Annotated in this window: 56 protein-coding genes (1 of these 56 running past the window's edge); 38 read left to right on the top strand and 18 right to left on the bottom strand. The window is 73.0% G+C overall.

Translation table 11 applies throughout. The features are described 5' to 3' along the window. Together FXF52_RS22245 and FXF52_RS22240 are read left to right on the top strand one after the other, a co-directional pair. Positions 1-923 carry the 3' portion of a tRNA (adenine-N1)-methyltransferase gene (locus tag FXF52_RS22245; protein WP_148799619.1) on the top strand. The gene continues 52 nt to the left of window position 1, outside the view, so only the last 923 of its 975 coding nucleotides appear in the window; its start codon lies beyond the left edge, outside the window; the stop codon is at positions 921-923. 294 nt (positions 924-1,217) lie between these two features. Then, on the top strand, positions 1,218-1,790 hold the full coding sequence (locus FXF52_RS22240; protein ID WP_148799617.1) for a hypothetical protein: 573 nt from the start codon (positions 1,218-1,220) through the stop codon (positions 1,788-1,790). A gap of 57 nt (positions 1,791-1,847) precedes the next feature. Here FXF52_RS22240 and FXF52_RS22235 read toward each other — a convergent pair whose 3' ends face one another. Next, entirely contained in the window at positions 1,848-2,141 is a 294-nt protein-coding gene (locus FXF52_RS22235; protein WP_148799652.1) for a ferredoxin, read from the bottom strand. Positions 2,142-2,319: 178 nt separating this feature from the next. Between FXF52_RS22235 and arc the strand changes: the two genes are divergently transcribed. The 6 genes from arc (at position 2,320) to prcA (ending at position 8,550) form a co-directional block, all read left to right on the top strand. Further along, positions 2,320-4,101 carry a proteasome ATPase gene (arc, locus tag FXF52_RS22230; protein WP_148799615.1) on the top strand — a complete coding sequence of 594 codons (1,782 nt, stop codon included), beginning with the start codon at positions 2,320-2,322 and terminating at the stop codon, positions 4,099-4,101. A 257-nt stretch (positions 4,102-4,358) separates the two neighbouring features. Then, entirely contained in the window at positions 4,359-5,876 is a 1,518-nt protein-coding gene (gene dop, locus FXF52_RS22225; protein ID WP_148799613.1) for a depupylase/deamidase Dop, read from the top strand. A 105-nt stretch (positions 5,877-5,981) separates the two neighbouring features. Continuing rightward, positions 5,982-6,188 (top strand): ubiquitin-like protein Pup, encoded by a 207-nt coding sequence (locus tag FXF52_RS22220; protein WP_148799611.1) that lies wholly within the window; start codon positions 5,982-5,984, stop codon positions 6,186-6,188. Between the two features lie 22 nt (positions 6,189-6,210). Beyond that, a complete protein-coding gene (locus FXF52_RS22215) occupies positions 6,211-6,897 on the top strand; it encodes an endonuclease VII domain-containing protein (RefSeq protein WP_187413628.1) in 687 nt (228 codons plus the stop codon). Further along, positions 6,816-7,655, top strand: coding sequence for a proteasome subunit beta (gene prcB / locus FXF52_RS22210; RefSeq protein ID WP_187413625.1), 840 nt, complete (start codon positions 6,816-6,818; stop codon positions 7,653-7,655). The genes FXF52_RS22215 and prcB overlap by 82 nt, the downstream gene beginning before the upstream one ends. A 61-nt stretch (positions 7,656-7,716) precedes the next feature. Further along, positions 7,717-8,550: a proteasome subunit alpha gene (gene prcA, locus FXF52_RS22205; protein WP_148799608.1), complete on the top strand. Its 834-nt coding sequence runs from the start codon at positions 7,717-7,719 to the stop codon at positions 8,548-8,550. Between the two features lie 196 nt (positions 8,551-8,746). Here the strand turns inward: prcA and rfbB are convergent, their stop codons facing one another. Then, positions 8,747-9,724 carry a dTDP-glucose 4,6-dehydratase gene (rfbB, locus tag FXF52_RS22200; protein WP_148799606.1) on the bottom strand — a complete coding sequence of 326 codons (978 nt, stop codon included), beginning with the start codon at positions 9,722-9,724 and terminating at the stop codon, positions 8,747-8,749. A gap of 127 nt (positions 9,725-9,851) precedes the next feature. Between rfbB and pafA the strand changes: the two genes are divergently transcribed. Together pafA and FXF52_RS22190 are read left to right on the top strand one after the other, a co-directional pair. Next, positions 9,852-11,210: a Pup--protein ligase gene (gene pafA / locus FXF52_RS22195; protein WP_073836760.1), complete on the top strand. Its 1,359-nt coding sequence runs from the start codon at positions 9,852-9,854 to the stop codon at positions 11,208-11,210. Positions 11,211-11,272: 62 nt separating this feature from the next. Then, a complete protein-coding gene (locus FXF52_RS22190; RefSeq protein ID WP_148799604.1) occupies positions 11,273-11,467 on the top strand; it encodes a hypothetical protein in 195 nt (64 codons plus the stop codon). Positions 11,468-11,548: 81 nt separating this feature from the next. Here FXF52_RS22190 and FXF52_RS22185 read toward each other — a convergent pair whose 3' ends face one another. Further along, positions 11,549-12,478: a hypothetical protein gene (locus FXF52_RS22185; protein ID WP_148799602.1), complete on the bottom strand. Its 930-nt coding sequence runs from the start codon at positions 12,476-12,478 to the stop codon at positions 11,549-11,551. Positions 12,479-12,771: 293 nt separating this feature from the next. On the opposite strand from FXF52_RS22185, the gene FXF52_RS22180 reads away from it, so the two are divergent. Continuing rightward, a complete protein-coding gene (locus FXF52_RS22180) occupies positions 12,772-13,320 on the top strand; it encodes a carboxymuconolactone decarboxylase family protein (RefSeq protein ID WP_148799600.1) in 549 nt (182 codons plus the stop codon). A 27-nt stretch (positions 13,321-13,347) separates the two neighbouring features. Here FXF52_RS22180 and FXF52_RS22175 read toward each other — a convergent pair whose 3' ends face one another. Both FXF52_RS22175 and FXF52_RS22170 read right to left on the bottom strand, forming a co-directional pair. Beyond that, on the bottom strand, positions 13,348-14,433 hold the full coding sequence (locus FXF52_RS22175; RefSeq protein WP_148799598.1) for a DUF3866 family protein: 1,086 nt from the start codon (positions 14,431-14,433) through the stop codon (positions 13,348-13,350). 60 nt (positions 14,434-14,493) lie between these two features. Further along, positions 14,494-15,498, bottom strand: coding sequence for a cation diffusion facilitator family transporter (locus FXF52_RS22170; protein ID WP_148799596.1), 1,005 nt, complete (start codon positions 15,496-15,498; stop codon positions 14,494-14,496). A gap of 137 nt (positions 15,499-15,635) precedes the next feature. Between FXF52_RS22170 and FXF52_RS22165 the strand changes: the two genes are divergently transcribed. From FXF52_RS22165 to FXF52_RS22115, 11 genes are all read left to right on the top strand, one after another. After that, a complete protein-coding gene (locus FXF52_RS22165) occupies positions 15,636-16,634 on the top strand; it encodes a YafY family protein (RefSeq protein ID WP_148799594.1) in 999 nt (332 codons plus the stop codon). Further along, a complete protein-coding gene (locus FXF52_RS22160; protein WP_148799592.1) occupies positions 16,631-17,638 on the top strand; it encodes a YafY family protein in 1,008 nt (335 codons plus the stop codon). The genes FXF52_RS22165 and FXF52_RS22160 overlap by 4 nt, the downstream gene beginning before the upstream one ends. Positions 17,639-17,648: 10 nt before the next feature. Beyond that, complete coding sequence (locus FXF52_RS22155) at positions 17,649-17,897, top strand: hypothetical protein (protein ID WP_148799590.1); 249 nt, start codon at positions 17,649-17,651, stop codon at positions 17,895-17,897. 217 nt (positions 17,898-18,114) lie between these two features. Further along, positions 18,115-18,423 carry a Sec-independent protein translocase subunit TatA gene (gene tatA, locus FXF52_RS22150; RefSeq protein ID WP_148799587.1) on the top strand — a complete coding sequence of 103 codons (309 nt, stop codon included), beginning with the start codon at positions 18,115-18,117 and terminating at the stop codon, positions 18,421-18,423. A 15-nt stretch (positions 18,424-18,438) separates the two neighbouring features. Then, a complete protein-coding gene (tatC, locus tag FXF52_RS22145) occupies positions 18,439-19,389 on the top strand; it encodes a twin-arginine translocase subunit TatC (RefSeq protein ID WP_148799585.1) in 951 nt (316 codons plus the stop codon). Positions 19,390-19,537: 148 nt separating this feature from the next. Continuing rightward, positions 19,538-19,933, top strand: a complete 396-nt coding sequence (locus FXF52_RS22140) for a hypothetical protein (RefSeq protein ID WP_222870604.1) — start codon at positions 19,538-19,540, stop codon at positions 19,931-19,933. Positions 19,934-20,211: 278 nt separating this feature from the next. Further along, entirely contained in the window at positions 20,212-20,589 is a 378-nt protein-coding gene (locus FXF52_RS22135; protein WP_187413624.1) for an SCP2 sterol-binding domain-containing protein, read from the top strand. Next, on the top strand, positions 20,586-22,637 hold the full coding sequence (locus tag FXF52_RS22130) for a glycogen debranching N-terminal domain-containing protein (RefSeq protein ID WP_148799581.1): 2,052 nt from the start codon (positions 20,586-20,588) through the stop codon (positions 22,635-22,637). The genes FXF52_RS22135 and FXF52_RS22130 overlap by 4 nt, the downstream gene beginning before the upstream one ends. 128 nt (positions 22,638-22,765) lie before the next feature. Next, complete coding sequence (locus FXF52_RS22125) at positions 22,766-23,470, top strand: hypothetical protein (protein ID WP_148799579.1); 705 nt, start codon at positions 22,766-22,768, stop codon at positions 23,468-23,470. Between the two features lie 202 nt (positions 23,471-23,672). Then, positions 23,673-24,716: a zinc-dependent alcohol dehydrogenase family protein gene (locus FXF52_RS22120; protein WP_148799577.1), complete on the top strand. Its 1,044-nt coding sequence runs from the start codon at positions 23,673-23,675 to the stop codon at positions 24,714-24,716. Positions 24,717-24,834: 118 nt separating this feature from the next. Continuing rightward, a complete protein-coding gene (locus FXF52_RS22115) occupies positions 24,835-25,761 on the top strand; it encodes a diacylglycerol kinase (RefSeq protein ID WP_148799575.1) in 927 nt (308 codons plus the stop codon). On the opposite strand, the gene FXF52_RS22110 is transcribed toward FXF52_RS22115, so the two are convergent. Next, on the bottom strand, positions 25,724-26,680 hold the full coding sequence (locus tag FXF52_RS22110) for a DMT family transporter (protein ID WP_148799573.1): 957 nt from the start codon (positions 26,678-26,680) through the stop codon (positions 25,724-25,726). The genes FXF52_RS22115 and FXF52_RS22110 overlap by 38 nt on opposite strands. 28 nt (positions 26,681-26,708) lie before the next feature. After that, complete coding sequence (locus tag FXF52_RS22105; RefSeq protein WP_148799571.1) at positions 26,709-27,479, bottom strand: HAD family hydrolase; 771 nt, start codon at positions 27,477-27,479, stop codon at positions 26,709-26,711. 86 nt (positions 27,480-27,565) lie between these two features. On the opposite strand from FXF52_RS22105, the gene FXF52_RS22100 reads away from it, so the two are divergent. Then, positions 27,566-30,364, top strand: coding sequence for an RNA helicase (locus FXF52_RS22100; RefSeq protein WP_148799569.1), 2,799 nt, complete (start codon positions 27,566-27,568; stop codon positions 30,362-30,364). 58 nt (positions 30,365-30,422) lie between these two features. Here the strand turns inward: FXF52_RS22100 and FXF52_RS22095 are convergent, their stop codons facing one another. Both FXF52_RS22095 and FXF52_RS22090 read right to left on the bottom strand, forming a co-directional pair. Next, positions 30,423-31,343, bottom strand: coding sequence for a 5'-3' exonuclease (locus FXF52_RS22095; RefSeq protein ID WP_148799567.1), 921 nt, complete (start codon positions 31,341-31,343; stop codon positions 30,423-30,425). Between the two features lie 57 nt (positions 31,344-31,400). Continuing rightward, positions 31,401-31,619, bottom strand: a complete 219-nt coding sequence (locus FXF52_RS22090; RefSeq protein ID WP_148799565.1) for a hypothetical protein — start codon at positions 31,617-31,619, stop codon at positions 31,401-31,403. A 103-nt stretch (positions 31,620-31,722) separates the two neighbouring features. Here FXF52_RS22090 and FXF52_RS22085 point away from each other — a divergent pair, with 103 nt between their 5' ends. Further along, positions 31,723-32,796, top strand: coding sequence for a DUF4037 domain-containing protein (locus tag FXF52_RS22085; RefSeq protein WP_148799563.1), 1,074 nt, complete (start codon positions 31,723-31,725; stop codon positions 32,794-32,796). Positions 32,797-32,844: 48 nt separating this feature from the next. Here the strand turns inward: FXF52_RS22085 and FXF52_RS22080 are convergent, their stop codons facing one another. Further along, positions 32,845-33,432 (bottom strand): hypothetical protein, encoded by a 588-nt coding sequence (locus FXF52_RS22080; protein ID WP_148799562.1) that lies wholly within the window; start codon positions 33,430-33,432, stop codon positions 32,845-32,847. Positions 33,433-33,682: 250 nt separating this feature from the next. Between FXF52_RS22080 and FXF52_RS22075 the strand changes: the two genes are divergently transcribed. Then, positions 33,683-34,795 carry an FAD-dependent monooxygenase gene (locus tag FXF52_RS22075; protein WP_255472219.1) on the top strand — a complete coding sequence of 371 codons (1,113 nt, stop codon included), beginning with the start codon at positions 33,683-33,685 and terminating at the stop codon, positions 34,793-34,795. A 39-nt stretch (positions 34,796-34,834) separates the two neighbouring features. Here FXF52_RS22075 and FXF52_RS22070 read toward each other — a convergent pair whose 3' ends face one another. After that, positions 34,835-36,103: an MFS transporter gene (locus tag FXF52_RS22070; protein ID WP_148799558.1), complete on the bottom strand. Its 1,269-nt coding sequence runs from the start codon at positions 36,101-36,103 to the stop codon at positions 34,835-34,837. An 85-nt stretch (positions 36,104-36,188) separates the two neighbouring features. Here FXF52_RS22070 and FXF52_RS22065 point away from each other — a divergent pair, with 85 nt between their 5' ends. The 4 genes from FXF52_RS22065 to FXF52_RS22050 all read left to right on the top strand — a co-directional run bounded on the left by FXF52_RS22065 (position 36,189) and on the right by FXF52_RS22050 (position 39,108). Next, on the top strand, positions 36,189-37,070 hold the full coding sequence (locus tag FXF52_RS22065) for a winged helix-turn-helix transcriptional regulator (RefSeq protein WP_148799556.1): 882 nt from the start codon (positions 36,189-36,191) through the stop codon (positions 37,068-37,070). A gap of 176 nt (positions 37,071-37,246) precedes the next feature. Continuing rightward, positions 37,247-37,369, top strand: coding sequence for a 50S ribosomal protein L36 (locus FXF52_RS22060; RefSeq protein ID WP_148799554.1), 123 nt, complete (start codon positions 37,247-37,249; stop codon positions 37,367-37,369). Between the two features lie 265 nt (positions 37,370-37,634). Then, positions 37,635-38,447 carry a SigB/SigF/SigG family RNA polymerase sigma factor gene (locus FXF52_RS22055; protein WP_148799552.1) on the top strand — a complete coding sequence of 271 codons (813 nt, stop codon included), beginning with the start codon at positions 37,635-37,637 and terminating at the stop codon, positions 38,445-38,447. A 250-nt stretch (positions 38,448-38,697) separates the two neighbouring features. After that, on the top strand, positions 38,698-39,108 hold the full coding sequence (locus FXF52_RS22050) for a hypothetical protein (RefSeq protein ID WP_148799550.1): 411 nt from the start codon (positions 38,698-38,700) through the stop codon (positions 39,106-39,108). Positions 39,109-39,188: 80 nt separating this feature from the next. Here the strand turns inward: FXF52_RS22050 and FXF52_RS22045 are convergent, their stop codons facing one another. The 4 genes from FXF52_RS22045 to FXF52_RS22030 all read right to left on the bottom strand — a co-directional run bounded on the left by FXF52_RS22045 (position 39,189) and on the right by FXF52_RS22030 (position 42,730). Beyond that, positions 39,189-40,265 (bottom strand): cellulose binding domain-containing protein, encoded by a 1,077-nt coding sequence (locus FXF52_RS22045; RefSeq protein WP_148799548.1) that lies wholly within the window; start codon positions 40,263-40,265, stop codon positions 39,189-39,191. 59 nt (positions 40,266-40,324) lie between these two features. Further along, the gene (locus FXF52_RS22040; protein ID WP_370518012.1) at positions 40,325-41,488 is read right to left on the bottom strand and encodes a low temperature requirement protein A; all 1,164 of its coding nucleotides are present in this window, start codon (positions 41,486-41,488) and stop codon (positions 40,325-40,327) included. Positions 41,489-41,730: 242 nt separating this feature from the next. Continuing rightward, positions 41,731-42,072: an MmcQ/YjbR family DNA-binding protein gene (locus FXF52_RS22035; protein WP_148799546.1), complete on the bottom strand. Its 342-nt coding sequence runs from the start codon at positions 42,070-42,072 to the stop codon at positions 41,731-41,733. Between the two features lie 49 nt (positions 42,073-42,121). Then, a complete protein-coding gene (locus tag FXF52_RS22030; RefSeq protein WP_148799544.1) occupies positions 42,122-42,730 on the bottom strand; it encodes a TetR/AcrR family transcriptional regulator in 609 nt (202 codons plus the stop codon). 103 nt (positions 42,731-42,833) lie between these two features. On the opposite strand from FXF52_RS22030, the gene FXF52_RS22025 reads away from it, so the two are divergent. The 3 genes from FXF52_RS22025 (at position 42,834) to FXF52_RS22015 (ending at position 45,906) form a co-directional block, all read left to right on the top strand. Next, positions 42,834-43,301, top strand: coding sequence for a MarR family winged helix-turn-helix transcriptional regulator (locus FXF52_RS22025; RefSeq protein ID WP_222870603.1), 468 nt, complete (start codon positions 42,834-42,836; stop codon positions 43,299-43,301). After that, a complete protein-coding gene (locus FXF52_RS22020; RefSeq protein ID WP_148799539.1) occupies positions 43,298-44,926 on the top strand; it encodes an MDR family MFS transporter in 1,629 nt (542 codons plus the stop codon). The genes FXF52_RS22025 and FXF52_RS22020 overlap by 4 nt, the downstream gene beginning before the upstream one ends. Before the next feature lie 98 nt (positions 44,927-45,024). Then, positions 45,025-45,906 carry a phosphatase PAP2 family protein gene (locus FXF52_RS22015; protein WP_148799537.1) on the top strand — a complete coding sequence of 294 codons (882 nt, stop codon included), beginning with the start codon at positions 45,025-45,027 and terminating at the stop codon, positions 45,904-45,906. 81 nt (positions 45,907-45,987) lie between these two features. Here FXF52_RS22015 and FXF52_RS22010 read toward each other — a convergent pair whose 3' ends face one another. Then, the gene (locus FXF52_RS22010) at positions 45,988-47,163 is read right to left on the bottom strand and encodes a zinc-dependent alcohol dehydrogenase (RefSeq protein WP_148799535.1); all 1,176 of its coding nucleotides are present in this window, start codon (positions 47,161-47,163) and stop codon (positions 45,988-45,990) included. A gap of 10 nt (positions 47,164-47,173) precedes the next feature. Beyond that, complete coding sequence (locus tag FXF52_RS22005) at positions 47,174-48,148, bottom strand: SRPBCC family protein (RefSeq protein ID WP_148799533.1); 975 nt, start codon at positions 48,146-48,148, stop codon at positions 47,174-47,176. 251 nt (positions 48,149-48,399) lie between these two features. Between FXF52_RS22005 and FXF52_RS22000 the strand changes: the two genes are divergently transcribed. Beyond that, positions 48,400-49,095 carry an SDR family oxidoreductase gene (locus tag FXF52_RS22000; RefSeq protein ID WP_148799531.1) on the top strand — a complete coding sequence of 232 codons (696 nt, stop codon included), beginning with the start codon at positions 48,400-48,402 and terminating at the stop codon, positions 49,093-49,095. After that, positions 49,089-50,726, top strand: a complete 1,638-nt coding sequence (locus tag FXF52_RS21995; RefSeq protein ID WP_255472215.1) for an MFS transporter — start codon at positions 49,089-49,091, stop codon at positions 50,724-50,726. Before FXF52_RS22000 ends, FXF52_RS21995 begins: the two co-directional genes overlap by 7 nt. 13 nt (positions 50,727-50,739) lie before the next feature. Here the strand turns inward: FXF52_RS21995 and FXF52_RS21990 are convergent, their stop codons facing one another. After that, positions 50,740-51,129: a DUF2267 domain-containing protein gene (locus tag FXF52_RS21990; RefSeq protein WP_148799529.1), complete on the bottom strand. Its 390-nt coding sequence runs from the start codon at positions 51,127-51,129 to the stop codon at positions 50,740-50,742. 288 nt (positions 51,130-51,417) lie between these two features. Here FXF52_RS21990 and FXF52_RS21985 point away from each other — a divergent pair, with 288 nt between their 5' ends. The 4 genes from FXF52_RS21985 (at position 51,418) to FXF52_RS21975 (ending at position 56,057) form a co-directional block, all read left to right on the top strand. After that, positions 51,418-52,158 carry a lytic polysaccharide monooxygenase gene (locus FXF52_RS21985; RefSeq protein ID WP_148799527.1) on the top strand — a complete coding sequence of 247 codons (741 nt, stop codon included), beginning with the start codon at positions 51,418-51,420 and terminating at the stop codon, positions 52,156-52,158. A 68-nt stretch (positions 52,159-52,226) separates the two neighbouring features. Then, on the top strand, positions 52,227-52,796 hold the full coding sequence (locus tag FXF52_RS21980; protein WP_148799525.1) for a DUF305 domain-containing protein: 570 nt from the start codon (positions 52,227-52,229) through the stop codon (positions 52,794-52,796). 43 nt (positions 52,797-52,839) lie between these two features. After that, positions 52,840-52,962, top strand: coding sequence for a hypothetical protein (locus tag FXF52_RS43210; protein WP_255472213.1), 123 nt, complete (start codon positions 52,840-52,842; stop codon positions 52,960-52,962). 311 nt (positions 52,963-53,273) lie between these two features. Next, positions 53,274-56,057, top strand: a complete 2,784-nt coding sequence (locus FXF52_RS21975) for a M36 family metallopeptidase (RefSeq protein ID WP_148799523.1) — start codon at positions 53,274-53,276, stop codon at positions 56,055-56,057. Positions 56,058-56,078: the final 21 nt, after the last annotated feature.

Here is a 56,078-nt window from a genome sequence, read left to right as displayed (position 1 = left end):
CCATTCACCGGGGGCCGTTCCGTCCCGGCGACCGGGTGCAGCTGACCGACCCGAAGGGCCGGATGCACACCGTGACGCTGGAGCCCGGCAAGGAGTTCCACACCCACCGGGGCATCCTCAAGCACGACACGCTGATCGGTCTGCCCGACGGCAGTGTGGTCACCACCGCCGGTGGCGGCACGGCGTTCCTGGCTCTGCGGCCGCTGCTGTCGGACTACGTGCTCTCCATGCCGCGTGGCGCCCAGGTGATCTACCCGAAGGACGCGGCGCAGATCGTCATGATGGGCGACATCTTCCCCGGTGCGAAGGTCCTCGAGGCCGGCGCCGGCTCCGGCGCGCTGTCCTGCTCGCTGCTGCGCGCCGTCGGCACGGAGGGCGAGCTGCACTCGTACGAGCTGCGGGACGACTTCGCCAAGATCGCCGAGCGTAACGTCGAGGCGTTCTTCAACGGCCCGCACCCGGCCTGGCGGCTGCAGGTCGGTGACGTCGCCGAGTGCCGGGAGACCGGATTCGACCGGATCATCCTGGACATGCTCACCCCGTGGGAGATGCTCGACATGGTCGAGCGGGCGCTCGTCCCCGGCGGCGTCCTCATCGGGTACGTGGCCACCACCCCGCAGCTGTCCGAGCTGGTCGAGGCGCTGCGCGAGCGCGGCGGCTGGACCGAGCCGCGCGCCTGGGAGTCGCTGGTCCGGGACTGGCACGCCGAGGGGCTGGCCGTGCGCCCCGACCACCGGATGATCGCCCACACCGCGTTCCTGGTCTCCGCGCGCAAGCTCGCCCCGGGGGTCACCGCCCCGCCGCGGCGCCGCAAGCCCAGCAAGGGCACCGAGGCGTACGTCCAGCGCCGGCAGGCCCTGCGTGAGGCGGAGGCGGCCCGGCAGGCGGCGGCCGGGCCGGAGCAGGAGCCGGATCAGGGGTGACCCCACGGCACGGACGGGCATGAGCGGGCGGATCATGTGTCCGGCGCGGGACGACACCGAACGGGCGGAGACGGCGGCATGAGCGAGCGTCAGCGAGCGAATCATCAGCACAGTGCCGTGGTGCCTCATGACGGCACGCAGCGCAGCGGAGTGCCGGCATGAGCGAGCGTCAGCGAGCGAATCATCGGCAGAGTGCGGTGGTGTCTCATGACGGCACGCAGCGCAGCGGAGTGCCGGCATGAGCGAGCGGAGCGCGGCCCGCGGCGAGCGGCGGGGACGCGGGGAGGTGGCGGCATGAGCAGCCCCGGCTACGGCAACGGTGACCTGCCCGCGGTCTTCCCCGACTGGTCGCCCTACGCCGACCTGGAGTCGGCCGCCCGGGCGTACCTGCGTGACCCGGACATCGCCCTGGAGGCCCTCGGCGGGGTGCTGCGCGGCGCCTCCGTGCTCGGGTTCACCCTGGAACGCTTCGTCAACGAGGTCAACGGGGTGTGGCAGGAGGTCGTTGTCTGCGACGGCAGTCGCCTGATCCTCTGGCACGGCGAGGACGTGCCGCCGGGGGAGGGGCCGCCCGGGTCGATGACCTCCTCGCTGCGGGTGGTGCCGGTCTCCACGATCACCGAGGTGGGCTGCCGGCGGCGGCTCACTCGCACCGATGGCGGCGAGGTCCGGGTCGACAGCATCGACGTCTACCTGCTGCTCAGCTCGCTGGACGAGGCGCCGCCCGGCGACGAGATCGGCGGCGCGCCTCGGCACGACGCGCTGCGCTTCGGCAAGACCCTCGACGACGGGGGCGCCGGGCAGATCGCCCGGCTGGAGGAGTTCGCCCGGCTGGTCGCCTCGGTCGTCGGCCGGCCCCTGCTGTAGAGACGGCGGCGGGCCGGGGACGTCCGTCCCCGGCCCGCACCGTGCGACTGTCGCCGGTCAGTCCTCGGCGTCCGGCCCGGCCACCTCGACGCCGTCGCCGGCGCGTACCACGTGGATGCACTCGCCCGGGCACTCCTTCGCCGAGTCGATCACCTCGAGGCGCAGGTGCTCCGGCACGTCCACCCGGGTGCCCGGGGCCTGCCGCAGCTCGCCGTCGGCCCCCTTGACGTAGGCCAGGCCGTCGACGTCGAACTCGAAGACCTCCGGCGCGTACTGCACGCACAGCCCGTCGCCCGTGCAGAGGTCCTGGTCCACCCAGACCTCGAGCTGGTCCGTCGCGACCTCCGCCACCGGTGCACCCCCCATGTTCTCCCGTCCCACGGCCCGACGGTACCCGAACGCCGGTACCCGCCCGTGGACCAGCCCTTGGCGATCAAGCTTCGGTGACGGGCGCGTTGCGGAGGACCGAATCGGGCTCACAGCGGCTAGTGTTAGCTCAGTACGTTCAAGCCCCCCGGGGAGGTGGGACGTGGCACGCAGCGACGACGCGGACTCGCGCGCCGCACGGTGGGAGAAGGAGGCCCACGATCTCTCCACGCAGGTTGCGTTCCTGCAAGAGGAACTCGCCCTGGTGCGGCGCAAGTTGACCGAAAGCCCCCGACACGTCCGGCAGCTCGAGGAGCGGCTGGCGGCCACCCAGGCCCAGTTGGCGCGGCTGACCGAGAACAACGAGCGGCTCGTGAGCACCCTCAAGGAGGCTCGCGCGCAGATCGTGACGCTCAAGGAGGAGATCGACCGCCTCGCCCAGCCCCCGAGTGGCTATGGCGTCTTCCTGGCCAAGCACGACGACGGCACGGTGGACGTCTTCACCGGCGGGCGCAAGCTGCGGGTCGCCGTCTCGCCCTCGCTGGACGTCGACGAGCTGCGCCGCGGGCAGGAGGTTCTGCTCAACGACGCGCTCAACATCGTCGACGCGTTCGGCTATGAGCGGGTCGGCGAGGTGGTGATGCTCAAGGAGGTGCTCGCCGGGCCCGGCGGCGCCCCCGGTGACCGGGCGCTGGTGGTCTCCCACTCCGACGAGGAGCGCATCGTGCACCTCGCGGAGACCCTGATCGGCAGCCCGATCAGGGCCGGCGACTCGCTCATGATCGAGCCCCGCTCGGCGTACGCGTACGAGCGGATCCCGAAGAGCGAGGTCGAGGAGCTCGTCCTGGAGGAGGTGCCCGACGTCGACTACGAGGACATCGGTGGCCTCCAGGCGCAGATCGAGCAGATCCGCGACGCGGTGGAGCTGCCGTTCCTGCACTCCGACCTGTTCCGCGAGCACCAGCTCCGGCCGCCGAAGGGCATCCTGCTCTACGGTCCGCCCGGCTGCGGCAAGACGCTGATCGCCAAGGCGGTGGCCAACTCGCTGGCCAAGAAGATCGCCGAGCGGCGCGGCGAGGAGAAGCACACCAGCTTCTTCCTCAACATCAAGGGTCCTGAGCTGCTCAACAAGTACGTCGGCGAGACCGAGCGGCACATCCGGCTGATCTTCCAGCGGGCGCGGGAGAAGGCCGGCGAGGGCACCCCGGTGATCGTGTTCTTCGACGAGATGGACTCCGTCTTCCGCACCCGCGGCTCCGGCGTCTCCTCCGACGTGGAGAACACCATCGTCCCGCAGCTGCTCAGCGAGATCGACGGCGTGGAGGGCCTGGAGAACGTCATCGTCATCGGCGCCTCCAACCGGGAAGACATGATCGACCCGGCGATCCTGCGCCCCGGCCGGCTCGACGTGAAGATCAAGATCGAGCGGCCGGACGCCGAGGCGGCCAAGGACATCTTCTCCAAGTACATCCTCGCGGGCCTGCCGCTGCACGCGGACGACCTGGCCGAGCACGGCGGCGACCCGCAGGCCACCGTCGCGGCGATGATCGACGCCGTGGTGCTGCGGATGTACTCGGAGACCGAGGAGAACCGCTTCCTCGAGGTCACCTACGCCAACGGCGACAAGGAAGTCCTCTACTTCAAGGACTTCAACTCCGGCGCGATGATCCAGAACATCGTCGACCGGGGCAAGAAGATGGCCATCAAGGAGTTCCTCACCTCCGGGCACAAGGGGCTGCGGCTGCAGCACCTGCTCGACGCCTGCGTCGACGAGTTCCGCGAGAACGAGGACCTGCCCAACACCACCAACCCGGACGACTGGGCGCGCATCTCCGGCAAGAAGGGCGAGCGGATCGTCTACATCCGCACGCTCGTCTCCGGCGGCAAGGGCGCCGAGGCCGGCAGGTCGATAGAGACCGCCAGCAACACCGGCCAGTACCTGTAGTCGACCGCACGACCGGAGGCCCGTGGCGCGCCGCGCCACGGGCCTCCGCGGTCCGCGCCCGGTCCCGCCCTGAGCGAGCGCAGCGAGCGAACCATCATGCTCAGTGCCGTGATGCCGCACGCCGACGCCGACCGGAGCAAGGCGGTGGGATGCGCCGCCACGCCGTACGCCCCGGGCCGCCGCGCCCCCTTCCCGCGTGACGACGACTACGCTCGACGTGACGGGGGGACTGGGACGGCGAGTGGACGGGCAGGTCGATGAGCGTAAGACGGATCATGGGCACCGAGGTCGAGTACGGCATCTCCGTGCCCGGCCAGGCCGGGGCCAACCCGATGGTCACCTCCTCCCAGGTGGTCAACGCCTACGGGGCGCGCCCCGAACTCAACCGGGGCGGCCGGGCCCGGTGGGACTACGAGGAGGAGTCGCCGCTGCGCGACGCCCGCGGCTTCACCTACTCCGGCGCCGCGTACGACCCGGCCGAGGCGCTCGCCGACGAGGACCTGGGCCTGGCCAACGTCATACTCACCAACGGGGCCCGGCTGTACGTCGACCACGCCCACCCGGAGTACTCCACCCCGGAGGTGACCAACCCCCTTGACCTGGTGCGCTGGGACAAGGCGGGGGAGCGGGTGATGGCCGAGGCGGCCCGGCGGGCCGCCACGATCCCGGGCACGCACCCGATCCACCTGTACAAGAACAACACCGACAACAAGGGCGCCAGCTACGGCGCGCACGAGAACTACCTGATGCGGCGGCAGACCCCGTTCGCCGACATCGTGGCGTACCTGACGCCGTTCTTCGTCACCCGGCAGGTGGTCTGCGGCGCCGGCCGGGTCGGCATCGGCCAGGACGGCGGCCAGAGCGGTTTCCAGATCTCCCAGCGGGCGGACTTCTTCGAGGTCGAGGTGGGGCTGGAGACCACCCTCAAGCGGCCCATCATCAACACTCGGGACGAGCCGCACGCGGACGCCGACAAGTACCGCCGGCTGCACGTCATCATCGGTGACGCCAACCTGTCGGAGATCTCCACGTACCTCAAGGTCGGCACCACGGCGCTGATCCTCACGATGATCGAGGAGAAGGCGCTCAGCCCCGACCTCGGCATCGCCGACCCGGTCAGCGAGTTGCGTGCGGTCAGCCACGACCCGGCCCTCAAGCACCTCATGCGGATGCGTGACGGGCGCAAGCTGACCGCCCTGGACGTGCAGTGGGCGTACCTGGAGCGGGTCCGGTCCTTCGTGGACGACCGGTACGGCACCGACGTCGACGAGCAGACCGCCGACGTGCTCGACCGCTGGGAGAGCGTGCTCGACCGGCTCGGCCGGGACGCCTTCCTCTGCGCCGACGAGCTGGACTGGGTGGCCAAGCTGCGGTTGCTGGAGGGCTACCGGGAGCGGGAGAAGCTCAGCTGGGGCGCGCACAAGCTCCAACTGGTCGACCTGCAGTATTCCGACGTGCGGCCGGAGAAGGGGCTCTACCACCGGCTGGTGACCCGCGGCGCGATGAAGACGCTGCTCACCGAGGAGCAGTCCCGCACCGCGATGACCGAGCCGCCGGAGGACACCCGGGCCTACTTCCGCGGCCGCTGCCTGGCCCAGTACGCCTCCGAGGTGGTCGCCGCGAGCTGGGACTCGGTCATCTTCGACGTGGGCCGGGAGTCGCTGGTCCGGGTGCCGATGATGGAACCCGAGCGGGGCACCCGCAAGCACGTCGGGGCGCTGTTCGACCGGTGCGAGAGCGCCAAGGACCTGCTGGAGACGCTCACCGGCGGCTGAGCCGGATGCCGGAAAGCCCGTCCCGTGCCGGAACCCGGCGCGCGGCGGGCTTTTCGTCGTCCGCGCGAGGTAAGTTGATCGCAGGCGATCGTGGAGGAGGCAACCATGGCGACCCAAGAAGGCGGCCAGACCCAGCACGGCAAGGCGCACGAAGAAGTTGAAGAGGTCACCGCGCAGGCCAACCCCGAGGTTGCCGAGCGGCACGCCGAGATCACCGAGGACGTCGACGACCTGCTCGACGAGATCGACTCCGTCCTGGAGGAGAACGCAGAGGAATTTGTCAGGGGCTATGTACAGAAAGGGGGCCAATAGGGCATAGCGGGGCAAATTGGACATGGCCCGCCCTTTTGGCGACCGGGATGGACGCCGTGGTCGCCGGGACTGCAATGAGTGGAAGCCGCTCGATGAGTTCTGTGCCAACAATCGGCGGCCCGACGGCCGCGGTAGCTACTGCAAACCGTGCTTCAACCTTCGATCCAAGGCGAGCTATGCCAAGCGCCTGAAGGAGAAGCACGGGCGGGAGGTGCGCAAGCTGCCGGTGGTGCCGGACGGTCATCGTCGCTGTCCGGCCTGCGGTGAGACGAAGGCGCTCGACGACTTCCCGCGTAATCGGTCAGGCCGAGCCGGCTACGGCCGATACTGCAAGCCGTGCCACAACGAGAAGGGCAAGGAAACCAGGCTGCGCCTGTACGGCGGTAGCCGCGAGTACCACCTGCGGCGTCGGTATGGCGTAGGCGAGAAGGAGTTTCGAGAACTCCTCGCCGAGCAGGGCGGCGTGTGTGCAATCTGTGGGACCCCTGACCCACAACATCTGGACCACGATCATCGCACCGGATGGGTGCGCGGGATACTCTGCTTCAACTGCAACGGTCGTCTTGGCCAGTTCCGTGACAGTCCCGCGAGGCTGGCCAGGGCGATCACGTACCTGAGAGGAACCACGTGGCAGCGGGTTTTGATCCATCCGGGCGTCTACCAGATGTGTTCACCAACGCGGGGACGTCCTCCTTCACAGCGTTCCTGAGCAAGGTGGCCCCCGAGATGCTGCCCGGTCGGCGGCCGCTACCACCCGGCATGGCCGCCGACATGGCGCCGCACGCCACGACCATCGTGGCCATCTCGGCCGCCGGTGGCGTGGTGATGGCCGGCGACCGGCGCGCCACGATGGGCAACCTGATCGCCCAGCGGGACATCGAGAAGGTGCACCCGGCCGACGCGTACTCGCTGGTCGGCATCGCGGGCACCGCGGGCATCGGCATCGAGCTGATGCGACTGTTCCAGGTGGAGCTCGAGCACTACGAGAAGATCGAGGGCGCGATGCTCTCGCTCGACGGCAAGGCCAACCGGCTGGCGTCGATGATCCGAGGCAATCTGGGCGCGGCGATGCAGGGGCTCGCGGTGATCCCGCTGTTCGCCGGCTTCGACCTGGCGGCCAGCGACCCGGCCCGGGCCGGCCGGATCTTCAGCTTCGACGTGACCGGCGGTCCGTACGAGGAGACCGGCTACGACGCGATCGGATCCGGCTCACTGTTCGCCAAGTCGGCGTTGAAGAAGCGGTTCCGCGCGGGCCTGTCGATCGACGACGCGGTGCGGCTCGCCGTCGAGGCGCTCTACGACGCGGCGGACGACGACACCGCCACCGGTGGCCCGGACCTGACCCGTCGGATCTACCCGGTGGTGATGACCGCGACGGCGGAGGGCACGCACCGGCTCACCGAGGCCGAGACGGCGGCGATCGCGGAGAGCGTCGTGGCCGGTCGGATGGAGAATCCGGGCGGCTGATCCCGCTCCCACCTCACCCGTCAGCAGTCCGCAGCACAGCGCCCGAAGGAGAACCGCCGCCGTGGCCATGCAGTTCTACGCCTCGCCCGAGCAGATCATGCGCGACCGCTCCGAGCTGGCCCGCAAGGGCATCGCCCGGGGCCGGAGCGCGGTGGTCCTGAGCTACGAGGGCGGGGTGCTCTTCGTCGCGGAGAACCTGTCCAGCACCCTGCACAAGGTCAGCGAGATCTACGACCGGATCGGTTTCGCGGCGGTGGGCCGGTACAACGAGTTCGAGAACCTGCGCCGGGCCGGGGTGCGGATGGCCGACCTGAACGGCCTGAGCTACGACCGGCGGGACGTGAACGGCCTGGGCCTGGCCAACGCGTACGCGCAGACGCTGGGTGCCATCTTCACGGAGCAGTCGAAGCCGTTCGAGGTGGAGATCTGCGTGGCGGAGGTGGGTGCCACGCCGGACGACGACTCGCTCTACCGGGTGACGTACGACGGTTCGGTCAACGACGAGCCGGGCCGGATGGCGATGGGCGGTCAGGCCGAGGCGATCACCGGGGTGCTGAAGAACGAGCACCGGCCGGAGATGTCGCTGTCGGAGGCGCTCCGGGCTGCGGTGAAGGCGCTGGGCAGCGTCGGCGGGGAGGGCGGGGCGGCCCGTACCATCGCCGCCAACCAGCTGGAGGTGGCGGTGCTGGACCGCCGCCGGGTGGGGCGGACGTTCCGGCGGGTGGCCGGGGCGGCGCTGACCGCGCTGCTGGAGGGGGATGCGAGCGCGGACACCGCGCCGGCGCCGGGGCGGGCGCAGACCCCGACGGTGCCCACCGAGGAGGCGAAGAAGCCGACCACGTCGGCCGGTTCGGCTGACCTGGAGGGTCAGCAGGACGAGCAGTCCGGGCAGTGACGGCCGGGCCGGCGGGTGCGCCGGCCCGTACCCGGTGGCCTGGCGCGGGTCCGGCGGGGAGGCCGGCCGGCTCGCGCGGCCGTGCCGACTGCCGGGCCTGTCGTGGCGGCGCCAGCCCCGCCCCCGCGACCGGACGGACCTGCGCGGCGAGGCGGCGGCGGGGTCCTGGTGGACGTGCGGGGCCTGGCGGGGCGGGTCAGCGGTGCGGCTTGAGGGGCTGCCACCAGGCACGGTTGGCCCGGTACCAGTCGACCGTCTCGGCCAGCCCGAGGTCGAGGTCGACGGTGGGTGCCCAGCCGAGCTCGCGGCGGGTGGTGGTGCAGTCCAGCGAGTAGCGGCGGTCGTGGCCCCGGCGGTCGGCGACCGGTCGGACGCGGTCCCAGCCGGCGTCGCAGGCAGCGAGGAGGCGGCCGGTGAGGTCCCGGTTGGTCAGTTCGGCGCCGCTGCCGAGGTGGTAGACGCCGCCGGCCTGGCCGTGGGTCTGGGCCAGCGCGATGCCGCGGCAGTGGTCGTCGACGTGCAGCCAGTCGCGGACGTTGCCGCCGTCGCCGTACAGCGGCAGGTCGTGCCCGTCGAGCAGGTTGGTGACGAACAGCGGCACGATCTTCTCCGGGTACTGGTACGGGCCGTAGGTGTTGGCGCCGCGGGTGATGACCACGTCGAGGCCGTGGGTGCGGTGGTAGGCGAGGGCGAGCAGGTCGGCGCCGGCCTTGCTGGCCGAGTAGGGGGAGTTGGGCCGCAGCGGCGCCTGCTCGGTCCAGGAGCCGGTGTCGATGGACCCGTACACCTCGTCGGTGGAGACCTGCACGAACCGGCCGACGCCGTGGCGCAGGGCAGCGTCGAGCAGGATCTGGGTGCCGACCACGTTGGTGGTGACGAAGGCGGCGGCGTCGGCGATGGAGCGGTCGACGTGGGATTCGGCGGCGAAGTGCACGATCACGTCGTGGCCGGGGACGGTGGTGTCGACGAGGGCGGCGTCGCGGATGTCACCGCGGACGATCCGCAGCCGGGGGTCGGCGCGGACCGGGTCGAGGGCGGCCTCGGTGGCCGCGTAGGTCCAGGCGTCGAGCACGGTGAGGGTGTCCACCGGCAGGTCCGGTTCGGCGCCGGTGAGCAGTCGCCGGACGTACGCCGATCCGATAAAGCCGGCGCCGCCGGTGACCAGGATTCTCACGGGTGGGACCGTACCGGTGCCGAGATTCGCCTGCGGCGGGATGCCGTGGACCGCGGTAGGCGGGCGCCGCGGAGATGGCTGGGTTGAGCGCTGCCCAATTGGGGCCTCGGGCGGCTAATGTCACCTCATGGAGCGGCGAATCTTCGGCCTCGAGACCGAGTACGGCGTCACCTGCACCTATCGCGGGCAGCGCCGGCTGTCCCCCGACGAGGTCGCGCGATACCTGTTCCGGCGGGTGGTGTCGTGGGGCCGGTCGAGCAACGTGTTCCTGCGCAACGGGGCCCGCCTCTACCTGGATGTGGGCTCGCACCCGGAGTACGCGACGCCGGAGTGCGACTCGGTGACCGATCTGGTGGCCCACGACCGGGCGGGGGAGCGGATCCTGGAGGGGCTGCTCGTCGACGCGGAGAAGCGGCTGCACGACGAGGGCATCGCGGGTGAGATCTACCTGTTCAAGAACAACACCGACTCGGCCGGCAACTCGTACGGGTGCCACGAGAACTACCTGGTCTCCCGGCACGGCGAGTTCGGCCGGCTCGCCGACGTGCTGATCCCGTTCCTGGTCACCCGGCAGTTGATCTGCGGGGCGGGGAAGGTGCTGCAGACGCCGCGCGGGGCGGTCTACTGCCTGTCGCAGCGGGCCGAGCACATCTGGGAGGGCGTCTCCTCGGCGACCACCCGGAGCCGGCCGATCATCAACACCCGGGACGAGCCGCACGCGGACGCGGAGCGGTACCGGCGGCTGCACGTGATCGTCGGCGACTCGAACATGAACGAGGTGACCACGCTGCTGAAGGTGGGCACCGCCGACATCGTGCTGCGGATGATCGAGGCCGGTGTGGTGATGCGGGACCTGACGCTGGAGAACCCGATCCGCGCGATCCGGGAGGTGTCGCACGACATCACCGGCCGGCGCAAGGTGCGGCTGGCCTCGGGCAAGGAGGTCTCCGCGCTGGAGATCCAGCAGGAATACCTGGCGAAGGCGACGGAGTTCGTGGAGCGCCGGGGTGGGGACCAGACCGCGAAGCGGGTGGTGGATCTCTGGGCGCGGGTGCTGCGGGCGGTGGAGACCGGGGACCTGGACCCGGTGGCCCGGGAGATCGACTGGGTGACGAAGCTGCGCCTGATCGAGCGGTACCAGCGCAAGCACGACCTGCCGCTGTCGCACCCGCGGGTGGCGCAGATGGATCTGGCGTACCACGACCTGCGGCGCGGGCGGGGCCTGTACGGGCTGCTGGAGCGGCGCGGCGAGGTGGATCGGGTGGCCACCGACCCGGAGATCTTCGAGGCGAAGGAGACGCCGCCGCAGACCACCCGGGCGCGGCTGCGGGGTGAGTTCATCCGGCACGCGCAGGAGAAGCGGCGGGACTTCACCGTCGATTGGGTGCACCTGAAGCTGAATGACCAGGCGCAGCGGACGGTGCTGTGCAAGGATCCGTTCCGGGCGTACGACGAGCGGGTGGAGCGGCTGATCGCGAGCATGTGAGGCGCAGCGGCGGCCGGTGCCCTGGGCACCGGCCGCCGGCTCACGGGTACGCTGGCGTCGCGATGAACACTTCCGAACCCTCCGGCCGCGAGCGTGGCGCCGAGAAGCTCAACTGGATCGACCGACGCCGGGAGAAGATCCGCGCCGAGATCGAGCGGAACCGCCGCGGCGAGCACAAGGTGCCGACCTGGGTGTTGGGGGCGGTGCTGGTGCTGATCGTGGTCGGCTGGTTGGCGTTCATCTTCCTGGCCGGTTGAGCCGCGCGGGGCGGCCCACGTCGCCCGCGGGTGAGGCCCACGCGGGGGCCGTTCGGATGGCGCCGCTCCCGGGCGGCCGGGTCAGTTGTACGGCATGCTGGGGAACCAGCCGATACCGAAGCGGGCGGGCAGCCGCACGTCCCAGTAGACGACGGTGAAGATGCCCAGGGCGACGAGCAGCGCGCCGGTCACCACGGCGGCGCGGCGGGGGTCGGCCATCCAGCGCAGGAAGCGTCCCCGGCTGACCACCACGACGACCGCGAAGATCAGCGTGACGAGCAGGATGTTGCCCAGCGACTGCAGGGTGAAGGCGAGCGCCCCGTAGAGCGGGTTGCCGGTGTCGACGGCCCAGTGGAACAGCTTGTTGAACATCGGGTAGGGGCGCCCGATGAGGAATCCGCCGACGAGGGCGCCCATGGTCACCACCCGGCCGACCGGGCGGTGGGCGAACACGTCGGGGAGTAGGCCGAGCGCGGCGAGCCCGAGGTAGGTCAGCGCCAGGCCGATCACGCCGAACACGACGGACGACTGGATGAGGCGGACCGGGACGCCGCCGACCACGTCGGTGGAGAGCTGGGGGAGCCGGTCGCCGAGCAGGACGCCGATGGCGCCGTAGCTGGCCGAGACCGCGATCATGCCGAGGGCGAGCCAGCCGACGGGGCGGAGCAGGGACCGCAGCGGTGCCCGGCCGGTGTCGGCGCCGGACGCCTGGCTCATCGGGCCGACCGAGGCGGCCATGGCGATGTTGCAGGCGGTGAAGGTGCCGGCGAAGCCGGAGACGAACGCGAAGAGCAGTCCGGCGGCGGTGCCGGTGAGCGCGGTCGCCTTGGCGTCGTGGCCGAGCACGGTGTTCGCGACGTTGTCGCCGATGACCTTGTCGACCAGCTCGAACGACCACAGGACGGCGAGCAGGACGCCGGCTGCCGCGCCGAGCAGGGCGACCCGGAGCCGGCGTCCTGGTCGGGGAGCCGGGGTGACGTGCTGGCGTTCGGGGAGCTGTCGGAGGGACATAGCGCCTCGCATTCCGCTACGGGGGCTGCGCCGTCCCGCGGTGCCGGGCGGGGACGCCGGGGTCGGTGCGGCCGGGGTCGGATACCTGCACAGGATGGGGCGGCCGGGCCACCCGAGCGTCTTCGGCCGTGCGCTCTTCGCCCCTGGGTCGGCGGGTGGGCGGTCGGTGGCGGACCGGCCGGCGCCGCGGACAGCGCACGGGGGAAGTTGCCGCCCGACCCGGGGGCCTGGCAGGTTGCCGGATGGACCGGGTTCGCGGTCGGCCACGGCCGCCGGGGTGGGGAGGCGACGTCATGGCACACATCGATCTCGGCTTGGACGAGAAGGCGCATCCGGGCATCAACGGGCCGATGCGGTTCCGTCCCGAGACCGCGGAGCCGCTCAACGCGCTCGCCGAGCAGCTGCTGCGCGCCCCGCACCCCACGCTGACGCCCGGCGAACGGGAGCTCATCGCCGCCTACGTGTCCGGCCTGAACGAGTGCACGTTCTGCTGTTCGTCGCACTCGGCATTCGCCGCCGCCCAACTGCCCGCCGGGATGCCGCTGGTGGAGCAGGTGCGCCGGGACCCGGCCACCGCGCCGGTGAGCGGGAAGCTGCGGGCGTTGCTGCGGATCGCCGCGGCGGTGCAGCGCAGCGGCCGGGAGGTCACCGCCGAGCTGGTCGACGCGGCCCGGGCGGCGGGCGCCACCGACCTGGAGATCCACGACACGGTGCTGATCGCCGCGGCGTTCTGCATGTACAACCGGTACGTCGACGGCCTGGGCACCTGGGCGCCGCCGGACCCGGCGGCCTACGCGCGGTCCGCCGAGCACATCGTGGCGCACGGCTACGGCGCGACCTGACCGCCGATCCGCCGCCGGCCGGGCGGCTCAGCCGAGCAGGCGGGCCGCGTGCCGGCCGGCGGCGGCCGCGGCCAGGAAGTAGGCGTGGTCGGCGTCCAGTCCGCGGCCCATGGTCGACAGGGCGACGGGGCTGGCCCGCAGGGCCGCGTCGAGCCCGCCGGTGGGCACGGTGACGATCCGGTGCCGCTCCGCGAGCGAGGCGAGAGCCGCCGCCACCTCGGCCGCCAGGGCCGGGTCGAGGCCGTCCGGCACGACCAGCTCCGCGGGGGCGAGAGCCACCCGGCCGTACGCGGTGAGGCTGTGATGGGAGACGCCGCGGTGCCGGGGGCGCGGGTCGGCGTCGGAGATGCGCAACGAGCCGACGGCCCGGCCGCCGAGGGTGGCGACCGCGTTGACCGCCTCGCCGACGGCCACCCCCGAGAAGCCCCAGCGGGTGCCGGTGCCCAGGTTGCCCGGCCCCTGGGCGACGATCGCGAGGTCGGCGCGGAGCACGTGCCGGGCGGCGAGCAGGCCGCTGTGCAGGGTGCTGGCCTCCAGGTCGCCGCCGAACGCCTGACCGACGCTGACCGTGCCGGCGAGGTGGTCGGCGAGCCCGGCGAGGGTGCGGGAGAACCAGGCCGGCAGGGCTCCACCGTCGGTGAGCAGGTAGGCCACCCGGGCGTGCGGGGCGTCGGCGTGCACGCCGGCGAGGACGGCCGGCAGGGCGGAGTGCAGGTCGGCGGTGATCACCGGCATCCCGTCGAGGCTGTCGGCGGCGGCGAGCAGCGCGTGGTGCGGGGAGGCCTCCTCGTCGACGCCGAGCAGGATCGGTTGCAGCGGGGTGTAGCGGGCCTTGACCAGGTGGCCGGCGTCGCGGGTGTCGGCGACCTGCGGCGGGTCGGCGGGGAGCCGGGCGGGCAGGGCGACGACCAGGGCGTACCCGCCGGTGCCGAGGCCCATCAGCAGCGCGCCGGCGTTGAGCAGCACCCGGTCGCCGGGTTCCGGGTCGCCGACCAGCGCCGGGTAGGCCAGGGCGCGCATCCGGCCGCCGTCGGGCAGGTCGACGTCGAGTTCGGTCGCGCCGGCCCACCTCCGTCGTACCGCCGTGACCGTGCCGGACCGCCATCGCACCATGCCGGGAACGCTATCGGCCGCCGGTGGGGCGGGGCGCGTCCGGGTGGCCCGGCGCGCGGCTCAGAACGTGTCGGTCTGCTGGTCCAGTGGCGGGTCGCCCTCGTTCTGGGTACGCCGGGCCCGTCCACGGTCGGTGCCGGGCATCGACCGGGTGGGGTCGAGGAAGACGTACCCGATCTCCGGGTAGTGCTCGGTGAGCCGCCGCTCGGCTTCGTCGGCGGCGGCCTCGATGTCGGCGCCGGTGGCGTCGTTGTGGAAGTCGACCTTGGCGGCGACCAGGATGTCGTCCGGGCCGAGCACCATGGTCATCAGCGTGTGCACCCGGTCCACGGTGGGCAGCGCGGCCAGCTCGTGCTCGATCTTCCGGTGCACGCGCTCCGACACGGCCCGGCCCACCAGCAGCGAGATGTTGCTCCGGGCGAGGATGGTGGCGACCGCCAGCAGCAGCACGCCGATCAGGATGGAGGCGATGCCGTCGTAGAGTTCCTCGCCGGTGAGTTCGGACAACCCGAGGCCCACGCCGGCGATGAGCAGGCCGATGAGGGCGGCGGTGTCCTCCATGAAGACGGCCTTGACGGTGGTGTCGGCGGTCAGCCGCAGGTAGCGGCGCGGGGTGGCCCGCCAGCGGCGGGACTCGCGGCGGATCTGCCGGAGCGCCCGGGTCAGGGAGACCGACTCGATCGCGAAGGAGACCACCAGCACGATGTACGACGCTAGGTAGTTGCCGCTGTGCTTGTGCACGAGGATGGTGGTGACGCCGTGGGTGATGGCGAAGCCGGCGCCCACCACGAAGGTGAACAGCGCGGCGAGGAACGCCCAGACGTAGCTCTCCTTGCCGTACCCGAACGGATGCCGGGTGTCGGCGGGCCGGGCCCCGCGGCGCAGCGCTTGGAAGAGCAGCACCTCGGTGGTGGTGTCGGCGACCGAGTGGGCGGCCTCGGAGAGCATCGCCGCCGAGCCGGAGATCAGGCCGGCGACCAGCTTGGCGGCGGCGATGGAGAGGTTCGCCACGCCGGCCACGACGACCGTGCCGACGCTCTCGCGCTTGACTTCCGCTTCCGCCATGCGCTCACCATATGGCCGGCGCAGGTCCTCCGCCGGTCGAGCGGGACTGCCCGCCACGGGCCGCTGCTGCGGGTCTTCCCGCGCGCCGCGCCCGCGCGGGTGCACGTCCACGACGCGTGGGCTGCTAGCGTTCACACGTGTCCCGGACCCGCACCGAACGCCTGGTCAACCTGGTGATCTGCCTGCTGTCGACGCGACGGTTCCTCACCGCCGCCCAGATCGCCGCGACCGTGCCCGGCTACGAGCACGATCCGGACGACGCCAAGGACCACGAGGCGTTCCAGCGCAAGTTCGAGCGGGACAAGGCCGAGCTGCGGGAGCTGGGGGTGCCGCTGGAGACGGGCACGGCCAGCGTCTTCGACGCCGAGCCCGGCTACCGGATCGCCCCCCGGGAGTACGCGCTGCCCGACATCCCGCTGGAACCGGACGAGGCCGCCGCCGTCGGCATCGCGGCGCGCCTGTGGCAGCACGCCGGCCTGGCCGCCGCCGCCTCGTCGGGCCTGGCGAAGCTGCGCGCCGCCGGCATCGACGTGGACCCGCAGGCCACCCTGGGCCTGGAGCCGATGGTCACGGTCGACCCGGCGTTCGCCCCGCTGACCGCCGCCGCCCGCGACCGGCGGGAGGTCAACTTCGACTACCGGGTGCCGGACCGGGACGCCCCGACCCGCCGCCGGCTGCAGCCGTGGGGGGTGGTCTGCTGGCGCGGCCGGTGGTATGTGGTCGGCCACGACCTGGACCGGGCGGCGACCCGCTGCTTCCGGCTGTCGCGGGTGGTGGGCGCGGTCCGGGTGACCGGCCAGCCCGGGGCGTACGAGCCGCCCGCCGGCGTGGACCTGATCAGCCACGTGGCCCGCTGGTCGGGGCCGGTGGAGCGGACCGGTCGGGCCACCGTGCTGGTCGCCCCGGGGCGGGCGGCCGGGCTGCGCCGCTGGGCGGTGGAGTGCACCTCCGGACCGGACGGCGACCGGCTGGTCCTGCCGTACGCGGACGCCGACAACCTGGCCGGCCAGGTTGTCGGCTACGGCCCGGACGCGCGGGTGCTGGAGCCGCCGGAGGTCCGCGACGCGGTCATCCAGCGGTTGAAGGAGATCGCCGCCCGGCACGACGAGCTGGCGGTGGCCGGGGGTGCCCGGTGACCCGCCCGGCGGCCCGGGGTGGCCGCGCCTCGGCGGACCGGCTCGCCCGACTGCTCAACCTGGTGCCCTACCTGCTCGCCCGCCCCGGCATCGAGATCGCCGAGGCGGCCGAGGACCTGGGGGTGACCGAGCGGCAGCTCCGCGAGGACCTGGAGCTGCTCTGGGTGTGCGGGCTGCCCGGTTACGGCCCGGGCGACCTGATCGACATGGCGTTCGACGGCGACCGGGTGACCATCACCTACGACGCCGGCATCGACCGGCCGCTGCGGCTCACCCCGGACGAGGCGCTCGCCCTGGTGGTGGCGCTGCGGATGCTCGCCGAGACGCCCGGGGTGGCCAACCGGGAGGCCGTGGAACGGGCCCTCGCCAAGATCGAGAGCGCCGCCGGGGACCTGGCCGGCGCGCCGGTGGAGGTGCGGCTGCCCGGCGACACCGCCCGGGTGCGCGAGCTGCGGGCCGCCGTGGAGCGGGGCCGGGCGCTGCGGATCACCTACTACACCGCCGCCCGGGACGAGACCACCGAGCGGACCATCGACCCGCTGCGGATGCTGATGGTCGGCGGCCGGGCGTACGTGGAGGCGTGGTGCCGCCGCGCCGAGGCGGTCCGGCTGTTCCGCGCCGACCGGATCGACGCGGTCACCGAGCTGGACGAGGCGGCCGTGGTCCCGCCGCAGGCCCGCCCGCACGACCTCAGCGACGGGGTGTTCCGCCCCTCGGCCGACCTGCCGCTGATCACCCTGCGGATCGGTCGGGGCGAGCGGTGGATCACCGAGTACTACCCGTGCGAGCGGGTCGAGGCCGACGGCGAGCAGTGGCTGGTGTCGCTGCGGGTCACCGACCTGGGCTGGGCGCGGCGGTTCGTGCTCGGGCTCGGCCCGGACGTCACCGTGGTCGCCCCGGCCGAGCTGGCCGAGCAGGTCCGCGCCCAGGCCGTCGCCGCGCTCGACGCGTACGCGACACCGGTGGATCGCGCCGACCCGGCGGTGGCCGGCCGCACCCAGTAGGCTGACCGCCGTGGTGACGTGGATCGTGCTCGGGGTCGTGCTGTTCCCGCTGCTCGTGCTGGCCCTCGCGGTCCGGCCGGTGCTGGCGCGGCTGACCCGGCTGCGCCGGGCGGCGGTGGCCCTGCAGCGTCGCCAGGCCGAGGCGGAGGCGCTGCAGACCGCCGCCGAGGAGCTCCAGGGGCGCGCCGAGGGCCTCCAGGAGCGGCTGACCGTCACCCAGGAACGACTGGCGTTGATCAAGGCCAGGCGCGGCAAGTGATCGACAGCGATTGGTGCCGAGGGCGTTAGCTGCGCGGTCTGTGGCGGTTACGCGCACAATCGTGCCGCCGCAGGTGGTTGACGGGACACTTCGGGTTGGTCGAGACTTCACCGACCGGGCCCGCATTGGCAGGCCCGGCAGGGTGGCAACCACCTTCGACGCACGTACGATGGGCTGCGACCACCCCTGACCGACAATTGAGCGACTGGAGCTTCCCATGGGTGCCCTCAAGCCGTGGCACATCGCCGTACTCGTGGTCGTGCTGATCCTGCTGTTCGGCGCGAAGCGGCTCCCCGACGCGGCCCGCTCGCTGGGCCGCTCGCTGCGGATCATCAAGGCCGAGACGAAGAGCCTGCACGACGACGACCGTGACCTGGCCGAGAAGGCCGACGCGCAGGCCGGCTACCAGCCGCTCCCGCCGAACACGGCCCAGCAGCAGTACGCGCCGCAGCAGCCCCCGCAGCAGCAGTACGCGCCGCAGCCGCAGCAGCCGGTCGACCCGGTGCAGCGCGTCCGCGACAACTGACCGGAGGGCCCGACCGTGGCCTTCGGGTTGAAGAAGCGCGGCCCGAGCAACTTCGAGCGGGCCTCGGACGGCTCCATGACGCTCATGGAACACATCCGTGAGCTGCGTACCCGCCTGTTCCGCGCGTCGCTGGCGATCGTCGGCGGCCTGATCGTCGGGTTCTGGCTCGCCCAACCGGCGTTCAACCTCCTCAAGCAGCCGTACTGCCGGCTCCCTGGGGCGATTGTCGACGGCAAGTGCCAGCAGTTCCTCCAGCTGTCGCCGGCGGACGGGTTCATCCTGAAGCTGAAGCTGGCGCTGTGGATCGGTCTCATCATCGGGGCGCCGGTCTGGCTCTACCAGCTGTGGGCGTTCATCGCCCCGGGTCTGCACCGGCACGAACGCAAGTGGGCGTACGTCTTCGTGTCGATCGCCGCGCCGCTGTTCGCGGCCGGGGCGGTGCTGGCCTACTTCGTGGTGGACAAGGGTCTGGCCTTCCTGATGGAGTCCGGGGTGACCGGGCTGTCCACCCAGCTGGAGGTGACGCGGTACATCTCGTTCGTCACGAACATGATCCTGCTGTTCGGAGTGGCGTTCGAGTTCCCGCTGATCCTGCTCATGCTCAACTTCACCGGGGTGGCGAGCGCGCGGCGCCTGCTGGGCTGGTGGCGAGTGGTGATCTTCGTGTCATTCGCGTTCGCGGCGATCGCCACGCCCGACCCGGGTCCGTTCGGCATGACGCTGCTGGCCGCCGCGCTCTGCCTGCTCTACTTCGTCGCGGTCGGGGTGGCCTTCCTCAACGACAGGCGGCGCGGGCGGGGCCGGGAGACGTATGCGGGAGTCGCCGACGACGAGGTGTCGCCGCTGGACCTGTCCACCGAGCCGGTCGAGGCCGGAGCGCGGGTCGAGGCGTCCGCCCCGATCGGGGCGCCCGAACCGATCGCCGCGCCGGCGCCGATCGAGCGCCGCTACGACGACATGACCTGACCGGGTCGCCCGGAGCACGTACACCGGAACGCCGCCCCCCACTTGGGGGCGGCGTTCCGCGTAGCAGAGCCGGGCCAGCAGGCGCGCCCGCGCCGACGCCGGCAACCGGGTGTCCGGGACGCCCCGGGGTGGGCGGATACTGATCGCCGTGATCGACGACCGCCCGCCGCACCGCCCCGACGTCGCCTCGGCGCTGCGTTTCCTGACCGAGCTGGTCGCGTGGGTCGCCACGCCGTGGGCGCTCGCCCCACATTCGGCCGCGCTGGCGGTCGCCTCGGTGCTGGTGCTGATCGGCCTGCCCACCGTCCTGGCCACTCCAGGGGACAAGAAGCACGTGGTCGTTCCGGTGCCCGGGGCGGTCACCATCGGGCTGGTGGTGCTGCACGTGGTCGCCGCCGTGGTCTCGGCCTGGTTCGCCTGGCCGCGGCTGGCCGCTGCGGCGGTGACCGCGCTGGCCCTGGCCACCGTCGCCACCGAGCTGCCCCGTTGGCGGCGGCTCGCCCCGCTCGGCCGCGACGGCCGGCCGTTCCGGCGATCCGCGTAGCCGGCGGTGCGCGTCCCCGCCCCCTGGTGGGGCGAGGGACCGCGTCAGGGGACGGCACCCTCCGGCGGTGCCGGCACGGCTCGTGCCCGATCGCGGCGACCCGCCACGCCGGCCGGCACCGCACCGCAGTTTCCGGCGATCCGGGCGTCCGCGCCGGACCTCGACGATAGTCTGAGGCGGCGCCGGAGCAGCGTCCGGCCGCGTCCGTCGTCGCCGCCCCCGGGGCGCGCCACTCGCCGGGCCGCCCGGTGCGACGGCCCTCTGCTGGGAGGCGTGCGGTGTCCGATTCGATCGAGGCCTACTTCACGCAGCTCGCCCATCGGGCCCCCGACCGGCTGCTCCGCCGCACCGCCGGCACGATCCGGATCGAGCTGGAAGGGCCCGGCGAGGTCGACGTCTGGTATGTGACCATCGCCGGCGGCCGCGTCGAGGTGAGCCGCGAGCGGCGGGACGCAGACACGGTGATCCGTACCGACCGGGACTTCTTTGCCCGGATGGCCCGTGGCGAGGCGAAGCCGCTCACCGGGTGGCTGCGCAACGACCTCATCGCGGAGGGGCGGTTCCGCTTCCTGATGCTGCTGGAGCAGCTCTTCCCCGCGCCGCCGGGGGCGCGCCACCCGCGAGCCCTCGCAGGCGGACGTGGGGAGCCTCGATGAAGTCGAACCTGGTCCGCGTCCTGGACGGCAACATCTTCGTGGTCAGCGACGACAGCGGCGACATCGAGGCGACGGTCGGCAACCCGTCCGGATTCTTCGACTTCGACACCCGCTTCCTGTCGCTGTGGCGGCTCACCCTCGACGGCGACCGGCTGCATGCGCTCTCGATGGCCGAGCGGGACCACGTCACGTTGCGGTTCTTCCTCGTGCCAGGCGCTCCGACCCACTACGTGGATGCCAAGTCCTCGGTGATCCGGGAACGCTCCATCACCGGTGGGTTGTTCGAGGAGCGGCTGACTGTCCTCAACCACGACCGTGAGCCGGTGGACTTCACCGTACGGCTCGATGTGGCGAGCGACTTCGCACCGATCAGGGCGATCGATCAGGAGCGCACCCCGCCGGGACGGTTCTACCAGCGGATCGAGGACGGTCGCCTGCGTCTCGGCTACCTGCGGGACCGGTATCAACGCGAGACCCTGGTCTGGAGCAGCGAGCCGGCGCGCATCGACGAGCGCGGGCTGACGTACACGGTGCGGGTGGCTCCCAAGCAGGGCTGGACGACCACCCTGCGGGCGCAGTCGCTGGTGCTGCGCCCCGACGGCCGGGACATCCGGGAGCAGCTGGATCGGCGCCCCCGGCGCAGCGCCGCCGAGCGGCAGCAGGACCTGGCGGTGTGGCTGGACCGGGCGCCCCAGCTCAGCTGCGACTGGAACGCGCTGACCGAGGCCTACCGGCGCAGCCTGGTGGACCTGGCGTCGCTGCGCTACTCGCCCCTGACCCTGCCAGACCGGTCGATGCCCAACGCCGGCCTGCCCTGGGGCGCCACCATCACCGGCCGGGACAGCATCCTGACCAGCTTCGAGGCACTGCCGGTGGCTTCGGAACTGGCCGACGCGACGCTGCGGATGCTCGGCATCGACCAGGGCACGGTGCTCGACGACTTCCGCGACGAGGAGCCCGGCAAGATCCTGCGCGAGTTCCGCTACAGCGAACTGGCGGCCTTCGAGGAACGTCCGGAGTCCCCCTACTACGGCAGCGCCGACACCACCCCGCTCTACGTGATCCTGCTCGACGAGTACGAGCGGTGGACCAGCGACTCGGGGCTCGTGCTGGAGGCCGAGCAGGAAACCCGCGCGGCGCTGGAGTGGATCGACGAGTACGGCGACATCCTCGGCGACGGCTACGTCCGGTACCAGCGGCGCAACGAGCAGACCGGGCTGCGGAACCAGGGCTGGAAGGACTCACCGGAGGCGATCTGCTACGCCGACGGACGGCTGGCCGGGCCGCCCGTGGCCACCTGCGAGCTGCAGGGGTACGCGTACGACGCGAAGCTGCGCGGGGCCCGGCTGGCCCGGGAGATCTGGGGCGACCCGGCGTATGCCGAGCGGCTGGAGCGGGAGGCGGCCGCCCTGCGGGAGCGCTTCGACCGGGACTTCTGGATCGCCGACCGGGGCTACTACGCGCTCGCCCTGGACGGCGACGGCCGGCAGGTCGACGCGTTGGCGTCCAACATGGGCCACCTGCTGTGGAGCGGGATCGTGCCGCCGGAGCGGGCTGAGCAGGTCGCCCACCACCTGCTCGGCCCGCGGCTCTTCTCCGGCTGGGGCGTGCGCACCCTCGCCGAGGGGCAGGCGCGGTACAACCCGCTCGGCTACCACCTCGGCGCGGTGTGGCCGTTCGACAACGCGCTGATCGCCTGGGGGCTGCGCCGGTACGGGCTGGTCGAGGAGGCCGGCCGGATCGCCGAGGCGTTGGTCGACGCGTCCCGGTACTTCCACGGCCGGCTGCCGGAGGCGTTCGCCGGCTATCCCCGCGACCTGACCCGCTACCCGGTGTGCTACCCGACCGCGAACAGTCCGGCGGCGATGGCGACCGGTGCCATCTTCCTGCTGCTGCGCGCCCTGCTCGGGCTCGAGCCGTCCGGGGAGCACCTGCTGATGGCGCCGTCGGTGCCGCCCCGGTTCGGTCGGGTGGAACTGCTCGACGTCCCCGGACGGTGGGGCCGGATCGACGTGATCGGCATCGGGCTGGCCGGCCCCCGGGCCTGACCGCCCTGCCGCACCGGGCCCCGCCGACCCACATACACTCACCTGACTTCGCCGTGGCTTCCCGGGCGCGGCCCGGGCGTCTCGGTGTCCGTTCTGGTCAGTCCGCTGGCCTGCGCCCCGGAGAGACGATGAAGATCCGTACCGCCGCCGTCGTGGTCGCCGCGATCGCCGCCACCGCCGCCCTCACCGCCTGCGGGGACGACGACGCCGCCCCCAGGGGCGTCGAGGTCGCGGTCACCGCCACCGACACCAGTTGCGAGATCACCGCGACCAGCTTCGCCCCGGGCGCGACCACCTTCCTGGTGACCAACCGGGGGTCACAGACCACCGAGGTGTACGTCTACGGCCGGCAGGGCGACGGCTTCACCAAGGCGGTCGGTGAGGTGAAGGACGTCTCGTCGGGGCTCACCCGGGAGCTGCGGGCCAACCTCTCCGTCGGGTTCTACGAGCTGGCCTGCAAGCCGGGCCAGAAGGGCGACGGCATCCGTACCAGGATCACCGTCACCGACGACGCGACCTGGGTGAACGCCGGGGTGGAGCCGACGTACGACCGAGAGGTCCGGATCGAGGTGACGACGAAGGCCGTCACGGGCGCCGACGGGCTGTTCGCCGAGCCCGGCGCGAAGCTCCAGTTCAAGGTGGAGAACAAGACGCCGGTGGCGCGGACGCTGGAGATCCTCGACCCGTCCGGGAAGCAGGTCGCCGGGGTCACCGCGGACCCGAACGGCGGTGCGGCCGAGACGATCGTGTCGCTCGCCGACGCGGGGGACTGGACGTTGAAGATCGGTGGCCCGGGCGTCGAGCCGGTGACCAAGCGGCTCAGCGTCCGCTGACGCCCGTCCACGGGTGCCGGGCGGGGTGGTCCGGGCCGGGATCCGCGGCGATCGGGCGGCGGCGGTGAGGCCGGCCATGCGCGTGCCGTGCCGGATGGCGGCGTCCCGGCGGCGGGTTTAGCGTTCGCCCGGGGCGGGGTTCGCCCCGCCGCCGGCCGCAGCCGGCCGGCCCCACGCTCGCCCAATCGGGAGGACACCGCCCATGCGCGCCACCGTGATCCACGGCCCGAACGACATCCGGGTGGAGGAGGTGCCGGACGCCGCCGTCCGTACCCCCACCGACGCCGTCATCCGTGTCGTGCTCGCCTGCATCTGCGGCAGCGACCTGTGGGCGTACCGGGGCGTGGCCGCGCGGCAGCCCGGGCAGCGGATCGGGCACGAGTTCCTCGGCGTGGTCGAGGCCACCGGCGCCGAGGTGAGCTCGGTGCGGGTGGGTGACCTCGTGGTGGCCCCGTTCGTCTGGTCCGACGGCGTCTGCGACTTCTGCCGCGAGGGCCTGCACACCTCCTGCCCGCACGGCGGCTTCTGGGGTTCGCCGGGCTCCGACGGCGGCCAGGGGGAGGCGGTCCGCGTCCCGTACGCCGACGGCACCCTGGTGAAGCTGCCCGCCGAGGCGGCCGGCGACGAGCGGCTGCTCACCGCGATGCTGGCCCTGTCCGACGTCATGTCCACCGGTCACCACGCCGCGCTGGCCGCCCGGGTCCGCCCAGGCGCGACGGTCGCCGTCGTCGGTGACGGCGCGGTCGGCCTCTGCGGGGTGCTCGCCGCGAAGCGGCTCGGCGCCGAGCAGATCATCGCGCTGGGCCGGCACCCCGCCCGCACCGACATCGCGCGGCTGTTCGGGGCCACCGACGTGGTCGCCGAGCGGGGCGACGCGGCGGTCGCCGCCGTCCGGGAGCTGACCAAGGGGCAGGGCGCGCACGCCGTGCTGGAGGCGGTGGGCACGGAGCAGTCGATGCGTACGGCGATCTCGATCGCCCGCGACGGCGGCACGGTCGGCTACGTCGGCGTCCCACACGGTGGTAGCGCGGGCGTCGTCATCCGGCAGATGTTCAACCGCAACGTGGCCCTCGCTGGCGGCGTGGCGCCGGCCCGCGCGTACCTGCCGGAGCTGCTCGCGGACGTGCTCGACGGCACCATCGACCCGTCCCCGGTCTTCGACCGGTCGGTGACCCTCGATGGGGTGCCGGACGGCTACCGGGCGATGGATGAGCGCACCGCGCTGAAGGTGCGCATCACCTTTTGACTGCCGGTGTGGTGCGCGCGGCACTGTGGACGCCGCCGGCTTCACCGCCACCCGGCCTCCCACGACCCGCCAACGGGGGGCTGTCTCCCCTGGTGAGCGGGGCGGGTCGTGCCGTACGGTGCTCGCCGTGACCGCGCACGATCTTGTTCCGCCCGGCCCCGTCGCCGTGCTCGCCAACCCGAGCGCCGGCCGGGGGCGGCATCGTGGCCTGCTGCCCCGGCTGGTGGACCGGCTGGCGGGCGCGGGCCGGCCGGTCCGGCTGCTGGAGGCGGGCACCCCGGAGGAGGCGGAGGCGGCCTGCCACGCCGCGGTCACCGACGGCGCCGCCGCCCTGGTGGCGGTCGGCGGGGACGGCACGGTTCACCGGGCGTTGCAGGCCGTCGCCGGTACGGCGGTGCCGTTCGGCCCGGTCCCCGCCGGCACGGGTAACGACTTCGCCGCCGACACCGGGTTCCCCACCGACCCGGTCGCGGCCGTCGAGGTGATCGTCGAGGCGTTGCGGGACGGCCGGATCCACCCCGTCGACCTGGCCCGGCTGACCGCCGCCGACGGCGCCGTCCGCTGGTACGGGGCGGTGCTGGCGGCCGGCTTCGACGCGATCGTCAACGAGCGGGCCAACCGGATGCGTTGGCCGCGCGGCCCTCGCCGCTACGACCTGGCGATCCTGGTCGAGCTGGCCCGGCTGCGGCCGCGCCGCTACCGGCTGCGCCTCGACGGCGAGGAGCACGAGGTGGACGGGGTGCTCGTCGCGGTCGGCAACTGCGCCAGCTACGGCGGCGGGATGCGGATCTGCCCGGCCGCCGACCCGACGGACGGGCTGCTGGACGTGGTGGTCGGCGGACGGTTCGACCGGCGCACCCTGATCCGGGTGAAGCCCCGCATCTACCAGGGCACCCACGTCGACCATCCGCTCGTGCGCAGCTACCGGGCCCGCACGGTGGAGCTGGACGCGGCCGGCATCACCACGTACGTGGACGGGGAGCGGGCGTTCGACCTGCCGGTGCGGATCAGCGCGGTGCCGGCGGCGGTGCGGCTGCTTCGCTGACCGGGTCGCCGGGGGTGACCTCGGCGGGCGCGGTGGCCGGGCTGCCGGCCCGGACCGCGCCGACGCTGGCGGCGATGACCAGGCCGATCGCGAGGACCTCCAGCGGGTGCAGCTGCTGGTCGAGGACCAGCCAGCCGGCCAGCGCGGCGATCGCCGGCCCCAGGCTCATCAACACCGCGAAGGTCGCGGTGGGCAACCGCCGCAGCGCCAGCAGCTCCAGGGTGTACGGCAGCACCGAGGCGAGCAGCGCCAGTCCGGTGCCGAGCCCCAGCACCGCCGGGTGCCAGAGCCGGCTGCCCGACCCGACCAGCCCGATCGGCAGGGTGACCAGGGCCGCCACCGCCAGCGCCAGGGCCAGCCCGTCGGCGCGGGGGAATCGTCCGCCCACCCGTGCCGAGCAGACGATGTACGCCGCCCACATCGTGCCCGCGGCCAGCGCCAGCCCCGCGCCCACCGGGTCCAGCCGCGCGAAGCCGCCCTGCCCGAGCAGGGCCACCCCGGCCAGGGCCAGCCCGGCCCACCACCAGGCGGCCCGACGGCGGGCGGTGAGCACGGACAGCGCCAGCGGCCCGAGGACCTCCAGCGTCACCGCCGGCCCCAGCGGGATCCGGTTGATGGCCTGGTAGAAGATCGAGTTCATCCCGGCCAGGGCCAGCCCGAAGGCGAGCACGGCGATCCAGTCGGCGCGGCCGTGCCCGCGCAGCCGCGGCCGGCACCCGGCCAGCATCAGCAGCGCGCCGATGCCCAGCCGCAGGGTCACGGCCCCGGCCACCCCGGTGTGCGGGAAGAGCAGCGCGGCGACCGCCGACCCGAACTGCACCGACAGCGCCCCGCCGAGCACCAGGCCGACCCCGCCCAGCTGGCCGCCGTCGAGCCGGCGGCTGTTCACCGGGACGTCGAGCCGGCGCGGTCCGGGCATCCCTGCCGCGTCCCCGGGCTCGGATGGATCATGCCTCGGTGGGCAGGGCGAGGTCGAGGACGGCGCCGAGCCCGTTGGGGGCGCCGGCGTCGGCGCAGGGCAGCACCAGCACGGCGCAGCCGGCCCGCACGGCCCCCGCGTCGGCGGGAGTGTCGCCCACCATCAGCGCCCGCTCCGGGTCGACGCCGAGCATCCCGCACGCCCGCCAGAAGATCCCTGGGTCCGGCTTGCAGCGCCCCACCTCGTACGACAGGGCGTACGCGTCGATCAGCCCGTCCAGCTTCCAGGCGGCGAAGAGCGGCCGGAGGTCGAAGCCGATGTTGCTGACCACCGCCACCTTCACCCCGGCGGCCCGCAGCGCGGTCAGCACCGCCTCGGTGTCCGGGTACGGCACCCAGCCGTCGGGGATCAGCAGCCGGTCGTAGAGCGCGTCGGCGAACCCCTCGATGCCGGCGTCGACCGTCTCGGCGAGCCCGGTGTACGCGCCCCGGTGGGCGTGCGGGTAGAGATCACGGTCGGCCCACAGCTCGGCGAGCCCGGGCGGTACCCGGGCCGGGAGCGGGCCGCCGGCCCGGCCGGCGGTCAGCAGCCGGTCGGCCAGCGCGGTGGCCCGGACCCGGTCCAGTTCCACCCCGCACGCCGCCGCCGCGGCCAGCACCCACTCGCGCGGCTCCTCGACCTGCGCGAGCGTGCCGTGGAAGTCGAAGAGCACCGCCTCCACGGGCCGACGGGACGTGCTCGGGCGGACGGCGTCGTCGGCGCCGCTCGAGGCTTGGGGCGGTTCGGCATGGTCCGGCACGTCGTGCACCCTACCGACCCGCTCCGACCGTCCTGCCGGACGGCCTTGGCCGGTGGTCGTCGGCCGTACCGATTAATCTTGGAGGCATGTCGAGCCCCGCCGAGCGGTACGCCGCGGCGCGCCGCCGGGCCGCGCAGGCCTCCGCCTTCCCGGCCCTGCACGAATTCGCCCAAGAGCTGGGGTTTGATCTCGACGACTTCCAGCGCGAGGCGTGCGAGGCCCTGGAGCGGGGCAGCGGGGTGCTGGTCTGCGCGCCGACCGGCGCCGGCAAGACGGTGGTCGGCGAGTTCGCCGTGCACCTGGCGCTGCGGGGCGCGCCGGGGCGGCCGGCGGCGGCTGGCGGCGAGGAGCCGGCCATTCGGCGCAAGTGCTTCTACACCACTCCGATCAAGGCGCTGTCCAACCAGAAGTACCACGACCTGGTGGATCGCTACGGCGCCGACCAGGTCGGCCTGCTCACCGGCGACAACGCGATCAACGGCGACGCGCCCGTGGTGGTGATGACTACCGAGGTGCTGCGCAACATGCTCTACGCCGGCTCGGCCACCCTGGAGGGGCTGGCCTACGTGGTGATGGACGAGGTGCACTACCTCGCCGACCGGTTCCGCGGCGGGGTGTGGGAAGAGGTGATCATTCACCTGCCCGCCTCGGTCACCCTGGTCTCGCTGTCGGCCACCGTCTCCAACGCCGAGGAGTTCGCCGACTGGCTGGTCACCGTGCGGGGCGAGACCGCGGTGGTGGTCAGCGAGCACCGGCCGGTGCCGCTCTGGCAGCACATGCTGGTCGGCAAGCGGATGTTCGACCTGTTCCACGACGCCGACGCCGCCCGCAAGCACGACGTGCACCCGGAGCTGCTGCGCTACACCCGGGACACGATGCGCCGCCTCGAGCTGGGGGAGGGGCGCAGCGCCGGCCCCGGGTTCGGGCGGCGGGGCCCCCGCTGGCGCGGCCCGATGCGTCCCGACATCGTCGACCGGCTCGACCGGGAGGGGCTGCTCCCGGCGATCCTGTTCATCTTCAGCCGGGCCGGCTGCGACGCCGCCGTGCAGCAGTGCCTCGCGGCCGGGCTGCGGCTCACGTCCCCCGAGGAGCGGGCCGAGATCCGCCGGGTGGTCGAGTCCCGGGTCACCGCGATTCCCGGCGAGGACCTGTCCGTGCTGGGCTATTGGGAGTGGCTCGACGGTCTGGAGCGGGGGCTCGCCGCCCACCACGCCGGCATGCTGCCCGCGTTCAAGGAGGTCGTCGAGGAGCTGTTCGTCCGTGGCCTGGTCAAGGCGGTCTTCGCCACCGAGACCCTGGCGCTGGGCATCAACATGCCGGCCCGCTGCGTGGTGCTGGAACGCCTGGTGAAGTTCAACGGGGAGGCGCACGTCGACCTCACCCCGGGGGAATACACGCAGCTCACCGGGCGGGCCGGCCGGCGGGGCATCGACGTCGAGGGGCACGCGGTAGTGGTCTGGTCGCCGGAGACCGACCCCCGGCACGTCGCCGGCCTGGCCTCCACCCGCACCTACCCGCTGCGGTCCAGCTTCCGGCCGTCGTACAACATGGCCGTCAACCTGGTCGGCAGCGTCGGCGCGGAGCCGGCCCGGGCGCTGCTGGAGTCGTCGTTCGCCCAGTTTCAGGCGGACCGGTCGGTGGTCGGCCTGGCCCGGCAGGTGCAGCGCAACACCGAGACGATCGAGGCGTACGGCGCGGAGGCGGCCTGCCACCACGGCGACTTCGACGAGTATTTCGCCCTGCGGGTGGCCATCGCCGACCGGGAGCGCGCGCTGGCCCGGCAGGGGCAGACCCAGCGCAAGGCGGCCGCCGTCGCCTCGCTGGAGCGGCTGCGGGTGGGCGACGTGATCCGGGTGCCCTCCGGGCGGCGGGCCGGCCTGGCCGTGGTGCTCGACCCGGCCACCGGCGGCTTCGGCGAGCCGCGGCCGCTGGTGCTGACTCAGGACCGCTGGGCCGGGCGGGTCAGCCCCGGCGACTTCACCACCCCGGCCGAGGTGCTTGCCCGGATCCGGGTGCCCAAGCACTTCAATCACCGGTCCCCGGCGGCGCGGCGGGATCTCGCCGCAGCGGTCAGTGGCACCGGGTTGGACCGGCACGGCGGCCGGCGGGGCGGGCGTTCCCGGCAGGCGGTCGGCGAGGACCACCGGCTCAGCCAGCTCCGCGCCGAGCTGCGCCGGCACCCCTGCCACGCCTGCGCCGATCGGGAGGAGCACGCCCGCTGGGCGGAGCGGCGCCGCCGCCTGGAACGCGACACCGAGGAGCTGCGCCAGCGGGTCGCCGGCCGGACCGGTTCGCTGGCCCGCACCTTCGACCGGATCGTGGCGCTGCTGACCGCGCGCGGCTATCTCTCCGCCGACGGCGAGGTCACCGACGCCGGCCGGATGCTCGGCCGGATCTGGACCGAGGCCGACCTGCTGGTCGCCGAGTGCCTGCGGCGCAAGGTGTGGGACGGCCTGTCCCCGGCCGAGCTGGCCGCCGCCGTGTCGGTGGTGGTCTTCGAGGCGCGCCGGGACGTCGACGAGCGGGCCTCGCTGCCGCGCGGGCCGGTCGCCGACGCGGTCGACGAGACGCTGAAGCTGTGGAGCGACATCGAGGCGGACGAGGCCGGCCGCGGCCTCGCCGTCACCCGGGAGCCCGACCTCGGGTTCGCCTGGCCGATCTACCGGTGGGCGCGCGGGGAGGCCCTCGCCAAGGTGCTCGCCAGCGGCCACCAGATCGACGGCGAGATGCCTGCCGGCGACTTCGTCCGCTGGGCGCGGCAGGTGGTCGACCTGCTCGGCCAGCTCGCCGACTCCGGTGGTGCCTCCACCGAGCTGCGGGCCACCGCCCGGCAGGCCATCGCCGCCGTCAACCGGGGCGTGCTGGCCTACCACGCCGCCGCCTGATCGTCGCGGCCCTGGCCGTCCGGGCGGATCTCCGCGCCCCCGGGGGCGACGCCGAAGGTCAGGATCGGGCGGCGAGGGCGTCCACCAGGCGGCGGCACGAGCCGGCGAGGTTCCACCGCTGCGCCAGCTCCAACAGCCGGTCCGGGTCGGCGGGCGCGGTCGGCAGCGCGGTGGCCAGCTGCGGCAGTGGCACGTCCGTGGCGACCTGGACGACCTTCGGCGCGACGGCCAGGTAGTCACGGGCCGCCGCCAGCTTGGTGCGCAGGCCGGGGGCGAAGCCGGACTCGCCGTCGTCCAGCGCGGCGAGGATGCCGGGCAGCCCGCCGTATCGCTCGATCAGCCGGGCGGCCGTCTTCTCGCCGACCCCGGGCACCCCGGGCAGCCCGTCGCTCGGGTCACCGCGCAGGGCGGCGAAGTCGGCGTAGCGGTCGGCGGGGACGCCGTAGCGGGCGCGGACGGCGGCGTCGTCGCAGTCGTCCAGCTTGGCCACGCCCCGCCCGATGTAGAGCAGCCGCACCTGGCGGGCGTCGTCGACGAGCTGGAACAGGTCCCGGTCGCCGGAGACCACCTCCGCCGGGCCGGGCTGGGTCACCGACAGGGTGCCGAGCACGTCGTCGGCCTCGTAGCCGGTGGCGCCGACGGCGGTGATGCCGAACGCGTCGAGCACCTCCAGGATCATCGGCACCTGCGGGGAGAGGGTGTCCGGCACCACCTCGCCGCCCTCCGGCGCGACCCGGTGCGCCTTGTACGACGGCAGCAGCTCCACCCGCCACGCCGGGCGCCAGTCATGATCCAGCGCGCAGACCATGCGGTCGGGGCGGCGGGTGCGGACCAGCTGGGCGAGCATGTCGAGGAAGCCGCGGACGGCGTTGACCGGCTGGCCGTCGTCCGTCTTCGCGGCGGACTCGGGGATGCCGAAGTAGGCGCGGAAGTAGAGGCTGGGGGAGTCGATCAGCAGGATCGGGGGTTGGTGTGCCACGCCACCAGATTGGCACAGCGGTGTGACGAGGTGGGGGACGGTGATCGTGCCCTGACGTCAGCCGCCGTCGTGGCGGTACAGGGTCTCCCGGCGGGCCAGCCGTTGCAGCGCGTAGCTCGCGACCAGCAGGACGATCGCCAGCGCCACCTCGACCCAGGCCAGGGTCCCGTTGGCGACGATCAGGCCGACCAGGAGCAGCGCCAGCCCGACCACGGCGAGGACGCCGGCCCACAACAGCCGGCGACGCCGTACGGCCGTTCGACCGCTCTCCGACACCGCGCCGCCCCCCTGCACGTCTTTCGCCCAGGCTATCGGCACACCGCGGCCGGTGGACCGATAACCGCTGGGTGGCCCGGTGCCGGACCGGCAGACTGACGGCATGGCGTTCGTACCCGGACTGACGCTCTGCCGGCTCTTCCACGACGAGGTGATCGCCCCGCTGGTGGCCCGCCGCCTGCCCGGCCTCCGGTACGCCGCCGGGCTGCTCGACGGCGGCTCGGAGCTGCTTGGGCTGGACACCCCGCGCTCCACCGACCACGACTGGGGGCCGCGTACGCAGCTCTTCGTCGCCGATCCCGCCGACGTCGCGCCCGTGCTGGCGGTGTTGGACGCGGAGCTGCCGGCGGAGTTCCTCGGCTGGCCGACCCGGTTCGCCGGCGGCCCGGACGTCCGGCTCGGCGTGGTACGGGCCGATGGCGACCGGCACGGGGTGACCGTCGACGAGCTGGGCGGGTGGCTGTGCGGGCGGCTGGGCTGCGACCCGCGCGCCGGGTTGGCGGTGGCGGACTGGCTGGCCGTGCCCACTCAGCGGCTGGCCGAGCTGACCGGCGGGGCGGTCTTTCACGACGGGCTCGACGGGGCGCTCACCTCGGCCCGCGCTCGTCTCGCCTGGTATCCGGACGACGTCTGGCGGTACGTGCTGGCGGCCGGCTGGCACCGGATCGGCCAGGCCGAGCACCTGGCCGGCCGGTGCGCCGAGGTCGGCGACGAGCTGGGCAGCCGGGTGGTGACCGGCGGGCTGGCCCGGGACCTGATGCGCCTCGGCCTGCTGCTGCACCGTCGCTGGCCCCCGTACGCGAAGTGGCTCGGCACCGTCTTCGCCGCGCTGCCGCCGGCGGCTCCCGTGCTGGACGCGCTGGCCGCCGCTCTCGGGCCGGGCGGCTGGCCGGAGCGACAGGCCGGGCTGGTCCGGGCGCTGGAGACCGTTGCCGCCTGGACCAACGACACCGGGCTGGCCGCCCCGGTCGACCCGACCGTGCGGCAGTTCCACCACCGCCCGTTCCTGGTCCTGGACGCGGACCGGTTCGTCGCCGCGCTGCGGGCCGCCGTCACCGACCCGGAGCTGCGGGCCTGCCCGCCGGTCGGCGCGGTGGACCAGTACGTCGACAACGTCGCCGTGCTCACCCACGCGGAGCGGGTCCGCCGGGTCGCCGCCGCCGTTCGGTCGGACTGACCGTCCCGCCACGCCACGTTGGCGGGACCGGCCGGGTCGGACAGTCGGTCAGCGCGTGGAGCCCGTCCGCCACAGCGCTGCGGCGAGCCAGAGCAGTCCGGCGCCGACCAGCGCGCCGTGCCCGATGCGGATGGCCGCTGGGGTGAAGAACTGTGGCAGGAAGGTGAGGAAGCCGAGGGCGAACGGCGCCGCGCTGAGTTTGGGCATCAGGCTGCTGCGCCAGACCGCCACTGCGGCGAGGGCGGCGCCGATGCCGAGCGCCAGCAGGCCCGCCAGGAAGCTGGTGCCCGCCACCGGATCGAACCGTACGTGGTCGGCCATGGCGAGGATGTCGATCTGCGGGTTGGACACGGCCTGGGTCGCGATCGCGTGCAGGCCGAACGCCTCAGCGCCGTAGTAGGGCAGGACCAGGCCGCTGCCGACGGCGCTGGTGACGAAGGCGGTGATGGCGGTGCGGCCGGCCGGGGTGCCGGTGACGGCCTGGGCGAGGGCCAGCAGGCCGAGCGGCACCAGGATGATACCGATCATGGCGAATGTGTGCGCGGGCACCCAGGTGTCGGCGGACATCGCGGCGAGGGCGCCGGCTGCGGTGGACTCGTCGTGCCAGGGGCGGAGGGCGGGGTAGAGGACGAACATGAAGGCTGCGGCGGCGAGGGCGGCCGCACCGACTCGGACCCGGCTGATCGGAGGCTCCTTGACTCGTTGAGGGGGCGGGGCAGGGATGGGAGGAATCCCACTGAGGCCCCAGCGGACCTAGCTAATTGCTGTAGCCAGAAAGCTAATGCTATTAGCTTTTGGTGTCAAGAGAGCTGCAGGGAAACGCGCGGCGGTGCGGCGGTTGCTGCGACGGGCGGCCGGACGGGAGGCCTGGACTAGCCTCGGGGTCGTGCGGACCGTGCTCATCTCCGGGGCCGGCATCGCCGGCAACACCCTCGCCTGGTGGCTGGCCCGGCACGGCTTCCGGCCCACGGTCGTCGAGCGCGCCGCGGGGCAGCGGTCCAGCGGCGCCCCGGTCGACGTGCGCGGCCCCGCGCTCCCGGTGGTCGAGGCGATGGGCCTGCGGGACGTGCTGCGCTCGGCCGCCACCCCGGTGACCGGCGTACGGCTGGTCGACGCCGCCGGGGCGACCGTCGCCCGGGTGCCGATGGCCGCCACCCGCGCCCCGCACAGCACCGAGCTGGAGATCCCCCGCGCCGATCTCGCCGCGATCCTGCACCAGGCCGCCGCCGACCAGGCCGAGTTCCGCTACGGCGACAGCATCACCGGGCTGGCCGAGGATCCCGCCGGTGTCGACGTCACCTTCGCCCGCGGTGCGCCCGGCCGGTTCGACCTGGTCGTCGGGGCGGACGGCCTGCATTCGGCGGTGCGCCGCCTCGCCTTCGGGCCGGAGTCAGCGCACGTGCGGCACCTCGGTGTGTGGGTGGCCACCCTGCCGCTCGGTGGGCCCGCCGACGACCCGTACGACGTGCTGCTGTACAACACCCCGGGCCGGCTGGCGTCCGTGCACCCGGCCCGGGGCTGCGCCCTCGCCGCCCTCATCTTCCGTGGCCCGATGGTCGACTGCTTCGACCACCGGGACCTCGCCCAGCACAAGCGGCTCGTCCTCGGGGCGTACCAGGGCGACGTGGGCTGGCGGGTGCCGGAACTGCTCGACCGGGTGCGGTCCGCCGACGACCTCTACTTCGACAGCGTGAGCCGGGTGCACCTGCCCCGCTGGTCGCGGGGCCGGATCGTGCTCGTCGGCGACGCCGCCTCGTGCGTGTCGCTGTTCGGCGACGGCTCCAGTCTCGCCATCGCCGGCGCGCATGCTCTCGCCGAGGCGCTCGCCGCCGCCGACCACCTGTCGGCGTTCCGCTCGTACGAGGCGGGGCACCGGCGGCGTACAGAGCCGAAGCGGCGGGCGGCCCGGTACTCCGCCGCGCTGCTGGTACCGCGTACCCGGCTTGGCCTGGCGACCCGCAACGGCCTCGCCCGGGTCCTGGCCGCCGTGCGGCGGTGACGGCGGTGCCGCCCGATGGAAGCCGCCGGTGGGCGGCGGTCAGCCGACCGGGACTGTCGGCCGCTCGGTCGGGTCGTCGACCCCCAGGTCGGCGAGGTCGCGCAGCCCGCGTACGGGGGACAGGAGCAGGGCCAGGGGCGCCAGCACGGTCGCCGCGGCGAACACGAGGAGCGTCGGTCGCGCCCCGGCGAGGCCGGCCAGCGCGCCGGCGACCACCCCGCCGACGGGGATGGCGCCCCAGGAGACGAAGCGGACCGTGGCCATCACCCGGGAGAGCAGGTCCGGCGGGCTGGCGGTCTGCCGGTAGGTGCGGGTGGTCACGCTGAGCACCACCACGCCGCCGGCGAAGAACACGTTGCCGGCGGCGAACGCCAGGTACGCCGGCCAGCCGGCGCCGATCGGCACCAGGAACGCGCCGCCGACCCCGATCAGGCAGGCGACCACCAGGGACCGGGCCGTGCCCCACCGCTTCGTGATCCACGGGGTCAGGGTGGCACCGACCAGCGACCCGATCCCTTCGACCGCGAGCAGCACACCGACCAGGGCGGCCGGGGCGTGCAGCTCCCGGACCAGGTAGAGCGGGTAGACCGCCAGCTGGGCGCCGCAGACGAAGTTCACCGCGGTGGCGGTCCACATGGTCGGCCCCATGATCGGATGGCGGGTTACGTACCGCCAGCCCTCGCCGATCATGGTGCGCACCGGCGGCCGGTGGTCCGGGGCGTCGCCGCGGCGGGCGGGCAGGGACCACAGCAGCGCGGCGGAGACCAGGTAACTGGCCGCGTCGACGAGCACGGCCGGCACCGCGCCGAGCGCCTGCACCGCCAGGCCGCCGAGGGACGGCCCGCTGAGCTGGGTGCCGGCGTGGGTGGCCGAGGTGAGGCTGTTGCGGGCGTGCAGCTGCTCCCGCGAGACGATGGCGGGCAGGAAGGTGGCGTTGGCGACGTCGAAGAGCACGTTGGCGAAGCTGACCACCAGCGCCACGATCACCAGCTGGGCGACGGTCAGCAGGTCCCACCACCAGGCGAGCGGGATGGAGACGACCGCGAGTGCCCGGGCCAGGTCGGCGCCCACCTGCGCGCCGCGCAGCGGCAGCCGCTGCACGATCACGCCGGCGGGCAGCCCGATGACCAGCCAGGCGACGTAGCTCGCCGCGGCGATCAGCCCCATCTCGAACGGGGACGCGTCCAGCACGGTGAGCGCGGTCAAGGGCAGCGCGACCGCCCCGACCGCCGACCCCACCGAGCTGGTCGTGCCGGCCGCCCACCAGCGCCAGAACACGCCGGGCCTGGCCCCCTGCCCGACGGACATGCCGTCAACCCCCGATCCGAGCCCAGTGAGTTCCAATCTGGAACGGACTATAGTCGAGTCGGCCGGTCGAGCGGGAGGTGGGGATGTGAGGCGCGCGGATCTCGGCGACGCCGACTGCGGCATCGCCCAGGCCCTGGGCGTGCTCGGCGACTGGTGGACCTTCCTGATCGTCCGCGAGGTCGCCGGCGGCACCACCCGGTTCGACGCGTTGCAGCGGGAGCTGGGGGTCAGCCGGCGGGCGCTCACGGAGCGGCTCGGCGGCCTGGTCGAGCAGGGGGTGCTGCACCGCCGGCCGTACTCGGCCCACCCGCCGCGCCACGACTACCTGCTGACCGGCAAGGGCGAGGCGCTGCTGCCGGTGCTGGTCGCCCTGCAGGACTGGGGGACCCGGCACGTGATGGGCGACGGCGGGCTCACCGCCATCGCGGCGGCCGACTCCGCAGAGGCGCGCCGGGTGCACCGGCTGGTCGGCCGCCGCGTACCGGACATGACGTTGCGCCGGCACGACGGCGGGGAGGAGCCGCCCGCCCCGCCTGGCCGGTGGACCGTCCTCTACCTGTTTCCGGGGGCGTTCGCGCCGGGGGCCCAGGGCCTCCCGCCGGCCTGGGGGGAGATCCCCGGCGCCGTCGGGTGCACCCTCGAGTCCCGGACGTACGCCGACCGGCACGAGCTCTTCCACGCCGCCGGCGCCGAGGTGCGCGGCGCGAGCACCCAGCGGCCCGACCAGCTCCGCGCCTTCGCCGAGCACGCCCGCCTGCCGTACCCGCTGCTGTCCGACGAGGACGGTCGGCTCGGCGCCGGTCTGCTGCTGCCCACCTTCCGAGCGGGTGGGGTGCAGCGGTTCAAGCGGCTGACGCTGCTGATCGACCCGGAGTCGGTGGTACGCGCGGTGCAGTTCCCGGTGACCGACCCGGCCGGCTCCGTCGACGGGATGCTCGACGAGGTGCGCCGGCGCGTCTCCCGCTAGCCACACCGGTGGCACCGGCCAATCGACTTCCTTCACCCGCTGCCGGACAGCGCGACGGCCGCTGGACGCCGGCGTCCAACGGCCGTCCCGGCCACCAGCCCCTCCCGCATGACCGCGCCGGCGTCGGGTACGCGATCCGGACAGCCGAGAATCCAGCAGGAATGGGGTGAACCGGAATGAAGGTCCGAAGCTCCCTCCGTGGACTGAAGCGGAAGATGAACTCGATCGTGGTGCGCCGGCGGGGCAAGGTCTTCGTGCTCAACAAGGCGGATCCGCGGCAGAAGGCCCGCCAGGGCTGACCAGTGGCTTGCGGCCACCCGCACTGGCGGTCGACCTGCGCTGGTCCACGCGGCGCGGTCCCGCCGGTGCTGGTCGTGGCGCCTCTTCGCGGGGCCGTCCGGTGGCGCGCGCCACTCCCGTTACCCGGGGCTCTGGGCAGTATTTGTACACCGTTGGGCGCTTTGTCCATCGTCCGTTCGGTTGATTGGTGGCCAGCCTTTGGTCTAGGGTGACTGGCACGACCGGTGCTGGGAGGCGCCGTCTCCCCAGGACAGGAAGGGCAGCATGACTACGACGACCATCGCGCCGACGACGACAACCGACGTGCACCGCACGGCCACCACCGGCGAGGAGACGCGGGCCAGCGAGCTGATTGCCGCCCTTGCCGCGCTGCCCGCGGAGCACCCGGACCGGCAGGCTCTGCGCAACCAGGTCATCGAGGCGTGGCTGCCGCTGGCCAACCACCTCGCGGCCCGCTACAGCGGCCGGGGTGAGCCCACCGGGGATCTGGCCCAGACGGCGGCCCTCGGCCTGATCAAGGCGGTGGACCGGTTCGACGCCTCGCGCGGCGTCGACTTCGCGGGGTTCGCCATCCCGACCATCCTCGGCGAGATCAAGCGGCACTTCCGCGACCGCACCTGGAACATCCGGGTGCCCCGCCGACTGCAGGAGCTGCGGCTGCGCATCTCCGAGGCGAACGGCACCCTCACCCAGACCCTCAACCGGGCCCCCACGGTCGCCGACATCGCCGCCCACCTCGACCTCACCGAGGAAGAGGTCCTCGAGGGCCTGGAAGGGGCTCGCGCCTACAACGCCGTGTCGCTGTCGACCCCCATCGGCGACAGTGACAGCGCCACCGAGCTGGGCGACACCCTCGGCACCGAGGACGGCGAGTACGAGCTGGCCGAGTTGCGCGCCTCGCTCGGGCCGGCGCTGGCCACACTCGACGAGCGGGAGCAGCGGATCCTCACCCTCCGCTTCTACGGCAACCTGACCCAGAGCGAGATCGCCGCCCGGGTCGGGGTGTCCCAGATGCACGTCTCCCGGCTGCTCGCCCGTGCGTTGACCAAGCTACGCGGCCAGCTCACCGAGGCCTGATCCGCCCGGTTCCTCGCCCCGCCGCCGGCTCCCCCCGGTGGCGGGGCGTTTCCGGTTCCGGCGGTGTCGGCCGAACGGTGCGGTGAGCGGTCCACCTGGTACTTGATTTTCGTGAAATAATGTGGTATTATGTCCGATTGTGACTGGTAGCGTGGCGGCCCCTGCGGGGGCGCGCTTCGTCGCGCCGCCCGGGGTGCCACCGACGGCCCGCCGTCCCGGCGCGGTCGCCCTCCGGAAAGGACCGGTCGCCTTGCCCAACGCCTCCATCGGCTCGCTCGACAGCCGCGTGCGTAGCTTCCTCGCCGTTCTCGCCCCGGCGTCCGACCCCGCGGACGATCCCGCGGTCGGCGGCTGCTTCGCCGATCCGTTCCTGCTGGCCGACGAGAGCGGCGCCCGGCCGGTGTCCCGTGCCGCGTTCCTCGCCGCGCTGCCCGGTCGGGCGCAACTGTTCGCCGACCTCGGGTTGGGTCCGGCGACGCTGACCGGCGTGGCCTGTGACCGCCTCGACGACCGGTACGTTCTGGCCCGTACCGACTGGACGGCGTCCCGGGTCGACGGCGGCCGACCGGTGCCGCTCGCGTCGTCGTTCCTGCTGTACGACGACGGCGAGCAGTTCCGCGTCGTGCTCTACCTCAACCACCAGGGTCTGCCGCAAGCCTGACCCACCTCCGAGGCTGACGTCGGCTCCGGTTGGGGCCGCCCCTGGCGGGCCGTGCCCGCTGGACGGCGGCCCCGCCGCCACTACAGGCCGGCGCACGCCTCACCATCGACCGTGCAGCCCTCGGGCGCGGTGACCGACGCGTCCGGATCTCGGACGTCGAACCGGAACGTCATCGAACCCCCGGCCGGCACGGCCGAACCGGTGAAGGTGACCACCTTCCCGTTCTGGCTGGCCTCCGCCCCGTTGACGTTGCCGATCGAGGCTCTCGCGCCGAGCGTCACGATCACCGTCCAGCCCTCCTTCGCCGCGCTGCCGGGATTGGTGAGCGTCACCGCGCCCCGGTAGCCCAGCAGCCGGTCGGAGACGGTCTCGTAGCGGGCGGTCAGGGCGGGGGCGGACGGTGCGGTCGCGCCCGGCGTACGACTGGGCCTGGCCGTCGGGGTGGGGTGGGGCGTGGCACTGCGCCGGCTCCCGGCGGTCGCCGTCCTGGTCGGGGTGGGCCGGGGCGCGGCGCTGGTGGCGGTCGGGAGCACCAGCGGAGTCGACGGGGGCGTGGCGTCCGGGAGTTCGGCCGTCGGCCGCCGCGTCGCCCACACGCCCGCCCCCACGGCCAGGAGGAGGACCGCCAACGCGCCGATCAGCACCGCCCCCAGCCGTCTGGTCCGGGTCCGGCCGTCGCCGAGCAACCGGACCACCGGAAGCTCGGCGGTCAGTCCGCCCTCGGCGCGACGCAGGTCGACCTGCTGGAACGCCAGCCAGTCGAGGATCGCCGGCAGCCGTACCGCCAGCGCCTGCTGGTGCTGCTCCGCCCGGCGGTCGCCCTGCGCGTCGTTCCACTCGCCCTGCTCCAGCATCTCGTGCAGGGACAGCCGGCAGCCGTGGCTGGTGGGAACGACCGTGCAGGTCAGCACGGTCTGCCGGTCGCCCTCCCGGCAGTGCAGCACCAGCCGCTCCGGCGCCTGCCGCTCGACCACGGTCGCCTCGACGTCGGCGTCGAAGCCGGACAGTCCCGCTGTCCGCAGCAACAGCCGGTCCGGGGCGTCCGCCACCGGCGTGGCCTCGACGAACCACTTGGTCAGGTACGCCGCGTCGGTCAACGCCCGCCAGACCCGGGCGGGCGGATGGAACAGGTCGACCTCGGTGCCGATCTCGATCACGCGCAGATGCTACGGCTCGGCTGTCCCACCATTTCGGACGGGCGGCCCCTCCACCGGCGTCACTCCGTCGGCTTCTGCGGGCCCTCCTCGTGCCAGCGGGCCCGCCAGGCGGCCTCGCTGGCCTCGTAGACGGTCTTCTCCTCGTACACGGCCTGACGCAGGGCACGCCGGGAGTCCGCGAACACCACCAGTTCGACGACGACGAGGGCGACGCAGATGGCCGTCAGCAGGGCGAGCGCCCCGAGCGCCGGGAAGTGCTGGGCGACGGGGAGCCCGAGCGCGAGCGCCACGAGCGTGCCGATCCGGGTCCACGTCACGGTGCGTAACGTGCGGAGCTGGAACGCCACGTCGGCGGCCAGGTAGAGCATCACCCCGGCGAACAGCATCGGCACGGCGGGTCCGGGCGCGTGCTCGCCCGCCCCACCCGCCGGCTCGGTGATGGTGAGTACCACGGCCTCCGCGCCGATCGCGAACAGGATCACGCCGGCGATCATCGGCAGGTAGAGGTAGGCGTACGCGTCGCGGGCCATCGCCACCCGGGGGTGGCCCTGGGCGGCGTGCAGCGTGATCCGGGCGGCCGGGCCGATCATGTCGAAGTGCGCCCACCACAGCGCCGCCGTGAAAAGGATTCCCAGGATGGCCGCCGGCACGGCCGGCCAGGTCACCGCCTTACCGATCAGGTCGCCGCCGACACCGACCGAGATGACGGACTCGCCCAGCGCGATGATGAGGATCAGGTCGTACCGCTCGGTCCAGTGCTCGGCGGAGGTGATCTGCCAGCCCCTGGTGGCGGCCAGCAGGCTGCTGGTGTACTGCAGGAGGACAACCACGATCCACAACCCGTCCCGCAGCCACAGCCCCAGGTTCGGGTCCCCGATCTTCGGCGGGACCAGCGCGGCGACCAACAGCAGGACGGTCGTGATCACCGCCTCCGGGGCGAACTGGTACAGCCCCCGGCGGATCGCCGGCCGGTCCCGGGTGGCGTGCGCGTACAGCGCCATGTGGACGGCGCGGATCACCACGTAGCTGATCGTGACCAGGATCGGTCCGGCGGCGCTCCGGTGCAGGGTGCCGAAGGTCTGGGGCAGCGCCAGCGCGAAGATGAACAGCGCGATCATGCCGATCACGGTCAGCACCGGCACGAAGCCCTCGCCGAGCCGGAGCTGGCTGGCGACCACGCTGTGCACCACCCAGCACCACCAGAGGACGGCGAGCACCAGCATCGCGTGCAGAGCAGTTCCCGCCAGGTCACGTTCGCGGCGGTGGCTCGGGTGATGATGAAGAACGACACGACGAAGACGAGGTCGAAGAAGACCTCGAACTTGTCCACCCGGGCGGCCGGGGCGATCGGAACGGCGGGCCCCAGCCGCCCGCGCCACCCCTCGCCGCTCACCGGGCGAGTCTTTCAACGTCGCCCGGGTCGTGGGGCCGAATCCACCGGCATCGCCGGGTGGCCCGCTCAGTCTCAGTCGCCCAGCCGCTGGCGGGCGAGGAACTTGGGCACCACCATCCGCCACGCCTCGCACACCAGCTCGGTCATCTGGTCGTGGTCGAGCCGGTCGAGGTGGCAGCACACCCAGTTGAACCGCAGGTCGGACGGGCGGGGGAGGAAGAACAGGGCCGGCTCGGCGGCGATCAGGCCGTCCCGCTGCTCCTTCGGGTAGCCGAAGCCCATGGTCCGCTCGTCGCGCGAGAACGCGACGTAGACGATCGCGCCGACGCGGAACTTGATCCGGTCGTGGATCAGGTGCTCGCTGGTGCGGGGCAGTGTCCGGGCCAGCGCCCGGACGTCATCGACGGTGACCACGGGACGGACCGTAACCCCGCTGTACGACAGTTCACCGCCACGGCTGGCGTCAGCCGCTGCGGCCCTCGGTCGCCGCCGCCGGGGCCGCCTGGGCCAGCGTTACCCGGAGCGTGTCGACCAGCGGGCCGTGCGGTTGTTCGATCCAGTGCTGGACGGCGACCCGCAGCGAGGCCAGGAAGGTCGCGGCCAGGATCCGGGAGCGCAGCGCCGTGTCGGGGCCGGTGAGCCGGTGGGTCAGCTCGCCCGCCAGTTCCCGTTCGATCGCCCCGTAGGCGGCGACCTGGTGTGCGAGGAGGCCGGGGTGTCCGTGCAGCTGACGGCGTCGGGTGAGCCAGGACATGGTCGGTTCGTCGAACACCTCGATGGCCTGGCGTAGCGCGGCCTGGCTCAGCGCGGTCCACGGCGGCTCGTCGGCGGGCCGCTCGCGAAGCAGCTCCAGCATCCGGCGCAACCGCACGGTGTCGCCGTGGAAGAGCGCCTCCTCCTTGCTGGAGAAGTAGTTGGAGAAGGTCCGCCGGGAGACGTTCGCGGCGTCCGCGATCGCCTCGACGGTGACCCGCTCCGGCCCCTGCTCCGCTGCGAGGCGCAGGGCCGCCTCGTGCAGGGCGAGACGGGTCGCCGCCTTCTTGCGTTCCCGCAACCCCGTGGACTCCGTCATGAACACCAGCGTACGTGATCCATTTCTCAACGAGCAAACTTGCCTACTGCGCAAGATTCGCGAATTATTGCTTGAGGCAACCAATTCGGTCTGGAGGGAAAGCGTGGACCCCGCCACCCGCGAACTCGGCGCGCGGCTGCAGGAGCTGCTGACCGGCGTACGGCTGCTCAAGCAACGGCGCGCCGACGACCGGCCGATCGTGCCGCCCGGCCTGGTGGGCATCCTCATGCACATCGACCGCTGCGCCACCGGCTGCCAGGCCCGGGAGCTGGCCGAACGGACCCGGCTCGACCCGTCGACCGTCAGCCGGGCGGTCACCGCCCTGGTCGCGCACGGCCTGGTCGATCGGGCTGCCGACCCGAGCGACCGGCGGGCCAGCCACCTGACCGTCACCGCGGCCGGCCGCGCGGCCCTCACCGACACCTACGCCTGGTACGGCCGGGTGCTCACCCGAGCGCTCGCCGACTGGACCCCCGGCGAGGTGGCGGCGCTGTCCGCCGCGCTCGGCCGGTTGACCCGCGACATCGAGGTCGCCCTCGCACACCACGACAACCTGGAGGACGCGCGATGAGCGCACCCACCGCAGCTGAGCCCATGGGCAAGCGGCAGACGCTGGAAGCACTCAGCGGCCTGCTGCTGGTGCTCTTCGTCGCCATGCTCAGCGGCACGGTCGTCTCGACCGCCCTGCCGAAGATCATCGGAGCGCTGAACGGCTCGCAGACCCAGTACACCTGGGTGGTCACCGCCACCCTGCTCACCGCGACGGCAACCACCCCCATCTGGGGCAAGCTGGCCGACCTGTTCAACAAGAAGATCCTCATCCAGGCCGCCATTGTGGTCTTCCTGGCCGGATCGGTGGCCGCCGGCTTCGCGCAGAACGCCGGCCAGCTCATCGGCGCCCGCGCGTTCCAGGGCATCGGCGTCGGCGGCCTCCAGGCCCTCGTCCAGGTCGCCATCGCCGCGATGATCCCACCGCGCGAGCGCGGCCGGTACAACGGCTACCTCGGCGGTGTGATGGCCCTCGCGACCGTCGGCGGCCCGCTGCTCGGCGGCCTCATCGTCGACACCTCCTGGCTCGGCTGGCGCTGGTGCTTCTTCGTCGGCGTACCCGTCGCCGTCATCGCGCTGATCCTGCTCCAGGTCACGCTGCGCCTGCCCACCGTGCGCCGCGACAACGTCAAGATCGACTACCTCGGCGCGACGCTCATCGCCGCCGGCGTCAGCGTGCTGCTGATCTGGATCTCGTTCGTCGACAGCTCGTTCGCCTGGATCTCCTGGCAGACCGGTGCGATGGTCGGCGGCTCGGTGCTCCTGCTCGCCCTGGCCGCCTGGGTCGAGTCCCGGGCCGCCGAGCCGGTCGTCCCCCTCAAGATCGTCCGGGAACGCACCACCGCCCTGGCCATCCTCGGCAGCCTCGCGGTCGGCATGGCCATGTTCGGCGGCGCCGTCTTCCTCGGCCAGTACTTCCAGATCGGCCGCGGCTACAGCCCGACCGAGGCCGGCCTGCTCACCATCCCGATGATGGCCGGCGTCCTGCTCTCGTCGATCGTCGCCGGTCGACTCATCACCAAGACCGGCCGGATCAAGCCGTACATCGTCGCCGGGTCGATCATCCTGGTCGCCGGCTTCGCCCTGCTCGGCACCATCGACCACGAGACGTCGCTCGTCCTGCTCGGTGCGGCCATGTTCATCGTCGGCACCGGCGTCGGCATGACCATGCAGAACCTGGTGCTCGCCGTGCAGAACACGGTCGCGCTCAAGGACATCGGCGCGGCCAGCTCCAGCGTCGCGTTCTTCCGCTCCCTCGGTGGCACCATCGGCGTCTCCGTGCTCGGTGCCGTCCTGGCCCGCCGGGTCACCGACCAGATCACCCACGACCTGGCCGCCGCGGGCATCCCCACCAGCGGCGGTGGCGGCAGCAGCTTGAACCTCAGCGGGCTGCCCGCGCCGGTGGAGCACATCGTCCGCGCCGCGTACGGCGACGCCACCGGCCACATCTTCCTCATCTCGGCCGCGATCGCCGTCGTCGGCATCCTCGCCGCGCTGCTGCTCAAGCCGGTCACCCTGCGGTCCAGCCTGGACCTGCCGGACAGCGCGCGGTCGGCCGCCGTCGCGGCCGACGCGGTCGACGGCGCGCCCGCCTTCGACCAGGTGCCCGTCGACGCCGGGACGAACCGTGATCCGTCCCGCCGCTGACGCCTGACCCACCGGTTCAGGGCCGTCGCCGTCCCGGCGGCGGCCCTGAACCGTCCCGCGACAGCCGGCATCCGCCGGTCGTGACGAATCGAGAACGTGTGGACACCACGGAGGCGGCCCCGACGGCGGGACCCGGCGGGCGGCGGAACCTCGCCCTGAGTCGCGCGGCACGCGAACTGGCGCTCGTCGCCGCGCTGTTCCTCGCGTACAAGATCGGCCGCGTCGCCGCCGCGGGCCGGGAGCCGACCGCGGTGCTCAACGGGGAGCGGGTCTGGCGGTGGGAACGGTTGCTCCACCTACCTGCCGAGGCCGCCCTCCAGCAGCCGTTGCTCGCCCACGAGCTGCTGGTGCGGCTGACCAACACGTACTACGCCTACGTGCACTTCCCCGCCACGGCCCTCTGCCTGGTGTGGCTGTACGTGCGCCGCCCCGCCCACTACCGCTGGGCCCGCCGGATGCTCGCCACGCTCACCGCGGCCGCGCTGGTGCTGCACTTCCTGCTCCCGCTGGCTCCGCCGCGGCTGACCGGTCGGACCGGCATGATCGACACCGCGAGCCGGTTCGGACCCGCGGTCTACGGCGCACCCGAGGCCGACACGGTGAGCAACCAGTACGCCGCCATGCCGTCCCTGCACGTCGGCTGGGCGCTGGTCGTCGCCGTCGTGCTGGTCCGGGTCACCGCCGGCCGGCTGCGTTGGCTCTGGCTGACGCACCCGCTCGCCACGCTGCTGGTGGTCGTCGGCACCGGCAACCACTACTGGCTGGACTGCCTGGTCGCCGCGGCGCTGCTCGGCGTGATCCTGGCGGTGCTGCCCGGGCCGGACAGCGACGGCCGAACGGACGGCGCGGCGGTGCCGCCCGGCATGGCGCGGACCGGCCGCCACGTGCCGCCGCGGGGGCGTCGTGGCCTCCCCGGCGCGTCCGTCCCAATCGACCGGACCCGGCCCGCCGGGCGATGGCAGCGCACCACCCGCCGATAGCCACCGCCGCTCCGATCGGCCTCCGGAACGCCCGGGCAGGCCCGGGCCCCTGCCGGCGCAGCGGCCGGGCTCGCCGGCCGGCTACGGCTTGAGCACGACCTTGACGCAGTCCTCCTGCTTGTTCTTGAAGATGTCGTACCCCTGGGGCGTGTCCTCGAGCCGCATCGTGTGCGTGATGATGAAGCTGGGATCGATCTCGCCCCGACGGATCCGCTCCAGCAACGGCCGCATGTAGCGCTGCACGTGGGCCTGACCCGAGCGCATGGTCAGCGAGCGGTTCATGAACGAGCCCATCGGGAACTTGTCGATGAACCCGCCGTACGCGCCGATTGCCATCACCGTGCCCCCGTTGCGGCAGCTCAGGATCGCCTCGCGCAGCGCGTGCGGCCGGTCCGTCTCCGCCTTGGCCGCCTGCTTCGCCCGGTCGTACGCGTGCAGCGCCGCTGACGGGTGATGCCCCTCCATCCCGACCGCGTCGATGCACGCGTCCGGGCCCCGGCCGGCGGTCATCTCCCGCAGCGTGTCCAGGACGTCGGTCTCCTCGTAGTTGATCGTCTCCGCGCCGGCCTTGTCCCGGGCCATCCGCAGCCGGTACGGGTACCGGTCGATGACGATCACCCGGCCGGCGCCGAGCAGGTAGGCGCTGACGGTGGCGAACAGGCCGACCGGGCCCGAGCCCCAGACGGCGACGGTGTCGCCGGGCTTGATGTCGCACTGCTCGGCGGCCATGTAGCCGGTGGGCAGCACGTCGGAGAGGAACAGCACCTGCTCGTCCGGCAGGTCGTCCTCGATCTTGAGGGCGCCGACGTCGGCGTAGGGCACCCGGACGTACTGCGCCTGCCCGCCCGCGTACCCGCCCATCAGGTGGGAGTAGCCGAAGATGCCGGCGGGGGAGTGGCCCATCGCCACTTCCGCCATCCCGGCGTTCGGGTTGGAGTTCTCGCAGACCGAGTAGAGCCCGCTCTGGCAGGAGACGCAGTCGCCGCAGGCGATGGGGAAGCCGACGACCACCCGGTCACCGACCCGCAGCCCGTCCCGTGCGCCCGGGCCGAGCTCCACCACCTCACCCATGAACTCGTGCCCGAGGACGTCGCCGCGCTTCATCGGGGGGATGAAGCCCTCGAGCAGGTGCAGGTCGGAGCCGCAGATGGCGGACGAGGTCACCCGGACGACGGCGTCGCGGGGGTTGAGGATCTGCGGGTCCGGTACGTCTTCGACCGCCACGCGGTGGGGGGCGATCCAGCAGTTGGCCCTCATCGTGTCTCCCTCACGCTATCCGGGCCAGCGGTCGGGCCGGGCGCTGCCTGGCCTGCGACTTGAGGCTCGTGCCGTCCGGTGTGCCGTCGGACCGGGTGATCTCACCGGTCTCGATGACCTGCTTGAATCGCCGCAGGTCGTCGCAGATCTGCTGCTGCGGGTGCTCGCCGAACGCGCGCGCCGCCAGGCGACCCAGGGGCCGCCCGGGCACCGAGTACTCCAGCTCGACCCGCACCTCGGTGCCCCGGCTGCCGGCGGCCGGCATGAACCGTACGGTGCCGGAGTTCGGGACCTTCGCGCCGTCGACGGAACGCCACCGGATCAACTGGTTCGGCCGGTCCTCGATGATCTCGGCCTCCCACTGCACGCTCCGGCCGGCGGGGGCCTTCGCGGTCCACCGCGTCCGCTGCGGGTCCGTCCGGCGCACGGACTCGAGGTGGTACATGAACCGGGGCAGGTTCTCGAAGTCGTGCCAGAAGTTGTACGCCTCCTCCGGAGTGCGGTTGACCGTCACCGAGCCGTACGCCCGGCCGCCGTCGCGGACCCGGCGGCGCTGGGTCGCGCGGACCGAGACGTACAGGTCGACCGCGGTGATTCCGGCGAGCGCCGCCATCGGGTACGCCAGCCGGCGCCGGCGCTTGCCGCGGCGGTTGCGCATCGCCAGGCCCGTCGCGGCCAGGTCCATCGCGTCACCGGCCACCCGGGTCCACGTGTTCAGGGCGGCGCGGCGGGGAATCAGCAGCGCCGCGGCGTGGCCCAGCTCCCGGACGCCGGCGGCCCGCAGCACCGCCCGGGCGGTGCGTGAGTCGCCGACGCCGCACGCCTGGGCGATGCGGGACCCGGCGGCGAGGGCGGTCACGCCGAGACCGAGGCTGATCCAGCCGAGGACGCGGGCCAGCCCCTCCGTTGCGCGGTCCTGGGCCGCGCGCTCGATGCCGAGGGCGTCCGTCACCGAGCGGACCCCCGTGGTGGTCTTTCGTGTCATGCCTGCTCACCCATCTTCGAGTAGTTGCTGCCGGCGATCGGCGTCGCGTCCCGTACTGGCCGGCGTGCCATTCCCGCAAAATCGGTCCGCACACCCCGCGACCGGGGCGGATCCCCGACCGGTCGCGCCGCCCCGGCCTGCCGCCGCGTCGGCGGCCTCCCGCGTGCCGCCCGGGTGTGGAACCGGCCCGAGCGGGAACGCAGCCCGGGCGCACCCGCGAACGCTCGTGCGTCGCGACCGACTGGAGAGGGATGGGCGCCAGAACCTTCATCGTGGCCGGCGGAACCAGCGGACTCGGTCTGGCCGTCGCCCGCCTGCTCGTCGAGGAGCACCAGGTGGTCGTCCTGGGCGACGCGCCCGACGAGATCGCCGCGGTCTCCGACGACCTGCAGTGCGCCGGGATCGTCTGCGACATCTCCTCCTACGAGCAGGTCCGGGACGCGTTCGCCGAGGCGGTCGACCGGTACGACGTGATCGACGGCGTCGCCGCCTGCGCCTCCGTGTGGGCGGGCGGGGCCCTCGAGGAACTGTCCCCGCAGCGGATCCGCCGGGCGGTCGAGGTCAACGTGCTCGGCACCACCTACGTGTGCAAGGAGGCCCTGCACCACCTGCACCGGCAGAACTTCGGCAACCTGGTGTACGTCGGCGCGATCGCGGTGACCCACGCCCGCCCCGGCATCCCCGTCTACCGGGCCACCAAGAGCTACGGCGCCAGCCTCATCGAATCCCTCGCCGAGGCGCAGCACAGCAACCGGATCAAGGTCATGCAGCTGCACCCGGGGCCGATGCCCACCCGGCTGCAGGAGCGCGTCGGCGACGAGTTCCTCGACGAGATCTACGCCATGCCCGAGCAGGTGGCGCCCGAGGTGGTGCGGCTGCTCCAGTTCACCCCCGACGACCTGTACGTCTCCGGGGAGCGGGTGCTGCGGGCGGACGGCCGGTGGTAGCCGCCAACGACGCCACCGCGGCCGAGCCTCAGATCTCGGCGTGGGCGCCGCTGCGCACGGCGGCCTACCGCAGCCTGTGGCTGGCGCTGCTCGCGGCGAACATCGGCACCTGGATGCAGACCGTCGGCGCTCAGTGGCTGCTGGTCCACACGTCGAACGCCTCCACCCTGGTCGCCCTGGTGCAGACCGCCAGCCTGCTGCCGATGCTGCTGCTGGCGCTGCCCGCCGGCGCCCTCGCGGACACCTTCGACCGCCGGCACCTGCTGGTCGCCGTGCAACTGTTCATGGTCGTGGTGGCCGTGGCGTTGACACTGCTCACGGCGGCCGGGCGGATGCCACCGGCGCTGCTGCTCACGCTCACGTTCGCCTTCGGGGTGGGGCAGGCGCTGACCCTGCCGGCGTGGGCGGCGGTGATCCCGGAGCTGGTGTCCCGCGAGCAGTTGCGGGCGGCCTCCGCGCTCGGCTCGATCAGTGTCAACGTGGCCCGGGCCGTGGGGCCGGCCGTGGCCGGTGTGCTGATCGCCCGGGCGGGCGTGGCCCCGGTCTTCGGCTTCAACGCCGTGGCGTTCCTGATCTTCGCGCTGGCGCTGGTCCGGTGGCGGCCCGGCGACGCCCGCGCCGTCGAGGTGCCCGAGCGGTTCACCGCCGCACTGCGGGCCGGCGGCCGGTACGTCCGCCACTCGCCGACCGTGCGCCGGCTGCTGCGCCGCGCGCTGGTGTTCGTGATCCCGGCGAGCGCGCTGTGGGCGCTGCTGCCGCTGGTGGCCAGCCGCCGCCTGCACATGAACTCCAGCGGATACGGCCTGCTGCTGGCCGCGCTCGGGGTGGGTGCCATCGTGGGTGCCCTGCTGCTGCCGTGGATCCGCACCCGGCTGACCGCCAACCAGTTCCTGCTGGTGGCGGGGCTGCTGTACGGGGCGACGCTGGCGGTGGTGGCGTCGGTCCGGATCATCCCGGTGGTGCTGGTCGCGCTGCTGCCCGCCGGGGTGGCCTGGGTGGCCGTCCTCGCCAACGTCAACGCCGAGATCCAGTTGTTCCTGCCGGCCTGGGTACGCGCCCGCGGGCTGGCCGTCTACCAGGTGGTCCAGGGCGGCGGACAGGCGGTCGGCGCGTTCCTGTGGGGTGTGGTGGCCGACTTCGGCGGGCTCGTCGGCGCGTTCTACGTCGCCGCCGCGCTGATGCTGATCGGCGCGGTGACGTCGCAGATCTGGCCGCTGCCCGACCTGCGCGGGGTGATCAAGGATCCGGCCGTCTACCGGCCACCGCTGTCGCTGGTGCTCGAACCGGACCCCCGGATCGGTCCGGTGCTGGTGCTGGTCATCTACACGGTCCGGCCGGAGCGGCAGGCCGAGTTCGTGGCGGCGATGGAGCACATCCGGGGGTTCCGGCAGCGCACCGGGGCGATGCGGTGGGGCCTGTTCCGCGCCGGGGAGACCCCGGACCAGCTCACCGAGGTCTACCTGGTGCCGTCCTGGGACGAGCACCTGCGCCAGCACGGTGGCCGGCTGACGGAGGCCGACCAGCGGGCCGAGGACCGGGCCCGGGAACTCGCCGAGGGCGCGCCCGAGGTGCGCCACCTGCTGCCGGCCTCGGCCGAGACGGCGATGACGGACAACCAGGCGGCGGCGTGACCGGCGGCGTGATTCAGCCCGACACGCTGGGCCGGCCGAACAGGGTCGCGTAACCGGACGGCAGCTGGGTCAGCACGTCGTTGAGCTCGCCGCCGGACACCGCGTCGGCGATGGTCGTGAGGACGGCGCTGGCGTCCCATTCGGCGGTCCGCTCGGTGGCGCCGGTGCCGTCGCTGATCCGCTGGAGGAATTCCGCCACTGCCACGCGCTGACCGCCGCCGCCGGCGGTCTTGAGGAAGTCGCCCAGCTGTTCCGGCAGCTGCGAGCCGAGCTGCCGCGCCTCGTCCGCGGTCAACCGCTCCGCGAGAGTGGTCACCACGACGCTGATCACCTGCTGCGCCTCCGCGGCGTCGTCGTACTCGCCCCGTTCGCGCACTCGCGCCACGAACTCCTGGTATTTCATCCCGCCCTCATCCACAGCTCACGGCGGCCCGGCGCCGGATGGGTCGGGGCCGCCTGCCGGCAGATGGCGGCATCAGACGCACGCCGCCCGCGAGGGTGATCCTGACACGCCCCGTCGGCGGGTGTGCCCGCTTCGGCGGCATCCGGGCGTGCCTCCCGGGCCGCGACTTCGCGCCGTCGACTGCATGCGTGGCCGGGCCACGATCGCGAAATCTATAGACAAGAGTCTTTACTGTTAACAAGGTTTAATTTATGTTCGTCACATCGTTTCCCGGAAGGAGAAGCCGGCATGAGTCGAAGAATCAGCTTCCCACTCCTCACCACAGGCGTCGTCGCGTCCACCCTGGCCGTCGCCGCGCCCGCCCAGGCCCACGGCTACGTCTCCTCGCCGCCCAGCCGTCAGGCGCTGTGCGCCCAGAACCGGGTCCCGGACTGCGGCCAGATTAAGTACGAGCCGCAGAGCGTCGAAGGCCCCAAGGGGCTGCGGAGCTGCCACGCCGGGATCGCCCAGTTCGCCGTGCTGAACGACGACAGCCGTAACTGGCCGGCCACCTCGGTCGGCAGCACGGTCACCTTCACCTGGGTCAACACGGCCCGCCACGCCACCAGCAACTGGGAGTACTGGATCGGCAACACCCGGGTCGCCGTCTTCGACGGCGGTGGCCGGCAGCCCGACGCGACCGTGTCGCACACCGTCAACCTCGGCGGGTTCTCCGGACGCCAGAAGCTCCTCGCCATCTGGAACATCGCCGACACCGCCAACGCCTTCTACTCGTGTGTGGACCTGCAGATCGGCGGCGGAGGCGGTCCGACGCCCAGCCCGACCCCGACCACGCCGTCGCCCACGCCCAGTCCGACCGTGACCCCGACGAGCTCGCCGGCTCCCGGCGGCACGTGGACCGCCGGCCGGGCCTACCAGGTCGGTGACCAGGTCACCTACAGCGGCCTGACGTACCGCTGCCGCCAGGCGCACACCGCGCTCCCGGGCTGGGAGCCGCCGAACACCCCGGCGCTGTGGCTCCAGGTCTGACCCGGCGGGTGCGGCCACGCCCGGCGTGTGCCGCACCCGACGCCCGGTCACCACAACAGAGGTGCGGCATGCATCACCTGGTGTCCGCCGTCCTGCTGCTGGTCCTGCTGCCCACCGCCGGTTGCGCACCCGATCCGGCCCGGCCCGCCCCGGCGCCGAGCGCGGCCGCCGACACCCCGACCAGCGGCATCGACGTGCTGTTCCTGACCATGATGGCGACGCACACCGAACAGACCCTGGAGATCGTCCGGCGCGGGCTCGCCCGCACGACCGACCCCCAGATCCGTACGCTCATCGCCGCCATCGACGTCACCGAGACCGACGAACTCGCCACCATGCGTGGCTGGTTGCGTGACGCCGGCCCCTCGGCGGTGGCCGCCGCCGCCCGGCACGACCACTCCGGACACAGCGACGCCGTCGCCGGCCTGGCCCGGCTGCGCGCCGCCCCGACCGGCGACGTGGACCGGGTGCTGCTGGAGGTGCTCAGCGCGCACCAGCGGACGGCGGCCGGCCTCGCCCGGGCGCAGGTGCGCGCCGGCACCAGTGAGCGGATCCGGGAGTTGGCCCGGCGCATCGAACGGTCACGGTCCGCCGAGGTCGAGCTGATGGCGAAGCTGGCCGCGCAGCCCAGGCAGTGACCGTACGCGCAGGTGTCGCCCTTTCGCCAGAACGTGACGCCGGTTGCCCGCCGGCGCTGCCGCGCTGGCCCACCCGGCGCTGCCGTGGATCGCGCGGCTGGGCCTGACCGGCATCTTCCTGCTCGGCCTGGTGAAGCTCGTCCACGACGCCATCCAGTTGAGCTGATTCGTCCCGTGCGGTGAACGCCTCCGCAGTGGGGCGACTGGCGGGTCGCGACAGGAGTAGAAGCTGCTGGATGAATGTTTCGCCACTCGTCGGATGATCGGCTGCAAGGGGCACCGTAGCGTCGATGCAATTCACCTCGCGCGGGTCTGGTCACTGAACGTGACCGTCCGGGTGAGTGCTGCGGATGGGCGTGGCGGGCCGCCCTCGGGCGGTGGTGGATCGGCGTTCCGTGCTGTCTTTTCCAACCCCCGAGAGGAGCAACGGTGCCTCTGCATTGGCGTCCATCCCGTGGTCGTCGCAACGCTGCGTTGTTGTTGTCCACGACCCTGGTCGCGTCGGTGACGTCGTTGGCCGGGGGACCGGCCTGGGCGGAGCCCGACGGGGCCGGTGCGAAGAATCCGATTTTCCTGACCGGCCCGAACGAGGGCGCGGCAAACGACATCGCCGTGTCCTATGTGCGCGCGCATCCGGACGACTACGGTGTCCGTGCCGCAGACGTGAGTGATCTGGCGGTGGCGTCGAGCTACACGAGTCGCCACAACGGGGTCACGCACGTGAACCTGGCGCAGCGGCACCGGGACCTGGAGGTGTTCGGGGCCACGGCGACGGTGAGCGTCGCCCGGGACGGCAGTGTCGTCTTCGTCGGTGACAGTCTGGTGTCCGGCCTGTCGGACAAGGCCTCCGGCACCGCGTCCCTGGATGCGGTCGAGGCCGTGCAGGCCGCCGCCGACGCCCTGGATCTGGCCGAGCCGGCCAGCCCGAAGGTGATGAGCCGCAGCGCCGGCGCGGCGCAGCGGACGATGGTGTCCGGTGCTGGGATCTCGGATCAGCCGATCCCGGCGAAGCTGGGCTGGCAGCCCACCGACGACGGACTGCGGCTGGCCTGGCAACTGGTGATCGACGACTCCTCCGATGTGCACCTGTGGAACGCCAGCATCGACGCCCAGACCGGTGAGCTGCTCAACGCCGACGACTGGACCCATCAGGACAGTCCTGCGGAGCTGGCCGCCACGCTCGGCCGCCGCGAGGCTCCCGCCACGAAGGTCGCCACCGCCAGCATTCCCGCGACGAAGGTCAGCCCCCCGAATCCGGCCGATGACGGGTCCAGCTACCGCGTCTTCGAGTTCCCCAAGGGCGACCCGAACGACGGCCCCCAGACCCTGGTCACCAACCCGGCGGACGGGGACGCCTCGCCGTACGGCTGGCACGACACCGACGGCGCCCCGGGCGCCGAATACACCATCACCCGGGGCAACAACGCGCATGCCTACACCGACCGGGACGCCAACAACCAGATCGACCCCGGCAGCTCCGCCGAGGGCGGCGCCGGCCTCACCTTCAACTTCCCCGCCGACCTGAACGAGCACCCGCAGACCTACACGCAGGCCGCGGTGGTGAACCAGTTCTACTGGTGCAACATCGTCCACGACCTGAGCTACCGGTACGGGTTCGACGAGGCGTCCGGCAACTTCCAGGTCAACAACTACGGCCGGGGTGGCACCGGCGGCGACGACGTGCAGTGCGAGGCGCACGACGGCTCCGGCCAGAACAACGCCAACTTCTCCACGCCGGCGCTGGACGGTGGCCGCCCCCGGATGCAGATGTTCCTCTGGCCGGGCAACCAGTTCGGCCTGCCCAACACCGTGACCATCGACGGCGGCTCCGCCGCCAGCACCTACGAGGCGGAGTACGCGCGGTTCACTCCCGCGCCCACCAGCGCCGGCTTCGCCGGCGAGGTGGTGCTGGTCAACGACGGCGTCGGGGCGACCGGCGACGGCTGCACCGCCTACAGCCTGACCCAGGGCGCGATCGCCGTGGTCGACCGGACCAGCGGTTGCAACTTCTACACCCAGGTGGCCAACGCTGAGAAGGCCGGCGCCGCCGCAGTGGTGGTGGTCAACAACGTCGCGGGCGCCCCGGCGGTGATGAGCGGATCCATGAGCCCGGCGGTCGGCATTCCCGCAGTCATGGTGAGCCAGGCCGACGGCAACCGCATCAAGGCGGGGCTTCCGGCGTCGGGGCGGGTGCAGCGGAACCTGGCCCGGCCGGCGATGCGGGATGCCTCGTTCCGCTCGGAGACGATCTTCCACGAGTACGGCCACGGCGTCTCGAACCGGCTCACCGGCGGTCCGACGGTAAACTGCCTCACCGGCGAGGAGCAGATGGGCGAGGGCTGGAGTGACTTCCTCGCGATCACCGCGCTGCTCAACCCCGCCATCGACGACCCGGAGAAGGCCCGCGGGTACGGGCAGTACGCGCTGTTCGAGGCGAGCCGGGTCGGTGGGGGTATTCGGCCGCGGCCGTACTCGCGGAACATGGAGATCCAGCCGTTCACCTACGACAGCATCAAGACCGGCGGCTGGCTGGACGGCACGTCGCTGGCCGCTCCGCACGGCATCGGTCACGGCTGGGCGGCCGTGCTGTGGGACATGACCTGGGACCTCGTCGACCGGCACGGGTTCAACCCGAACGTCTACGAGGGGTGGAACACCGGCGGTAACAACCTGGCTCTGCAGTTGGTGATCGATGGGTTGAAGATGCAGGGTTGTGGTCCGGGCTTCGTGACCGGCCGTAACGCGATCATCGCGGCCGACGCCGCCCTCACGGGTGGGGAGAACGCCTGCACTCTCTGGGCCTCGTTCGCCCGTCGTGGTCTGGGCTACAGCGCGGTGCAGGGCACCACCGGTCGCAACGACAACGCGGAGGCGTTCGACACCCACCCGTCCTGCCGGGGTGACTTCGTCGGCCGCTCAGCGCAGCCGGCGCTCAACACCGTCATCGCCGGTGACGCCGCGCCGATGAAGTTCCAGCTGTCGGCGAACCGGGGCCTGGACATCCTCGCCTCCGGGTCGCCGTACTCGCGGCTGGTCGACTGCGGCACGCTCAAGACCATCAACCCGGACGGGTCGGTCACACCGCGGCCGACCCCGGTCGCCGCGCGCAACCCGGGCGGGTCGAGCATGTCGGTCAGCGCCAACGGTCAGTACAACTACCCGTGGAAGACCGACCCCGCCTGGGCCGGCACCTGCCGTGAGTTCGTCCTGACCCTCGACAACGGATTCCAGTACCGCGCCTACTTCAAGTTCACCAGCTGAACCCGTAACACGCCGGAGGGG

The sequence above is a fragment of the Micromonospora sp. MP36 genome, assembly GCF_008119785.1.
GTDB lineage: Bacteria > Actinomycetota > Actinomycetes > Mycobacteriales > Micromonosporaceae > Micromonospora.
This window is presented reverse-complemented; position numbering and strand designations above follow the sequence as displayed.

Bases quoted from the DNA above. Each gene is read 5' to 3' on its own strand.
- FXF52_RS22240 (WP_148799617.1), top strand. From the start codon at position 1,218: ATGAGCAGCCCCGGCTACGGCAACGGTGACCTGCCCGCGGTCTTCCCC.
- dop (WP_148799613.1), top strand. From the start codon at position 4,359: ATGAGCGTAAGACGGATCATGGGCACCGAGGTCGAGTACGGCATCTCC.
- FXF52_RS22220 (WP_148799611.1), top strand. From the start codon at position 5,982: ATGGCGACCCAAGAAGGCGGCCAGACCCAGCACGGCAAGGCGCACGAA.
- FXF52_RS22215 (WP_187413628.1), top strand. From the start codon at position 6,211: ATGGCCCGCCCTTTTGGCGACCGGGATGGACGCCGTGGTCGCCGGGAC.
- pafA (WP_073836760.1), top strand. From the start codon at position 9,852: ATGGAGCGGCGAATCTTCGGCCTCGAGACCGAGTACGGCGTCACCTGC.
- FXF52_RS22190 (WP_148799604.1), top strand. From the start codon at position 11,273: ATGAACACTTCCGAACCCTCCGGCCGCGAGCGTGGCGCCGAGAAGCTC.
- FXF52_RS22185 (WP_148799602.1), bottom strand. From the start codon at position 12,478: ATGTCCCTCCGACAGCTCCCCGAACGCCAGCACGTCACCCCGGCTCCC.
- FXF52_RS22180 (WP_148799600.1), top strand. From the start codon at position 12,772: ATGGCACACATCGATCTCGGCTTGGACGAGAAGGCGCATCCGGGCATC.
- FXF52_RS22175 (WP_148799598.1), bottom strand. From the start codon at position 14,433: ATGGTGCGATGGCGGTCCGGCACGGTCACGGCGGTACGACGGAGGTGG.
- FXF52_RS22170 (WP_148799596.1), bottom strand. From the start codon at position 15,498: ATGGCGGAAGCGGAAGTCAAGCGCGAGAGCGTCGGCACGGTCGTCGTG.
- tatA (WP_148799587.1), top strand. From the start codon at position 18,115: ATGGGTGCCCTCAAGCCGTGGCACATCGCCGTACTCGTGGTCGTGCTG.
- FXF52_RS22130 (WP_148799581.1), top strand. From the start codon at position 20,586: ATGAAGTCGAACCTGGTCCGCGTCCTGGACGGCAACATCTTCGTGGTC.
- FXF52_RS22125 (WP_148799579.1), top strand. From the start codon at position 22,766: ATGAAGATCCGTACCGCCGCCGTCGTGGTCGCCGCGATCGCCGCCACC.
- FXF52_RS22120 (WP_148799577.1), top strand. From the start codon at position 23,673: ATGCGCGCCACCGTGATCCACGGCCCGAACGACATCCGGGTGGAGGAG.
- FXF52_RS22110 (WP_148799573.1), bottom strand. From the start codon at position 26,680: ATGCCCGGACCGCGCCGGCTCGACGTCCCGGTGAACAGCCGCCGGCTC.
- FXF52_RS22100 (WP_148799569.1), top strand. From the start codon at position 27,566: ATGTCGAGCCCCGCCGAGCGGTACGCCGCGGCGCGCCGCCGGGCCGCG.
- FXF52_RS22085 (WP_148799563.1), top strand. From the start codon at position 31,723: ATGGCGTTCGTACCCGGACTGACGCTCTGCCGGCTCTTCCACGACGAG.
- FXF52_RS22080 (WP_148799562.1), bottom strand. From the start codon at position 33,432: ATGTTCGTCCTCTACCCCGCCCTCCGCCCCTGGCACGACGAGTCCACC.
- FXF52_RS22070 (WP_148799558.1), bottom strand. From the start codon at position 36,103: ATGTCCGTCGGGCAGGGGGCCAGGCCCGGCGTGTTCTGGCGCTGGTGG.
- FXF52_RS22060 (WP_148799554.1), top strand. From the start codon at position 37,247: ATGAAGGTCCGAAGCTCCCTCCGTGGACTGAAGCGGAAGATGAACTCG.
- FXF52_RS22055 (WP_148799552.1), top strand. From the start codon at position 37,635: ATGACTACGACGACCATCGCGCCGACGACGACAACCGACGTGCACCGC.
- FXF52_RS22040 (WP_370518012.1), bottom strand. From the start codon at position 41,488: ATGCTGGTGCTCGCCGTCCTCTGGTGGTGCTGGGTGGTGCACAGCGTG.
- FXF52_RS22030 (WP_148799544.1), bottom strand. From the start codon at position 42,730: ATGACGGAGTCCACGGGGTTGCGGGAACGCAAGAAGGCGGCGACCCGT.
- FXF52_RS22020 (WP_148799539.1), top strand. From the start codon at position 43,298: ATGAGCGCACCCACCGCAGCTGAGCCCATGGGCAAGCGGCAGACGCTG.
- FXF52_RS22010 (WP_148799535.1), bottom strand. From the start codon at position 47,163: ATGAGGGCCAACTGCTGGATCGCCCCCCACCGCGTGGCGGTCGAAGAC.
- FXF52_RS22005 (WP_148799533.1), bottom strand. From the start codon at position 48,148: ATGACACGAAAGACCACCACGGGGGTCCGCTCGGTGACGGACGCCCTC.
- FXF52_RS22000 (WP_148799531.1), top strand. From the start codon at position 48,400: ATGGGCGCCAGAACCTTCATCGTGGCCGGCGGAACCAGCGGACTCGGT.
- FXF52_RS21990 (WP_148799529.1), bottom strand. From the start codon at position 51,129: ATGAAATACCAGGAGTTCGTGGCGCGAGTGCGCGAACGGGGCGAGTAC.
- FXF52_RS21985 (WP_148799527.1), top strand. From the start codon at position 51,418: ATGAGTCGAAGAATCAGCTTCCCACTCCTCACCACAGGCGTCGTCGCG.
- FXF52_RS21980 (WP_148799525.1), top strand. From the start codon at position 52,227: ATGCATCACCTGGTGTCCGCCGTCCTGCTGCTGGTCCTGCTGCCCACC.